Genomic DNA, 56,563 nt, shown 5'->3' with positions numbered 1-56,563 from the left:
GAGCATCTTCCTGGAACCCTCTAGGTTTCGCTACTTCATGCTGCCGGGTGGCCTGTAAGAGGCATTGGCGAGCCTCTGCCTGCTGCTCAGGTGCAGGAGTGGTGTGCTTGCTGTCCATCACGGCTCTCATTTCATCGAAGGCCGTGATTTTCCTCGAATGGACCAGGCGCGCAGCGGCAATCGCGTACCGGCGCACCTCCGTGCCAAGTGATAGCCGCACTTCGGCACGTCCCGGCAGTGGGGCCAAGTCCTTGGGAATACGAATGCGCGTGTGGAACTGATTGCCGTAGCGGTTGCGGCACAGTCCAAGTCAGACAGATTGCATGCGAGCCTCGCACCTGCTGGTGTCACCCCGCCGTAACACCTTGGGTCAATGGGTCAGCCTGAGAGCACGCAAAAATGAAAAAAGGCCAAGTGAATCAATCACTTGGCCTTCATGGATGGTGGAGCTGGCGGGAATTGAACCCGCGTCCGCAAGCCTTTACCGGGCAGATCTACATGTTTAGCGCTCTAATTTAAATCTCGCCTCAATCACCGCGTAGGCGCACGCTGTGAACGAAGCCAGTACCCTATTTTCTCGTTCCATACCAAGGTACCCGGCACGGAACCAGTTGATGAAAATTCCTTTGCAGCCTGGAGGTCTTGCGACCCCCTTGCCCAGCCCATCAACGTGCTGTTGCAAAGCTCACCGGATTAAGCGGCGAGTGCGAAACGTTCGTCGTTTGCAGTTAGTTTTTTGAACGGAGATTTACGAGCATCATTCAAGCTCGACATGCACCACACCGGCTCCGAACCTACGTCGAAACCAGGACAGCCCCATGAAGCACATTTTAGGACACTTCGAGCCATTGCAAGAGCTCGTGTGGGTATTTTATTGCCGCGTCGGCGCCCCAGTGCTCGTTGGCGTCGACCGCGCCCAGATAGCCGTAGAGGGCGGCCACGGTCTTCATTCCGGCGGCTCGGCCGGCGACGATGTCGCGTTCGTCGTCGCCCACGTAGATGCAGGCCTCGGGCGGCAGGCCCAGGCGGCTGGCGGCCTCGAACAGCGGCGCGGGATGGGGCTTGGAGTGCGGCGTGGTGTCGCCGCTCACCACCGCCCCTGCCCCGCCGAACATGGGCATGGCGCGGGTCAGCGGATCTGTGAAACGCGACGACTTGTTGGTCACCACGCCCCAGCGCAGGCCGCGCGCCTCGATGTCGGCCAGCAGCTGGGCGATGCCGTCGAACGCATAGGTGGTCTGCGTCATGCGCGCCTCGTAGTTGCTGAAGAACTCCTCGCGCAGCGCCTCGTAGTCGGGCGCATCGGGCGTGATGCCGAAGGCCACGCCCAGCATTCCGCGCGCGCCGGCACCCGCCATCGGGCGGTATTGCTCGGCGGGCAGCGATGGCAGGCCACGCGCGACGCGCATCTGGTCCACTGCGGCGCCCAGATCGGGGGCGCTGTCGATCAAGGTGCCGTCAAGGTCGAACAGCACAGCCTGGATACCGGAAAACGCATTGTTCATTCGGCGGGCCTCTGCGTGGCGATCATGTAGTTCACGCTGGTGTCGGCGCTGAGCCAGTAGCGACCCGTGAGCGGGTTGTGCTGCAGGCCCCGAGCGTGCAGCACGTTGAGACCTGCGGCGCGGCAGTAGGCGGCAAGCTCGCTGGGGCGGATCATCTTGGCATATTCGTGCGTACCACGCGGCAGCAGGTTTAGCAAGTACTCGGCTGCAACAATTGCTTGCGCAAAAGATTTCACGTTTCTATTGATGGTGGAAAAAAACACCCAACCTCCGGGCTTGACCAGCTGGGCGCAGGCCCGCACCACCGATTCCGGATCGGGAACATGCTCGAGCATCTCCATGCAGGTGACCACATCGAAGCTCGCGGGCTGGCGTTTGGCCAGTGCTTCGACAGCCACTTCCTCATAGCGGATGCCTGGGGTCTCGGCCTCCAGTGCATGCAGCTGCGCCACGCGCAGCGACTTGGTGGCAAGGTCGATGCCGGTCACCACCGCGCCCTTGCGTGCCATGGCGTCGGCCAGGATGCCACCGCCGCAGCCGACATCGAGCACGTCACGGTCGTGCAGCGGGGCGATGCCGTTGATCCATTCCAGGCGCAGCGGGTTGATCTGGTGCAGCGGCTTGAATTCGCTTTCCGGATCCCACCAGTGGTGGGCCAGATCGGAGAACTTGGCCAGTTCGGCCGGGTCGACATTGATCGCGTCTTGCATCGTCTTTTCCTTCACGCTGGAATGTGGGGGCAGGCGCCCCCTCCGCAAGGGGGCGCCTGTGGCCTCGGGCGGCGCGCAGCCATAAAAAAAGCCCCGTTTCCGGGGCTTTTTCCGAAGTAATCCGGAGATTACTGGGCGGCGCGGGTGCCCACCACTTCGATTTCCACGCGGCGGTTCTTCGCGCGGCCTTCGGCCGTGCGGTTGTCGGCCACGGGTTGCTTCTCGCCCTTGCCTTCAGTGTAGACGCGGTTGCGTTCGATGCCCTTGGACACCAGATATGCCTTCACGGCTTCCGAACGGCGGACCGACAGACGCTGGTTGTAGGCATCGGTACCGATGGAGTCGGTGTGACCCACGGCAATGATGACTTCCAGGTTCACGCCCTTGACCTTGGAGACCAGGTCGTCCAGCTTTTCCTTGCCGGCAGGCTTCAGGACGGACTTGTCGAAGTCGAAGAACGCGTCGGCAGCGTAGGTGACCTTGGAAGCCACTGCAGGTGCGGGAGCGGGTGCGGGTGCTGGTGCAGGTGCGGGTGCGGGAGCGACCACAGGTGCGGGTGCGGGAGGCTGCAGGGCGCCGTCGCAGTTGGCAGCAGCCGTTGCGGGGGTCCAGTTGGCATCGCGCCAGCACAGTTCGTTCGTGCCGTTCTTCCAGACCAGCTCGCTGGAGCCGTTTTGCCAGTTGTCGATCACGTTGCCGCCGTTGGCAGCCTTGACTTGGGCGCCAGCGGCCGTAGCCATGGCAGCGCAGGCAAACAACATCGCTACTTTGTTCAGTTTCTTCATGGTTCTCCTCTTGGGGAAAAAGTCACAGCAGCGCTGCGAATCTGTGGACGTCATTAGTGGCCATCACCAAGAACGTTGGAAATGATTGTGCCATACGTAACAGGCGAATGAGGCGGGCTCGGCGGTGGGGTCGGCGCGACAAAAGCCGAATTCCCGGGATATGTTGCGCAGCAACTACAGCCCAATGACTCTAAAATGGGCCTCCCTTGCCGTCAAAGTCGCAGTCCATGACCCAGTTTGCCAAAGAAACTCTGCCCATCAGCCTAGAGGAGGAGATGCGTCGCAGTTATCTCGATTACGCCATGAGCGTGATCGTGGGCCGCGCGCTGCCCGATGCTCGCGATGGCCTCAAGCCGGTGCACCGGCGCGTGCTCTATGCGATGCACGAACTCAACAATGATTGGAATCGGCCCTACAAGAAGTCGGCACGTATCGTCGGTGATGTGATCGGTAAATACCACCCGCACGGCGATTCCGCGGTATATGACACCATCGTGCGCATGGCCCAGGACTTCTCCCTGCGCCACATGCTGGTCGATGGCCAGGGCAATTTCGGCTCGGTCGATGGCGACAGCGCCGCGGCCATGCGCTACACCGAAATCCGCCTGGCGAAGATCGCCCATGAAATGATTGCCGACATCGACAAGGAAACCGTCGATTTCGGCCCCAACTACGACGGCAGCGAACGCGAGCCGCTGGTGCTGCCCAGCCGCCTGCCCAACCTGCTGGTCAACGGCTCCTCCGGCATTGCCGTGGGTATGGCCACCAACATTCCGCCGCACAACCTCAACGAGGTCGTGGATGCCTGCCTGCACATGCTGCAGAACCCCGACGCCAGCATCGACGAGCTGATGGAGATCGTGCCCGCGCCCGACTTCCCCACCGCGGGCATCATCTACGGCATCAATGGCGTGAAGGACGGCTACCGCACCGGCCGCGGCCGCGTCGTCATGCGCGCCAAGTGCCACTTCGAGGACATCGACCGCGGCCAGCGCCAGGCGATCATCGTCGACGAGCTGCCCTACCAGGTCAACAAGAAGACGCTGCAGGAGCGCATGGCCGAGCTGGTCCACGAGAAGAAGATCGAGGGCATCAGCCACATCCAGGACGAATCGGACAAGTCCGGCATGCGCCTGGTCATCGAGCTCAAGCGCGGCGAAGTGCCCGAGGTCGTGCTCAACAACCTGTACAAGCAGACCCAGCTGCAGGACACCTTCGGCATGAACATGGTGGCGCTGATCGACGGTCAGCCGCGCCTGTGCAACCTGCGTGAACTGATCGAGGTCTTCCTGCAGCACCGCCGCGAGGTCATCACCCGACGCACGGTGTTCGAGCTGCGCAAGGCGCGCGACCGCGGCCATGTGCTCGAAGGCCTGGCCGTGGCGCTGGCCAACATCGACGAATTCATCGCCATCATCCGCAACGCGCCCACGCCGCCCGTCGCCAAGGCCGAGCTGATGTCGCGCTCGTGGGACAGCAAGCTGGTGCGCGAGATGCTCACCCGCACGCGCGAAGACGGCGGCCTGGTCAGCGCCGACGACTACCGTCCCGAGAACCTGGAAGCCGAATTCGGCCTGGGTCAGGACGGCAAGTACCGCCTGTCCGAAACGCAGACGCAGGAAATCCTGCAGATGCGCCTGCAGCGCCTCACCGGCCTGGAGCAGGACAAGATCGTTGCCGAGTACAAGGACGTCATGGCGATGATCGAGGACCTGCTCGACATCCTGGCCAAGCCCGCGCGCGTGTCCGTCATCATCGGCGAGGAGCTCACGGCGCTCAAGGCCGAGTTCGGCCAGAGCAAGATCGGCGCGCGCCGCAGCAGCGTCGAGTACAGCGCGCAGGACCTGTCGACCGAAGACCTGATCACGCCCACCGACATGGTGGTCACACTGAGCCACACCGGCTATATCAAGAGCCAGCCGCTGTCCGAGTACCGCGCCCAGAAGCGCGGTGGCCGCGGCAAGCAGGCCACGGCGACCAAGGACGACGACTGGATCGACCAGCTGTTCATCGCCAACACGCACGACTACCTGCTGTGCTTCTCCAACCGCGGCCGCCTGTACTGGCTCAAGGTCTGGGAAGTGCCCGCCGGCTCGCGCGGCTCGCGCGGCCGCCCCATCGTCAACATGTTCCCGCTGCAGGAAGGCGAGAAGATCAACGTGGTGCTGGCACTCACCGGCGAGATGCGCAGCTTCCCCGAAGACCGCTACGTGTTCATGGCCACCAGCATGGGCACCGTCAAGAAGACCGCGCTCAACGAGTTCAGCAACCCGCGCAAGGCCGGCATCATCGCCGTCAACCTCGACGACGGCGACTATCTGATCGGCGCTTCGCTCACTGACGGCGCGCATGACGTCATGCTGTTCAGCGACGGCGGCAAGGCCGTGCGCTTCGACGAGAACGACGTGCGCCCGCTGGGCCGCCAGGCCCGCGGCGTGCGCGGCATGACCCTGGAAGACGGCCAGAGCGTCATCGCCATGCTGGTCGCCGAGGATTCGGACAGCAACCCGCAGAGCGTGCTCACCGCCACCGAGAACGGCTACGGCAAGCGCACGAGCATTGCGGAATACACGCGCCACGGCCGCGGCACCAAGGGCATGATCGCCATCCAGCAGTCCGAGCGCAACGGCAAGGTCGTCGCCGCCACGCTGGTGCGCGCCGATGACGAGATCATGCTGATCACCGACAAGGGCGTGCTGGTGCGCACCCGCGTCGCCGAGATCCGCGAGCTCGGCCGCGCCACCCAGGGCGTGACGCTGATCGCGCTGGACGACGGCGCCAAGCTCAGCGGCCTGCAGCGCATCGCCGAAAACGATGCACAGGCAGTGGCCGACGAAGCCGAACCCGCAGACGCCCCCGTGGCGGATGATGGCGCGATGCCCCAGGCCTGATCCCGGGCCCCTTCCCGAACACGCCGGCAATGCCGGCGTGCCTGTTTCATACTCCGCAAAATGCGCGGCTGAACCCCGCCCGTAGACACCATGAACCGTCCGTACAACTTTTCCGCCGGCCCCGCGGCCATTCCCGCCGAAGTCCTGGAGCAGGCCGCGGCCGAAATGCTCGACTGGCACGGCAGCGGCATGGGCGTCATGGAGATGAGCCACCGCGGCAAGGAGTTCGTGTCGATCTACGAGCAGGCCGAGGCCGACCTGCGCGAACTGCTGGCCGTGCCCGCGCACTTCAAGATCCTGTTCATGCAGGGCGGCGGCCTGGGCGAGAACGCCATCGTGCCGCTGAACCTGTCGCACGCCGGCACGGTGGATTTCGTGCTCACCGGCAGCTGGAGCCAGAAGTCGCTCAAGGAAGCGCGCAAATATGCGTCGCAGGTGCATGTGGCGGCCAGCGGCGAGGAATCGCAGTTCACCAGCATCGCCCCGGCGTCGAGCTGGGAGCTCAGCCGCGGCGCCAGCTACCTGCACATCTGCAGCAACGAGACCATCCACGGCGTCGAATTCCACGAACTGCCCGACCTGAAGGCGCTGGGCAGCGACGCGCCGCTGGTCATCGACTGCTCCTCGCACGTGGCCTCGCGCGCCATCGACTGGAGCCGCGTGGGCTTGGCCTTCGCCGGCGCGCAGAAGAACATCGGCCCGGCGGGGCTGACCATCGTCATCGTGCGCGAGGACCTGATCGGCCACGCCCTGCCCGTCTGCCCCAGCGCCTTCGACTACAAGATCGTGGCCGACAACCAGTCGATGTTCAACACCCCGCCGACCTGGGGCATCTACATGGCCGGCCTCACCTTCCAGTGGCTCAAGCGCCAGCGCGAGGGCGAGCTCACCGGCATTGCCGCCATCGAGCAGCGCAACATCGCCAAGGCCGAACTGCTGTACCGCAGCATCGACCAGTCGCAGCTGTACGTGAACAAGGTCGCGCCCAACTGCCGCTCGCGCATGAACATCCCGTTCCAACTGCGCAACGAGGCCCTCAACGACGCTTTCCTGGCCGGCGCCAAGGAGCGCGGCCTGCTGCAGCTCAAGGGCCACAAGTCGGTGGGCGGCATGCGCGCGAGCATCTACAACGCCATGCCGCTGGCCGGCGTGCAGGCGCTGGTCGACTACATGCACGCCTTCGAACAACAACACGCCTGAGAGACAAGCAGTGACGATCAACCCCCAAGCCTCGCCCGATCTCGCCGACCTGCGCCAGCAGATCGACAGCCTCGACCAGCAGCTGCTGGCGCTGGTCAACCAGCGCGCGCGCGTCGCCGAGCAGGTCGGTGAGCTCAAGAAACGCGAGGGCACGCCCTTTTTCCGGCCCGACCGCGTGGCCCAGGTCATCCAGAAGATCGAGGCCGCCAACCCCGGCCCGCTGCGCGCCAACCATGTCTCGGCCATCTGGCGCGAGATCATGTCGGCCTGCCTGGCGCTCGAGTCGCCCCAGCGCGTGGCGGTGCTTGGCCCGGCCGGCACCTTCTGCGAGCAGGCGGCCATCGACTACTTCGGCGGCGCTGCCGACCTGATGTACTGCGCGAATTTCGACGAGGTGTTCCATGCCACGGCCGCTGGCAGCGCCCAGTACGGCGTGGTCGGCGTGGAGAACTCGACCGAAGGCGTGGTCACGCGCTCGCTGGACATGTTCCTGCACACGCCCTGCCATGTGGTCGGCGAGGTCAGCCTGCTGATCCGCCACAACCTGCTGCGCCTGAGCAATTCGGTGCAGGACATCGAGGTCGTGGCCGCGCATCCGCAGGCGCTGGCGCAGTGCCAGGGCTGGTTGTCCAAGCACCTGCCGCACGCCGAGCGCCGCCCGGTCGACAGCAACGCCGAAGGCGCGCGCCTGGCCTCGCTCCACCCGAACTGGGCCGGCATTGCCGGGGAGCGCGCGGCGCAGCAGTTCGGCCTGCACACCGTGGCCCATGCGATCCAGGACGAAGCCTACAACCGCACGCGCTTCGCCGTCATCTGCCTGCCACAGACCCTCGCCATGCCGCAGGCGACGGGCAAGGACTCGACCAGCCTGATCATCTCCGTGCCCAACCGCCCCGGCGCCGTGCACGACCTGCTGGTGCCGCTCAAGACCCACGGCGTGTCGATGACGCGCTTCGAGTCGCGCCCGGCGCGCACCGGCCAGTGGGAGTACTACTTCTACATCGATCTCGCCGGCCACCCTTCGCAGCCGCATGTGGCCAAGGCGCTGGAGGAACTGCAGCGCCTGTGCGCGTTCTACAAGGTGCTGGGCGCCTACCCCACGCCGGCATGATGACCATGCCTGCTTCCTCGTTGCCGCCGGAGTCTGTGGATGTTTGAACAATTGGGGCTCATCGGCTGCGGCCTGATGGGCGGGTCGTTTGCGCTGGCGCTGAAGAAGGCCGGCCTGGTCGGGCGCGTGGTCGGCTACAGCAAGTCGCCCTCGACCACCGAACGCGCGCTCGCGCTGGGCGTGATCGATGCCGAGGCATCTTCCGCGCTGCAGGCCGTGCAGGGCTCGGATCTGGTGCTGCTGGCCGTGCCGGTGGCCGCGACCGAAGCCACGCTGGCATCGATCCGGCATCTGGTCACGCCCGGCATGCTGATCATGGACGTGGGCTCGACCAAGGCCGACGTGGTGCAGGCCGCGCGCGCGGGTCTGGGCGACCGCATCGGCTCCTTCGTTCCCGCGCATCCGATCACCGGCAAGGAGGTCGCGGGCGTCGAGCATGCCGAGGCCGGCCTTTACACGGGCAGCCATGTGGTGCTCACGCCCACCGAGCACACACACGACGCGCTGCTCGAGCAGGCGCGCCGCATCTGGCAGGCGCTGGGCTGCCAGGTGCACGGCATGACGCCCGAGGCGCATGACGCGACGCTGGCGACCGTGAGCCACCTGCCCCATCTATTGGCTTTTGCGATGATGCAAAGCGTGCTGGCCCAGCCGGACGCCGATGCCACGCTGGCGCTGGCCGGCCCGGGCTTTCGCGACTTCACGCGCATTGCCGCCGGCAACCCGCAGATCTGGCGCGACATCCTGCTGGCGAACCGCGAGCAGGTACTGGCGCAGGCGCGGCAGTTCCGCGAAGCACTGGACCAACTCGAAGCGCTGGTGCATGCCGGCGACGGCCCGGGGCTGCAGGAGCAGATCACGCGGGCCAGCACCGCGCGCGCCGGCTGGCGCATGGGCGCCCCGCGCATGGGCGCCCCGCGCACCGCCGCGCCCGCCACTTCTTCCGATTTACAGGGCGCCTGAGCCCGCACGCTGAAAAGGCGCCATGTTCCAGACCGAATTCCTCGACATTCCCGCGCTGGCCGCGGCCGCAGGCGAAGTGCGCCTGCCCGGCTCCAAGAGCATCTCCAACCGCGTGCTGCTGCTGGCCGCGCTCAGCGAGGGCACCACGGCCGTGCACGACCTGCTGGACTCGGACGACACGCGCGTGATGCTGACGGCCCTGGAGCAGATCGGCTGCAGGCTCGAGCGCAGCGGCGCGAGCCTGCGCATCACCGGCATTGCCGGTGCCCTGCCCGCCGGCACGGCGGCAGAACTGTTCCTGGGCAATGCCGGCACCGCCATGCGCCCGCTCACCGCGGCGCTGGCGCTGCTGGGCGGTGAGTTCACGCTCAGCGGCATCGCGCGCATGCACGAGCGCCCGATCGGCGATCTGGTCGATGCACTGCGCCAACTGGGTTGCGACGTCGGCTATCTGGGCAATGAAGGCTACCCGCCATTGCGCATCAAGCCGGCCGCCGAGTTCGCCGCGGCCCAGGCGCCGATCCAGGTGCGCGGCGATGTCTCCAGCCAGTTCCTCACTTCGTTGCTGATGGCGCTGCCGCTGCGTGCGGCGCAGCAGGACATCACCATCGAAGTGGTGGGCGAGCTGATCTCCAAGCCCTATATCCACATCACGCTGGAGCTGCTGGCGCGCTTCGGCATCGCGGTGCGCAACGACAACTGGCAGCGTTTCACGATTCCTGCGGGCAGCCGCTACCGCTCTCCGGGCGAGATCCATGTCGAGGCCGACGCCTCCTCGGCCAGCTACTTCATCGCGCTGGGCGCGATCGCCGCGGGCCCGGGCGTGCGCATCCTGGGCGTGGGCGCGCAGTCCATCCAGGGCGACATCCGCTTCGTCGAGGCCGCGCAGGCCATGGGCGCCGAGGTGGAGAGCGGCCCGAACTGGCTGCAGGTGCGGCGCGGGCGCTGGCCGCTGCAGGCCATCGACCTCGACTGCAACCACATCCCCGATGCCGCGATGACGTTGGCCGTCATGGCGCTGTATGCCGAGGGCACGACCACGCTGCGCAACATCGCCAGCTGGCGCGTCAAGGAAACCGACCGCATCGCCGCCATGGCCTGCGAGCTGCGCAAGCTCGGCGCGAGCATAGAGGAAGGCGCGGATTACCTGCGCGTCACGCGGCCGGCCCAGCCCGCCGACTGGCGCGCCGCCAGCATCCACACCTATGACGACCACCGCGTCGCGATGTGCTTCTCGCTGGCCGCGTTCAATCCGCGGCAGCTGCCGGTGCGCATCGAGGACCCGAAGTGCGTGGCCAAGACCTTCCCGGATTATTTCGAGGCGCTGTTCTCGGTCTGCGAGACGCCGCGCGAGCGCATTCCCGTGATCTGCATCGACGGCCCCACGGCTTCGGGCAAGGGCACGATTGCCGCCGAAGTCGCGCACCGCCTGGGCTATGGCATTCTCGACTCGGGCGCGCTCTACCGCATCGCCGGGCTGGCTGCGCGCCGCGCCGGCATTGAAATCGATCCTGCGCACGAAGCGGAGATCGCCGCGCTGGTGCACCGGCTGCCGATCCGCTTCACGCCTGCGCAGCAGATCCTGCTGGGCGACGAGGACATCGGCCAGGCGATCCGCAGCGAGGCCGCCGGCATGGATGCCTCGCGCGTCTCGGCGCTGCCTGCGGTGCGCGAGGCGCTGGTCGCGCTGCAGCTGGATTTCCAGCGCCTGCCAGGGCTGGTGGCCGACGGCCGCGACATGGGCACGGTGATCTTTCCCACGGCGCCGCTGAAGGTCTATTTGATCGCATCGGCCGAATGCCGTGCTGCCAGAAGGCATAAACAGTTGATTTCCAAAGGAATTTCAGCTAACATCACCGCGCTTCGTGCTGACCTTGAAGCCCGGGATGCGCGCGACATGTCGCGCAGCGTCGCCCCTCTCAAGCCGGCACCAGACGCCCTGCTGCTAGACGGCTCCGAACTCTCCATCGAACAGGTGGTCGAGCAGGTGCTGCAATGGTGGCAGGAGCGACAACCCTTCGTGGGTTGAAGCCGGTCCCTCTGCCGCTTTTCGCCCTGGCTAGCGATTGGCATGAGGGTTATTGAACTATAGCCCGCGGGTTTTGCCCGCAACCTCCGCAAGCAGTCCTAAAAACGTTGGCAATCGTGCCCCCGGAAACCTGCCTGCGGCCAAGGAAATACATGTCTGAATCTTTTGCCGCCCTGTTTGAAGAATCGTTGCAACGCACGGAAATGCGTCCTGGCGAAGTCATCACCGCTGAAGTCGTGCGCGTCGAGCACAACTTCGTGGTCGTGAACGCCGGCCTGAAGTCCGAAGCCTACGTGCCCCTCGACGAATTCAAGAACGATCAGGGCGAAGTCGAAGTCCAAGTGGGTGACTTCGTCTCGGTGGCCATTGGCTCCATCGAAAACGGCTACGGCGACACGATCCTGTCGCGCGACACCGCCAAGCGCCTGGCCTCCTGGCTGGCCCTGGAAAAGGCCCTGGAATCGGGCGAGTTCGTGACCGGCACCACTTCGGGCAAGGTCAAGGGCGGCCTCACGGTTCTGGTCAACGGCATCCGCGCATTCCTGCCCGGTTCGCTGATCGACACGCGTCCGATCAAGGATCTGACGCCTTACGAAAACAAGACCCTGGAATTCAAGGTCATCAAGCTCGACCGCAAGCGCAACAACGTGGTGCTGAGCCGCCGCGCCGTGGTGGAAGCCTCGATGGGCGAAGAGCGCGCCAAGCTGATGGAGACGCTGAAGGAAGGCGCCATCGTCCAGGGCGTGGTCAAGAACATCACCGAATACGGTGCGTTCGTGGACCTGGGCGGCATCGACGGCCTGCTGCACATCACCGACATGGCATGGCGCCGCGTGCGTCACCCCTCGGAAGTGGTGACGGCTGGCCAGGAAATCACGGCCAAGATCCTGAAGTTCGACACCGAGAAGAACCGCGTGTCCCTGGGCCTGAAGCAAATGGGCGACGATCCCTGGATGGGCGTTTCGCGCCGCTATCCTTCGGGCACCCGCCTGTTCGGCAAGGTCACGAACATCGCCGACTACGGCGCGTTCGTGGAACTGGAACCCGGCATCGAAGGCCTGGTGCACGTCTCCGAAATGGACTGGACCAACAAGAACATTGCGCCTTCGAAGCTGGTGTCGCTGGGCGACGAAGTCGAAGTCATGGTTCTGGAAATCGACGAAGACAAGCGTCGCATCTCCCTGGGCATGAAGCAGTGCAAGGCCAACCCATGGCAGGAATTCGCGCAGAACACCAAGCGCGGCGACCGCGTCAAGGGCCCGATCAAGTCGATCACCGACTTCGGCGTGTTCGTGGGCCTGGCTGCCGGTATCGACGGCCTGGTGCACCTGTCCGACCTCTCGTGGAACGAAACCGGCGAAGCCGCGGTTCGCAACTACAAGAAGGGCCAGGAAGTCGAAGCCATCGTGCTGGCCGTGGACGTGGAACGCGAACGCATCAGCCTGGGCATCAAGCAGCTGGACAGCGACCCCTTCACGACCTTCGCCACTGTCAACGACAAGGGCCAGATCGTGACCGGCAAGGTCAAGACCGTGGACGCCCGCGGCGCTGAAATCGACCTCGGCGACGACATCCTGGGTTACCTGCGCGTCTCGGAAATCTCGCGCGACCGCGTGGAAGATGCCCGCTCGGTGCTCAAGGAAGGCGACGAAGTCACGGCCGTGGTGCTGAACGTGGATCGCAAGACCCGCAACATCCAGCTGTCGATCAAGCAAAAGGACATGGCCGAACAACAGGAAGCCATGGCTTCGCTGTCGGCCCAGTCGTCGCGCGAGAGCGCCGGCACGACCAGCCTGGGCGCCCTGCTGCGCGCCAAGCTGGACAACTCCGACAAGTAAAGCGCCTGGAAGCGGCAAATGCCACCTGCAGATCCTGGATCTGCAGGCAGCGTGAACCCTTCCGGCCGTTTGGCTTGAATGCGGCGGGTGCTCAGGCGCCCGCCGCTTTTTTCTTTCAAACCGGTCAGCCGGTTTTCACTGGATTTGCTTTCGATGACCCGCTCTGATCTCGTCGAAGAACTGGCCGCCCGTTTCGGCCAACTGACGCAACGCGACGCCGAGCTCGCTGTCAAGACCATCCTGGATGCGGTGGGCGATGCCCTGGTGCGCGGGCAGCGCATTGAAATCCGCGGCTTTGGCAGCTTTTCCATCAACCACCGCCTCGCGCGCATGGGCCGCAACCCGCGCAGCGGCGAAGCCGTGCACATTCCGCAAAAGCGCGTGCCCCACTTCAAGCCCGGCAAGGCGCTGCGCGAAGCCGTGGACCAGCGCACCGCAGAGCTGGGCGGCGCCCAGGCCCTGCTGGCCGCGCATGCACTGCGCAACGACCCACGGTCCTGAGAGCCCCTGCCTGAGGCCCGCGGTACGTCCCCGGAGTGGACCAAGGCCTATAGAATCAGGCCATCACAAAGGGGTCGCATGAAATACATCCTGTGGCTGCTCAAGGCGGCCATTTTTTTTACGCTGTTTGCCTTTGCGCTGAACAACCAGCAAAACGCCACCGTCCACTTCTTTTTCGGCACCCAATGGACCGCACCGCTGGTGCTGGTCGTGCTGACGGCCTTCGCGGCCGGCCTGGTGGCAGGCGTGCTGGGCATGGTGCCGCGCTGGCTCAAGCACCGCAGCGCCGCGCAGCGTGCGGCGCAACCGGCGCCGGCGGCCCCGGCCGCAGCACCCGCCGCCGATGCGGCACCCGCAACCCCTGCTCTGCCGCCGCACGACCTCCATGGAATTTGATCTGAGCTGGATCCTGCTGGGCTTTCCGCTGGCCTTCGTGCTGGGCTGGCTGGCCTCGCGCTTCGATGCCCGGCAGATGCGCGCGGAAAGCCGCAGCGCCCCCAAAGCCTATTTCAAGGGCCTCAATTTCCTGCTCAACGAGCAGCAGGACAAGGCCATCGATGCCTTCATCGAGGCGGTGCAGAACGACCCTGACACCTCGGAGCTGCATTTCGCGCTGGGCAACCTGTTCCGGCGCCGCGGCGAATACAACCGCGCGGTGCGCGTGCACGAGCATCTGCTCTCGCGCGGCGACCTGAGCCGCCCGGACCGTGACCGCGCGCAGCATGCGCTGGCGCTGGACTTTCTGAAAGCCGGCCTGCTCGACCGCGCCGAGGACGCGCTGCGCCGCCTCGAAGGCACCAGCTTCGAAGCCGAGGCGCGGCTGGCCCTGCTGGCCATCTACGAGCGTTCGCGCGACTGGAAACAGGCCAGCGACATCGCCCACCGCATGCAGACCGCCCGGCAGGGCGATTTCAGCGTGCGCCTGGCGCACTACCTGTGCGAAGGCGCCGACGTGCTGGCCGCCACCGGCAAGCTCGAAGAGGCGGTTGCGCAGTACCAGCAGGCGCTGGTGCTGGCGCCCAGCGCCGGGCGGCCGCAGGTCGATCTGGCGCGGCTGCAGCACCGCCTGGGCCACAGTGAACAGGCCTGGAGCACCCTGCAGGGGATGGCCGAGAAAAGCCCCGGCGCGCTGCCGCTGGCCGCGGCGCTGCTGCCCGAGCTGGCCCAGGTGCTGGGCGACGCGCAGATCCGGCCATGGCTCGAAGCCCAATACGAGCGCCTGCCTTCGCTGGATCTGCTGCAGGCGCTGGTGGCGCTCGATGCCGCCCACCCCGGCGCACCAGGGCGTGAACGCTATGTCGCGCATCTGGACAAGGAGCCTTCGCTGGTGGCCGCCACCCGCTGGCTGGCCGACGAGCCCTTCGCACAGGAGCAGCACCATCCGGCGCTGCAGCGCGCGCTCGAGCATGCCAGCAAGCCGTTGACGCGCTATCGCTGCGCGGCCTGCGGTTTCGAGGCGCGCCAGCATTTCTGGCATTGCCCGGGCTGCCAGAGCTGGGACAGCTATCCGGCGCGGCGTGTGGAAGAGCTTTGAACGGACCAGTCCGCGCTCAGGCGTCCGGTCGGATCACGGTCCCGGACCCTGCGGTGCGGAAAAGCCACCAGGGGATGCTTGCGCCATGGGCCAGCGACCTTCCTGCCGCCCTGCCGCCGAAGCCGCCAGCGCCCAGGCGGCATTTTTCTATCTGCGCCATGGCACGAATTGAAAACATGCTCAGATTTTCATAGCGAAATCACGCAGCTTGCCCCTAAAATGGCACGCACATGCCCTTGATCTTCCTCATTATTTTGCCTTTTCTCGGCAGCCTGCTGGCTGCCGTATTGCCGACCAATGCCCGCAATACCGAGTCCACGCTGGCCGGTCTGATTGCGCTGGGTTGCGCCATCCAGGTGGCCTTGCTGTTCCCGGAGGTCACCGACGGCGGCGTGCTGCGCCAGGAGATCGAGTGGATACCGGCGCTGGGCATCAATCTGATCGTGCGCATGGACGGTTTCGCCTGGATGTTCTGCATGCTGGTGCTGGGCATCGGCTCGCTGGTGGTGCTCTACGCGCGCTACTACATGTCCGCGGCCGATCCGGTGCCGCGCTTCTTTGCCTTCTTCCTGGCCTTCATGGGCGCCATGATGGGCGTGGTGCTCTCGGGCAACGTGATCCAGCTGGCCTTCTTCTGGGAGCTCACCAGCCTGTTTTCCTTCCTGCTGATCGGCTATTGGCACCACCGCAAGGACGCGCGCCAGGGCGCGCGCATGGCGCTCACGGTGACCGGCGCGGGCGGGCTATGCATGCTGGCCGGCATGCTGGTGTTGGGCCATATCGTCGGCAGCTATGACCTGGACCACATCCTGGCCGCGGGCGAGCAGATCCGCGACCACCATCTCTACCTGACGGCGCTGGTGCTGATCCTGCTGGGCGCGCTCACGAAAAGCGCGCAGTTCCCGTTCCACTTCTGGCTGCCGCACGCGATGGCCGCGCCCACGCCGGTGTCGGCCTATCTGCATTCGGCAACCATGGTCAAGGCCGGCGTGTTCCTGCTGGCGCGCATGTGGCCGGTGCTGGGCGACACCGAGGCCTGGTTCTGGCTGGTCGGCGGCGCGGGCCTGTGCACGCTGCTGCTGGGCGGCTACCTGGCCATGTTCCAGAACGACCTCAAGGCGCTGCTGGCCTACTCCACCATCTCGCACCTGGGCCTGATCACGCTGCTGCTGGGCCTCAACAGCCCGCTGGCCGCCGTGGCCGCGGTGTTCCACATCATGAACCACGCGACCTTCAAGGCCTCGCTGTTCATGGCGGTGGGTATCGTCGACCATGAAAGCGGCACGCGCGACATCCGCCGCCTGTCGGGCCTGCGCAGCATGATACCGGTGACGGCCACGCTCGCCATGGTGGCCAGCGCGGCCATGGCCGGGGTGCCGCTGCTCAACGGCTTCCTGTCCAAGGAAATGTTCTTTGCCGAGACCGTCTATCTCGATGCCGCGCCCTGGGTGCGCTCCTGGCTGCCCGTGGCGGCGACGCTGGCCGGCATGTTCAGCGTGGCCTATTCGCTGCGCTTCACGGCCGACGTGTTCTTCGGCCCGCCGGCCACCGACCTGCCGCTGACCCCCCACGAGCCGCCGCACTGGATGCGCGTGCCCGTGGAGCTGCTGGTGCTGGCCTGCCTGGTGGTCGGCACCCTGCCGGCCTGGGCCATGGGCGACTTCCTGCGCGCCGCGGCCGCGCCCGTGGTGGGCGGCGCCCTGCCCTCCTTCAGTCTGGCGGTCTGGCATGGCGTGAACGCGCCGCTGATCATGAGCGTGCTGGCGCTGCTGGGCGGCATCGCCATCCACTGCCTGCTGCGCTGGCTGCGCCGGGCCGGGCATGTGGAAACCGCGCCGCTCCTGCGCCACTTCGACGGCCGGCGCTTCTTCGACTGCACGCTGGCGCTGGCGCAGCGCGGCGCCCGCGTCGGGCGGCGCTGGCTGAGTACCATGCGGCTGCAGTGGCAGATGCTGTGGCTGGTGTGCCTTGCGCTGGCTGCGGGCGTCCTGCCGCTGTGGAGCGGCGACCTCGAACTGGGGGACCGCGGCACGCTGCCGCTGTCGCCGGCCTTCGTGCTGCTGTGGATCATGGGCGGCACCTGCGCGTTGGCCGCTGCCTGGAAGGCCAAATTCCACCGGATGGCGGCGCTGATCATGATCAGCGTCAGCGGCATCTGCGTGTGCATCACCTTCCTGTGGTTCTCGGCGCCCGACCTGGCACTGACCCAGCTGGTGGTGGAGATCGTGACCACGGTGCTGATCATGCTGGGCCTGCGCTGGCTGCCCAAGCGCGACAAGAACATGCGCATTCCGGCGCTGTCCACCCAGTACCGCGCGCGCGCCCGCCGGCTGCGCGACTTCGCCCTGGCCCTGGGCGCGGGCGGCGGCATGGCCTGGCTGGCCTTCGCCATGATGAGCCGCCCCTTCCACGACAGCACCTCGACCTTCTTCCTGGAGAACGCGCTCAGCGGCGGCGGCGGCACCAATGTGGTCAACGTCATGCTGGTCGACTTCCGCGGCTTCGACACCTTCGGCGAGATCGTGGTGCTGGGCATCGTGGCGCTGACGGTCTACGCGCTGCTGCGGCGCTTCCGCCCGGCGCGCGAGACCATGGACCTTCCCGAGCAGCAGCGCTTCGTTCCAGGCGACCTGCAGACCGACCTGCTCAACCCGCGCCACGCCAGCGACACCGCCGTGGGCTACCTGATGGTGCCGGCCGTGCTGGTGCGGCTGCTGCTGCCCTTCGCCACGCTGGTCGCGGTCTATCTGTTCATGCGCGGCCACAACGAACCGGGCGGCGGCTTCGTTGCCGGCCTGGTGTTCTCGGTGGCACTGCTGCTGCAATACATCATCTCCGGCACGCAGTGGGTCGAAGCCCACTTCGCGCTCTACCCGCGCCGCTGGATCGCCGCCGGCCTGCTGTTCGCACTGCTCACGGGCTTCGGCTCGATCGTCGTCGGCTTCCCCTTCATGACCAGCCACAGCTTCCACGCCAGCCTGCCATTGGTCGGCGAGATCCACCTGGCCAGCGCCACTTTCTTCGACCTGGGCGTGTTCACGCTGGTCGTAGGTTCCACGATGTTGATACTGACGGCGATTGCCCACCAATCCGTACGCGGCCACCGCTACCACGCGCGCCTGCTCGATGACGAAGACAACGCGGGGGCCCACTGATGGAAATCGTGCTTGCTCTCGCCATTGGCGTGCTGACCGGCTCGGGTGTCTGGCTGCTGCTGCGCCCGCGGACCTACCAGGTCATCATGGGGCTGTCGCTGATGGCCTATGCCGTCAACCTCTTCATCTTCAGCATGGGCCGCCAGGGACTGGCCATCGACAAGGAACCGGTGCTGCGCGCGGGCATCCCGACGGACCTGGTGAACTACGCCGATCCCATGCCCCAGGCCCTGGTGCTCACGGCCATCGTCATCGGCTTTGCCATGACGGCGCTGTTCCTGGTGGTGCTGCTGGCCTCGCGCGGCACGGCCGGCAACGACCATGTGGATGGAGTGCATTCGCGTGATGTGCAGGAGATGCCGTGATGGACTTCATCTCCCTGCTCATGCCGCACCTGATGCTGGCACCCATCGTGCTGCCCATGCTGACCTCGGCGCTGATGCTGCTGATGCGCGAGGAGCAGCAGCGCCTGAAGCTGACCCTCAACATCCTGTCCACGCTGGCGGGATTGCTGATCGCCATCGCGCTGCTGATGTGGACGGATCAGGCCGGCGCGCCCGTGACCATGGGCGTCTACCAGCCCGGCAACTGGCCCGCGCCCTTCGGCATCTCGCTGGCTCTCGACCGCCTGACGGCGCTGATGCTGGTGACCACCAGCGTCGTGGCGCTGGCGTCGATCGTGTTTGCCGCCGTGCGCTGGCACCGCGCGGGCGTGCATTTCCACCCGCTGTTCCAGTTCCAGCTGATGGGGCTGGCGGGCGCCTTCCTCACCGCCGACCTGTTCAACCTGTTCGTGTTCTTCGAGATCACGCTGGCGGCCTCCTACGGCCTGCTGCTGCATGGCTCGGGCCGCGCGCGCATCCAGTCGGGGCTGCATTACATCGCCATCAACCTGGCGGCGTCGTCGCTGTTCCTGATCGGCGTGTCCATGCTCTACGGCATCACCGGCACGCTGAACATGGCCGATCTGGCGAGCGCGATCCCGCATGTCGATGGCGCCGACCGCGGCCTGCTGCATGCCGCGGCCAGCATCCTGGCGATGGCCTTCCTGATCAAGGCGGCGATGTGGCCGCTGAACTTCTGGCTGGTGCCGGCCTACAGCGCCGCCACCGCGCCGGTAGGCGCGCTGTTCGCGCTGATGACCAAGCTGGGCGTGTACACGGTGCTGCGGCTGTGGACGCTGATGTTCAGCACCCAGGCCGGCGAATCGGCGCTGTTCGGCAGCACCTGGCTGATCTGCGGCGGCATGCTGACCATGGTCTTCGCGGCCATGGGCATGCTGGGTTCGCAGCGCCTCACCAACATGGCCGGCTATGCCGCGATCCTGTCCTCGGGAACGCTGCTGGCGGCCGCGGGCTTCGGCCAGAACCTGCTGACGGCCGGCCTGCTCTACTACCTGCCGAGCTCGACGCTGGCGCTGGCGGCGCTGTTCCTGCTGGCCGACCTGCTCGACCGCTGGCGCAACGCGGGCGCGCGCACCGCGCCCTATGAAGACGACGAGGCGCCGTTCCTCAACGCCGAGCTGGTGCCCACGGCCGGCCTGAACCTCGACGAGGATGAGGAAGTGCTCATCGGCCGCGTCATTCCCGCCGCTGCCGCCTTCCTCGGCCTGGCGTTCCTGGTCTGCACGCTGGTCATCACCGGTCTGCCGCCGCTGTCTGGATTCGTCGGCAAGGTGGCGATGCTCAACGCCGTCCTCAACCCGATGGGCGTGGGCACCTCCGCGGGCCATGTGCCGGGCTTCTGGGGCTGGGCCCTGGTGGCGCTGCTGATCGCCACCGGGCTGGTGGCGACCATTGCGCTGATCCGCGTCGGCATGCGCCATTTCTGGGCCAGCCACGACCGCAACACGCCGCAGCTGCGCGTGGCGGAGGGCGTGCCCATTGCCGTGCTGCTGCTGTGCTGCATCGTCATGGCGGTGCAGGCCGGCCCGGTACTGCGCTACATGCAGCACGCGGCCGATGCGCTGCACTCGCCGGGCACCTATATCCATGGCGTGCTCACGCAGGCGCCCGTGCCCAACCCCATCCCCGCGAAGGAGCAGCCATGATCAAACGCATCCTGCCCGCGCCGCTGCTGTCGGTGGCGCTGTTCCTGCTGTGGCTGCTGCTCAACCATTCGGTCAGCGCCGGCCACCTGCTGCTGGGCGCGATCCTGGGGCTGGTGCTGCCGGTGCTGCTGCGCGGGCTGCGGCCGCTGCCGGTGCGCATCCGCCGCCCGCTGACCATCCTGCGCCTGGCCCTCACGGTGGGTATCGATACCTCGGTATCGAACCTCATGGTGGTGCGCTTCCTGCTGGTCAAGTCTTACCGCAGGCACGGCCCGGCCTTCGTGCACATCCCGCTCGAGCTGCGCGACCCGAACGCGCTGGCGGTGCTGGCGATGATCGTCTGCATCACCCCCGGCACCTCGTGGGCCGAGCTGTCGCGCGACCGCTCGATGCTGCTGCTGCACGCACTGGAAGTCGGCGACCCGCAAGTCCTGATCAACCACATCAAGACCCGCTACGAGCGCCCGCTGATGGAGATCTTCGAATGAGCCCCTATTTCGTCTGGGCGCTGACGCTGGCGCTGTTCCTGCTCGTGCTGGCCATGGCCTGCGCGCTCTACCGCCTGCTCAAGGGCCCTGCGGCCCAGGACCGCGTGCTGGCGCTCGACTGCATGTACATGATCGGCATGCTGGCCATGCTGGTGCTGGGCATCATGTACAGCAGCACCGACTACTTCGAGGCAGCGCTGCTGATCGCGCTGTTCGGCTGCGTGAGCTCCACGGCGATGGCCAAGTTCCTGCTGCGCGGGGAGGTCATCGAATGACCGAAGGCATCATTCCCCTGTGGGCCCAGGCCGTGGTCGGCGTGCTGGTGGTGGCCGGCGCCTTCATCGCGCTGCTCGGCGCGCTGGGCCTGGTGCGGCTGCAAAGCTACTTCGAGCGCGTGCATTCGCCCTCGATCATCGCCACGCTGGGCTGCTGGTTCATCATGCATGCCACCATCCTGTTCTTCTCGATGCTGGAACAGCGCCTGACGCTGCACGGCCTGCTGATCGCCATGTTCATTGCGGTCACCGTGCCGATCACGACCATCTTCCTGATGCGTGCGGCGCTGTTCCGCGCGCGCCGCAACGGGCAGAACGTGCCGCCGGCCGTGAGCCGCGTGGTCTCGAGCGAGCCCGCAGCGCACGACGACGCCGAGCACGGAGGCAACCGCTACTGAGCAAGCGGCCCAGTGCCCATTTCGCCCATGCTGCCTGTCTTTGCGATCTGTGCCGGTGCCTGCCTGGGCGCGCTTGCGCGCTGGCGCCTGGGCCTGTGGCTCAGCGCGGCGCACTCCCTGCCCTGGGGCACGCTGGCGGCGAACCTGGTGGGCGGGTATCTGGTGGGCGTGTGCGTTGCCGCCTTCGAGGCGCTGCCGCAGCTCGACCCGGTCTGGCGGCTGGCGCTGGTCACCGGGTTTCTGGGCGCCCTGACCACTTTTTCCAGCTTCTCGGCCGAAGTCATCGGCCTGCTGCAGCAGCAGCGCTATGCCACGGCACTGGGCTGGACGGGCCTGCACCTGCTGGGCTCGCTGGCGATGACCGTCGCCGGCATGGCCAGCGTGCAGGCGCTGTGGCCGCGCGCGCTGTGATTGCCGCGCGCCTAGCCAAAAGCTATGACTTTGTGAGCGTATAGTGGATTCAGCAGCAGCGGCCGGCGCACGGTGCACGGCATGCGCGCTGCGTTTTGGATCGTGGCGTTCGGCGCCAATGCGCCATTACCCTGTACGAGGCTCTATGCAAATTTCCAATCCACTTTCCGAGACCGATCTTGCCGATTCCTGGACCCAGTTGCATGACCAGGCGCACAATGGCGCGGTCTTGCAACCCAACTCTTACCGGCTGGCCTTTGCCGACCCGGAATTCATGTTCCGGCGCGAAACCCGCGGCATCCGCATGCAGCTCGAGCTGCTCAAGCCCGACGTGGCGCAGCGCGCGCACGGCATAGAACACACCGTCGTGGTCTATGGCAGTGCGCGCTTCGTCGACCCCGAGCAGGCTGCCAGCCAGCTGGAGGCGGCGCAGGCCAGCGGCGACGTGGCGCTGATTCTCAAGGCGCAGCAGGCGGTGCGCAACGCCCAGCGCTACGACCAGGCGCGCCAGTTCGCACGCATCGTCGCCACCGACAGCCTCAAGCAGGCACCGCAGGAGCGACTGTACATCTGCACCGGCGGCGGCCCGGGCATCATGGAAGCCGCCAACCGCGGCGCGCACGATGTGGGCGTGGACAACATCGGCCTGAACATCGCCCTGCCCCATGAGCAAAACGGCAACCGCTTCATCACGCCCGACCTGAGCTTCAAGTTCCACTACTTCGCGCTGCGCAAGATGCACTTCGTGATGCGCGCCAAGGCACTGGTGGCCTTTCCCGGCGGCTTCGGCACGCTGGACGAGCTGTTCGAGGTGCTGACCTTGGTGCAGACCAGCAAGAGCCGGCCGGTGCCGGTGATCCTGTTCGGCAGCGAGTTCTGGAAGAAGCTGATCAACTTCGATCTGCTGATCGAGGAAGGCACGATCTCGGCCAAGGATCTGGGGCTGTTCCATTACACGGACGATCCGGCGGAGGCTTATATGATCATCAAGAAGTACTATGAGATCGGGGAAAAGACCTGAGGCCTTGGAGCCGTCAGTCTTGGGATCCAAGCTCTGCGTTTGGAACGGGGACGCTCATCCTTCGACAGGCTCGGGACGAACGGTGACGGCTGGAATTCAAGCCGTTCGCCCTGAGCCCGTCGAAGGGTGAAGGGCCGGCCTTCGAAATCCGCACGCAATGCTCACCGCGGCAACTGCTGCATCCTCTCCTCCCCCTCCTCCGGCACCCGTATCCCCCAGGCCGCCTTCACCCCGCAGCTCACCGCCACCCCGACGCTCCAGAACAGCGCCGAGATGCCGATCACCCCGCCGGCCGCGCCGAACAGCATCGGCATGGCGACGCTCGAGGCGTTGATCACCATCAGCCGCAGTCCCAGCGCCTCGCCCTGGCGGTGCTGCGGCGTGATCTGGTGCAGCATGCTCATCACCATCGGCTGCACCGAGCCCAGCGAGAAGCCCAGCAGCACCGAGCAGATGCCCATGGTCAGCGCGCTTTGCGTGAACGGGTAGACCATGAACAGGCAGGCCGTGGCCGCCATCGCGCCGGCAATGACCGCGCCTTCGCGCAGCCGGTCGGAAATCAGCGGCATCAGCAGGCGCACCACGGTGGCGGCCACGGCAAACAGGCCCAGCAGCGTGCCGATGACCGAGGCGCTCATGCCGCGCTCGTGGCCCAGCAGCGGCAGCACGAAGGTATGCACGTCCCAGCTGGCCGACTGCAGCCAGTTGACGATCAGCACGGTACGGAACGTCGGGTCGTTGAGCAGATCCCAAGCGCGCTGACCGCCGTGCTCGGGCAGGCGCGGTGCCGGCGGCGTCTCGCGCGTCGTGCGCACCCAAAGCCAGGCCAGGACCGGGCTCAGCGCCATGAGCCCGAAGGCCACGCGATACCCCGACACCGGGTCGTCGCCAAATGTCGCGTGGTCGATCAGCAGACCCGCGAAGAACGGGCCGATGAAATTGGCAATGGCCGGGCCGATGGCCAGCCAGCTGAACAGCTTCTTGAGCTGCGCCGGCTCGTGCGTGGCACGGCCCACGTGGCGCTGCACCGCGATCACGACGATGCCGGAGCCGCCACCGGTGCACAGCGCCGCAAAGCACATCATGGGAAAAGTGGGCAGCAGCATGGCCGCCGCGCAGCCGGTGCTGGCCATCAGCATGCCGATGAAGAACGGCCGGCGCAGGCCATGGCGGTCGGCAAAGCGGCCCGCGGGCAGCGCCAGGAACACCTGGGTCAGCGCGAACAGCGCCAGCAGCACGCCGACCGACGCCGCGCTGTAGCCCTGCTTGAGCGCCAGCAGCGGCGCGGCCAGCCGCACCCCGGCCATCGTGGCATGCACCGCGACCTGCGACAGGATGACCTTGAACAGCGCCCCGGTCATTGCGCGCCGCCCAACTGGCCGGCTTCGGTATCTTCCGCATCGTCCGCATCGGGCAGCGCCAGCACCGCCACGGTCGTCGCCACGGGTGCGGGCAGCTCCTGCACGTCGCGCAGCCGGCGCTCGATGGCGCGCGTGCGCACGCCAACCTCGTCGAACTTGCGCGCCGCGGCATCAATGGATTTCTTGGTCGCCGCGACCACCTCGCCAAACTTGGCGAACTCGGTCTTGACCGCGCCCAGCAGCCCCCAGACTTCCGAGGAGCGCCGCTCGATGGCCAGCGTCTTGAAGCCCATCTGCAGGCTGTTGAGCATGGCCGCGAGATTGGCCGGCCCGGTGATCATCACGCGGCAGTCGTTCTGTATCGCTTCCACCAGGCCCGGGCGGCGCATGACCTCGGCGAACAGGCCCTCGGTGGGCAGGTACAGCACGGCAAAGTCGGTGGTGTGCGGCGGCGCCACATACTTGGCGTAGATCTTCTTCGCCTCGAACTTGATCGAGCTCTCGAAGGCCAGGCCCGCGCTTTGCATCAGCGCCCGGTCGGCCGCGTCATGGGCATCCATGAGCCGCTGGTAATGCTCGACCGGATACTTGGCATCGATGGGCAGCCACACCGGCTGGTCCTCGGCCTGGCCCGGCAGGCGGATCGCGAACTCGACCAGCTCGTCGCTGCCTGGCACCGTCTTCACGTTGCGCGCGTACTGCGCCGGCGTGAGCACGTTGTCGATGATCGCGCCCAGCTGCATTTCGCCCCAGGTGCCGCGCGACTTCACATTGGTCATGACGCGCTTGAGATCGCCCACGCTGCCAGCCAGCGTCTGCATCTCGCCCAGGCCCTTGTGCACCTGCTCCAGCCGGTCGCTGACCAGCTTGAAGGATTCGCCCAGGCGCTGCTCGAGCGTCGCATGCAGCTTTTCATCGACCGTGCGGCGCATTTCCTCGAGCTTGGCCGAGTTGTCCGCCTGGATCGCCGCCAGCCGCTCGTTGAGCGCGCCGCGCAGCTGCTCGGCGCTGCTCTGGCTGCCCTGCACCAGGCCGCCGAGCTGCTGCGTCACCGCGTCCTGCAGCACGCCGAACTGGTGGCGAATCTGGTGGCCGTTGCCTTCGAGCTGGTCCTTGAGCGCCGTCGACATGGCGGCCAGCTGGCTCTGCACGTCGCGCTTGAGCGAGTCCAGCGTGCCGCGCGTGGCCTCGGACAGCGCCTCGAAGCGCTGCTGGATGCGCTGCTCGAACAAAGAGGTGCTGTCGGCCAGCGCCTGGCGCGAACGCGTGCTCTCGCCCGTGAGCGCGGCCGTCGTGCCCGAGAGCTCGCGGCGGAAACCCGACAGTGCCTCGCCCAACGCGGTGCGCGTGGCATCGGCATCGGCGCGTGCCTGGGCGAGTTGGGCGCGCAGCTGCTGGCCCATGCTCTCCAGTGCGCCGTCATTCCTGGCAATGGCCAGCTGCGTGGCCTGCAGGCTGCGCTCGAGGGCCTGCAGCTGCGCCAGGATGTCCTCCTGCGCCCCGCCGGCGTCCCCGCCCGGACGGCGCAGCAGCGCCACGATCTGCAAAACCACCACCAGCGCAAGCGCTGCGAGCATGACAAGGGATTCGAAAGACACGGATGACACTTCAAAAAAAGGCGCGCCGCACTGCGCGCGGGCCAACGCACGAGCCGCAGAGGCGGTGCAGATCCATCTTTTTACCGCATGCGGACCGTCAGAGGAACCAGATCCAGGTCATGACGGCAAACAGCGGCAGCAGGATGCCGCCCGACCACAGCATGTAGCCGAAGAAGCTGGGCATCTTCACGCCGCGGTCCTCGGCGATGGCTTTGACCATCAGGTTCGGCGCATTGCCGATATAGGTGTTGGCGCCCATGAACACCGCGCCCGCCGAGATCGCCGCCAGCGTCGGCGCCAGCGTGGTCATCAGCAGTTGCGGGTTACCCCCTGCGGTATTGAAGAACACCAGGTAGGTCGGCGCATTGTCGAGGAACGACGACAGCGCGCCCGCGGCCCAGAAGTACATCGCCGGATCGGGCGCGCCGTCGGGGCGCGTGACCGCGCGCACGATGGCGCCGAAGGGGCCGTCCACGCCGGCCTTGAGCATGGCGATGACCGGAATGATGGTCAGGAAGATGCCGGCAAACAGCTTCGCGACTTCCGCCATCGGCGCCCAGCCGAACTGGTTGCGCAGATGCACCTCGGCCGGCGTGATGCGCAGCGAGGCCCACACCACCGCCAGCAGCCCGATATCGCGCACCAGCCCCGGCAGGCCCACCGCGGTGCCCGCGATGTCGAACGTGACCGGCGACTTCCAGAAGCCGCTGAGCAACACCAGCGCGACGACCACGCCCAGCAACGCGAAGTTGGCCTTGCCCTCGAAGCCGAAACGCTCGGCGCCCTCGGCCTGCGCGGGCATTCCGGCCATCCACTCCCCGGGCTGGCGCATGAACCAGCTGTCGAGCATGAAGAACAGCGCCAGCAGGCTGCCGATCAGGAACAGGGTCTCTGGGAAGATGTGTTTCAGCGTCCAGAAGAAGTCCACTCCCTTGAGAAAACCCAGGAACAGCGGCGGATCGCCCAGCGGCGTGAGCGAGCCACCGGCGTTGGAGACGATGAAGATGAAGAACACCACGATATGCGCCGTGTGCCGGCGCCCTTCGTTGGCGCGGATCAGCGGGCGGATCAGCAGCATCGAGGCGCCCGTCGTGCCCATGAAGCTGGCCAGCACCGCGCCGGTCGCCAGGATGCTGGCATTCAGCGCCGGCGTGCCGCGCAGGCTGCCGCGGATATAGATGCCGCCCGCGACGGTGAACAGCGCCAGCAGCAGGATCACGAAAGGCAGGTATTCGGCCAGCAGCGCATGCACCAGTCCCGTGCCCGCGGCCTGCAGCCCGAACAGCGCCGCAAAGGGCAGCAGGAAGGCCAGCCCCCAGGCCGCCGTCACTTTCCCGAAATGGTGATGCCAGAAAATCGGCGCCAGCAGCGGCATCAGCGCAATGGACAGCAGCAGCCCGGCAAAGGGCACGCCCCACCATACCGCCAGCGCGGCCCCGTCCATATCGGCCGCGAGGGCCCAGCCCGGCAAAGTCGCCAATGCAGCCAAGGCCGCGGCACGCAAGCATTTCATAGGAAGTTTCCTGTTCAGGCCGAAGGCGCAATCTCGAACACCTGGCGCAGATAGGCCAGGTACTTCTCATCGTCGCACATGCTCTTGCCCGGCGAGTCCGAGAGCTTGGCGACGGGCTGGCCCGCGCAGCGCGTCATCTTGATCACCACCTGCAGCGGCTCGTAGCCCAGGTCGTTGGTCAGATTGGTGCCGATGCCGAAGGCCAGCAGGCAGCGCCCGCGAAAGCGCTCGAACAGCGCGATGGTCCGCGGGATGGTCAGCGCGTCGCTGAAGATCAGCGTCTTGGTCAGCGGATCGACGCGGTTGATGCGGTAGTGCTCGAGCAGGCGCTCGCCCCAGGTGAACGGGTCGCCGCTGTCGTGGCGCGCGCCGTCGAAGAGCTTGCAGAAATACAGGTCGAAGTCGCGCAGGAAGGCGCTCATGCCGTAGACGTCGGACAGCGCGATGCCCAGGTCGCCGCGGTATTCGCGCGCCCACGACTCGAAGCCGAACACCTGGCTGTCGCGCAGCCGCGGGCCCAGCGCCTGGCAGGCCTGCAGGTACTCGTGCGCCATCGTGCCCAGCGGCGTCACGCCCAGCTTCATCGCATACAGCACGTTGCTGGTGCCGGCGAACTGGCCCTCCAGCCGGTTGGACGACATGCGCCCCTCGCCCGTGCCCAGCCGCGCGCACAGCACGCGCAGCACCTCCTCGTGCCAGGCCACGCTGAAGCGCCGGCGCGTGCCGTAATCGGCGATCTTCAGCGTCTCCAGGCCCGGCGCCTGCAGCTGCCGCACCTTCTCCTCCAGGCGCCGGCGGCCCTCGGGGAAGTCGGGCACCTTCTGCGTGTTGCGGAAGTACACCTCGTTGACGATGGCCAGCACCGGGATCTCGAACAGGATGGTGTGCAGCCACGGCCCGCGGATGGTGATGTCGATCTCGCCATTGGGCAGGCCCGTCACCTCGATGTATTTCTCGTTGAGCCGGAACAGCCCGAGGAAATCGATGAAATCGCTCTTGATGAAGCGCAGCCCGGCCAGATAGGCCAGCTCCGCGTCGCGGAACTGCAGGCTGCACAGGCAGCGGATCTCCTCGCGGATCTCGTTCACATAGGGGGCGAGCTGCACGCCGGGGTTGCGGCACTTGAAGCGGTATTCCACCTGCGCACTGGGAAACTGGTGCAGCACGACCTGCATCATGGTGAACTTGTACAGGTCGGTGTCGAGCAAACTGGTGATGATCATGGGCGCGACGGGGGACAGGGCCCCCGCTGGCAATGGCAGGCATTGCAGAGTGTAGGCGATTCACACCCTGCCTCGCGCCCCCGGCGCCTCAGGGATTGCCATCCCGATTGCCGTCGGCAGCGACGCGATAGGGTTCGGCATCGAATCTCAGCGGCTTGCCGGCGCAGCTGCTCTGGCGCGGCGGCATGGTGCCGTGAAGAAAATAGCTGGCGACCTGTGCGTCCACGCATTGCTCGCCATAGGGGAACACCCCGTGCTGAAACTCGTTCTCCACCACGATCACGCTTGCTTGGGGCAAGGCATCCAGCGTGGCTTGCGCACCGTCGATGGGAGTCAATGCATCATGGCGGCTTTGCAGCATAAGGATCGGCCCCGCCTGCCGGATCATCGCCAATGGTGGTCGCTGGATGCGTGGATGGGGCCAGTGCGAGCACATCGAGGGCGACGCGGCAGCTGCATTGCGGTGCGTATTGCCGCTGGCATCGCTGTCGTTGCACACCACGCTCAGTTTCACGGCCATGGATGACAACTCATCGCTGAAATCCTCAGAGGAACCATCTGGCGCTTCGAACAGCCGGGTCGCCAGTTGCTGCGCAAGCTCGACTGCGAGCTCGTTGATCCCTGGGTCCGGAGCAAAGCGATGGGCCGCGACCGCGGCGAGGATCTGGCCTTTGTCGGCCGCGGAGTGTTGCCTCAGCAAGCTTTGCAGTTCCAACGCGGCTTTCATATAGACAAGGTTAAGGTCGATTCGCCTCGAGTCGCTCCAGCTCCAATGGATGGTCTTGGAATTGCCTTTGTCGAAATCACTGGAAAACAGCAGTTCGCTCAGCTCGGGCGAAAGCGCTGCCAGTGCGCTGCGCAGTTCGGCGACGCTCTTGCCCAGATCGAACAGCTGCGGATGGCGGGTGGCATATGGCAGGAAGATCTCATCGAGCAACCGCTGCCTGGCCATGTCTTGCGATGCAAAAGTTTTCTCGATCCCTTCAAAGACGTTAAGACTGCTGTCGAGCCGCATGCGCCCGACGTGCGCCGGGTAGAGGCTGGCATACCAGGAGCCGATCCAGGCACCGTAGGAATAACCGATGTAATTGAGTTTCTCGTCACCGAGCAGCCCCCGCATCAGGTCCATGTCGCGTGCTATGGCATCGGTGTGGACATGCTTGCTCAGCGGTTCGGCGCTGCAGGCCTGGGCCAGCAGGCGCATTGCAGTTTGCGGATCCAGTACATCCACCAAGTTGCCATCCGGTAACAAGAAGGCTTCGACATCCATCGCCGACCCATCACATTTCAACCGGGTCCCGGCTCCTAAGCCGCGGGGTGAAAACCCAATCAAATCGTAACGTTCGGACATCTGCTTGAACTGCGGGCTGACCGGGTTGCCCGGATCGGCCGTGCTCCAGTGCCGTCCAAAGAATGCCCCCAACCCCAGGCCATCGACGCCCGGGCCTCCGGGATTGAAGAAAATCGCACCCTGTCGCTGCTGCGGCTGTGCGGCCGCGACTCTCGACAGTGCCACCTGCAGTTCGCCCAATTGCGGTCTGGAGTAATCCAGCGGCGCACGCATCAATGCGCACTGAGCGCGGTCACCCAATGCTTCGAAATCACCCTCGTGCCGTTCCCAGAGTTTTTCGCCCACGAAAGCCCTGTCGCAGGCGTGCCATTCCAGCCTCTGCTGGGTGAAGGCAGACATAGGGTCCTGCGGTGCGGATGAAGATGCATTGTCGCCACCGCCACCACATGCGGCGAGAACAGCAGTCAGTGCGGCACAAGGCAGCCAACGGTGGCGCGGATTGGAACGAGGGTTGCTTGTCAAGGGAAGCCTTTTGTACCGAATGGAACCAAGGTACGGGCCATTGGGCGTTATCCATGCAATGGATTCGGCCGTGGACGCACCATCCACACCATTTTTGGCATGCGTACAATAGCTTAAATCTATTGAGAAATTAATTCAATTAAATTTACTATCCATCGGCGTGTCGAGCCGTCCCTTGCCCATCCACAAGGCATTCAGGTGATCTTCAGCGACTGCAACACGTCCAGCAGTCTCGAGGGCAAGGCACAGGGGCGGCGCGTCTCACGATCCACATAGACATGGATGAAGTGGCCCGCCGCCGCCGTCATGGTTTTGCCCTGCGCAAACAGGCCCACCTCGTAGCGCACGCTGCTGCTGCCGATGCGCGCCACGCGGATGCCGGCCTCCACGATCTGCGGAAAGACCAGCGGCGCGAAGTAATTGCACTGGGTTTCCACCACCAGGCCGATCACTTCGCCCTGTTCGATATCGAGCGCACCCTGCTCTATCAGATGGGCATTCACCGCGGTGTCGAACCAGCTGTAGTACACGACGTTGTTCACATGGCCATAGACATCGTTGTCGGACCAGCGCGTGGAGATGCTGCGGAATGCCCGGTATGAGGTGCGCGGCTGCGGGGCTGCACGCCCGGCCGTGGGGGTAGAGGAACATGCTTCGGACATAACTCGCCATTGTGCTGCCGCATTGCTGCATTGCCTCTCCCCTGCAACCCGCAGGTGCCGCAGCCCATGCGAGTCGAGCCTTGAGACTACAGAAGGCTTTTGTTGCGTTGCAACAAGTTACTTGCGCCCCTTTACGAAATGTCTAGAATCGAGCTTATGCTGCACTGCAACATGGCAATGGCCGCACAGCGCAGATGTCCCCCAAGCTGGTTCATTGCATAACGCCATTCAAGGAGAAATCACATGACGCTGACCCCCGAAGCCATTTTGAACGCCCACAAGGCCAACCTCGAGACCCTGTTCGGTCTGACCCAGAAAGCCTTCGACGGCGTGGAAAAGCTGGTGGAACTGAATGTGGCGGCATCGCGCGCTGCACTGTCGGAAGCCGCCAACCACAGCCAGCAACTGCTGGGTGCCAAGGACGCGCAGCAGCTGCTGACGCTGCAGGCGCAGTTCTTCCAGCCGCTGGCCGAGAAGACCGCCGCGTACAGCCGCAGCCTGTACGACATCGCCAACGGCACCGGGGCCGAGCTGGCCCAGACCGTCGAAGCGCGCTCGACCGAATTCCAGAAGAACCTGGGCGACCTGATCGACAGCACCACGCGCAATGCGCCTCCGGGCACCGAAGCCGCCGTGGCCGTGCTGAAGAACTCGATCACCGCCGCGACCAACGCCGCCGAATCCGTGCAGAAGGCCGTCAAGCAGGCTTCCGACATGGCGCAGGCCAACATGCAGGCCGCTTCGCGCAATGTGTCCGACGCCGTGAAGAGCAGCACGCAACAGGGCTGATAGCTAAAATTTTTTGTTACGGGTCTTCCCTGATACAGGGAATACCCGCATAATAGACCCATCGTTCAGGTCGAGGCCTGAACCACCAGTTGTCTCCTTGGATCCTCTCGAAACCCCCGTTTCTTGGATCCTTTCAAGCCCGGTCTTTGGCCGGGCTTTTTTTTGCCTTTCTGCAGGCATGGCAATCGCCCGGGGCTTATTGAGAACAATTCGCGTCTGACGTATGATCGCCGGTTTCCATTCCACTGCGGCCCTGCCATGACGAAGACCTTCCATACCCTGATTGCCGCCTGCGCCCTTGCCGCCACGGGCGCGGCCTTTGCCGATGCCGGTGTCGTCAACCTGTACTCCGCGCGCCACTACAGTACGGACGAAGCGCTCTACGACGGTTTCACCAAGGCCACGGGCATCAAGGTCAACCGGGTCGATGCCGACGACGCGGGCATCCTCGCGCGCCTGAAGGCCGAGGGCACGGCCTCGCCGGCCGATGTGATCCTGCTGGTCGATGCCGCGCGCCTGTACCGCGGCGAGGTCGATGGCCTGTTCCGGCCGGTGCGCTCGCAGGTGCTGGAAGACGCGATTCCCGCCAACCTGCGCAGCAAGCCCGCGGCCGATGGCGGCATCTCCTGGTTCGGCCTGTCCACCCGGGCGCGCGTCATCGTCTACAACAAGGTCAAGGTCAACCCGCAGGACGTGCAGACCTACGAATCGCTGGCCGATCCCAAGTTCAAGGGCAAGCTGTGCATCCGCTCGGGCTCGCACCCCTACAACCTGAGCCTGTTCGGCGCCGTCACCGAGCACATGGGCGAGCAGCGGGCCGAGGCCTGGCTCAAGGGCCTGGTCGCCAACCTGGCGCGCCCGCCCAAGGGCGGCGACACCGACCAGATCAAGGCCGTGGCCTCGGGCGAGTGCGACATTGCGGTGAGCAACAGCTACTACCTCGCGCGCATGATCCGCTCGAACAAGCCCGAAGACACCGCCGTGGCCAACAAGGTCGGCGTGGTGTTCCCCAACCAGCAGTCCTGGGGCACGCACATGAACATCGCCGGCGGCGCCGTGGCCCGCCACACCAAGAACCAGGCCAATGCCGTCAAGTTCCTCGAGTACCTGGCCAGCCCGGCGGCGCAGAACTATTTTGCCAATGGCAACAACGAGTGGCCCGCGGCCAAGGGCGTGCAGCTCGACAACCCGGCGCTCAAGGCCATGACCAACGGCCAGCCCTTCAAGAGCGAGACCATCCCGATCAGCGCGGTGGGCGCCAACATGACCAAGGTGCAGCAGATGCTCGACCGCGTGGGCTTCAACTGATCCCGCAGCGCTCGCAACCGGTGCCCGGCCCGATGGCCGGGCTTTTTTTCACCTGTCCAGGCACTTGACCTTGCCACGATGGCAAGCCTTAGCATCGCGGCCTCCCTCTTCCCAAGGAAGCATGATGAAGCTTTTCCCGCCCCCCTGGCTGGCCGCCATCGCGTTCGCCGCAAGCGGCATGGCCCATGCCCAGCCGCCTGCAGCGGAGCACCACCACTACGGCGCCGCGCCCGCCGCCGATCCGGTCGTGCGCGCCTACCAGCAGGCCAACGACCGTATGCACGCCGACATGGCCATCGGCTTCACGGGCGACGCCGACGTGGACTTCATGCGCGGCATGATCCCGCACCACCAGGGCGCGATCGACATGGCGCGTGTCGCGCTCGAGCACGGCAAGGACCCCGAGGTGCGCAAGCTTGCTCGGGAGGTTATCGCCGCCCAGCAAAAGGAAATCCGCAAGATGCGCGAATGGCTGGCCGCCCGGGGCAAGTAGCGCGGGCAAAGCGGCGTCGCACCAGGGCGCGGACGCCTATGCGGCGTTTTGGGCACTGCAGGCGACAGCGCCAGCCCCAGAATTCTTGCCATAATCCATGCTTACGTTTACGTTTACGTTCACGTCAATTCAGGAGACAAGCATGGATATCGCAGGCAAGGTTTTCATCGTGACAGGCGGCGCTTCGGGTTTGGGCGAAGGCACGGCGCGCATGCTCGCCGCCAAGGGTGGCAAGGTGGTCATCGCGGACATGCAAGACGACAAGGGCCGCGCCGTGGCGCAGGAGATCGGCGGCGCCTTCGTGCACTGCGACGTGAGCAGCGAATCCGATGCGCAGGCCGCCATGGCGCAGGCCGTGCAACTGGGCAAGCTGATGGGCCTGGTCAACTGCGCGGGCATTGCGCCGGCCGAGAAGACCGTGGGCAAGAACGGCGCGCATGCGCTGTCGGTGTTCAGCAAAGCCATCAACGTCAATCTGATCGGCAGCTTCAACATGATCCGCCTGGCGGCCGAAGCCATGAGCAAAAACGAGCCCGAAGCCACCGGCGAGCGCGGCGTGATGATTTCCACTGCCAGCGTGGCGGCCTATGACGGCCAGATCGGCCAGGCGGCCTATTCCGCCTCCAAGGGCGGCATCGTCGGCATGACGCTGCCGATCGCACGCGACCTGGCGCGCAGCGGCATCCGCAACATGACCATCGCCCCCGGCATCTTCGGCACGCCCATGCTGTTCGGCATGCCGCAGGAGGTCCAGGACGCACTGGCAGCAGGCGTGCCCTTTCCCAGCCGCCTGGGCACGCCCGGAGACTATGCCAAGCTGGCCTGCCATATCTTCGAGAACGACATGCTCAATGGCGAAGTGATCCGACTGGACGGCGCCATCCGTCTTGCACCCCGCTGATTCCTGCCTCAAGGGAGGTTTTCGCGGAAGATCACCAGGGTCCGTGCTGGATCGACCCCCAGCATGGCGTCGCGCTTTTCGCGCAGGTTGGTGAAGATGCGCACGCAGCTCATCATCGCCGCCTGCGGGCTCTGGGTGATGACCGCGTCCATGCTGCCGTCGATCAGCATGGCGCGCGTGTCGGGCGTGAGGCCGTGGCCGATGAAGACGACCTTGTGCGCGCGACCCGTTTCCTTGAGCGCGCGCGCCACGCCGTCGGAGGCTCCGCCGATGTTGTAGATGCCGGCCAGATCCGGGTACTGCTCGAGCAGCGTGCGGGTCTGGACATAGTTCTTCTGCGCATCGTCATGCCCCTCGCGCAGGCCCACCACCTGCAGCGCCGGGAACATCTCCTCGATCACATGCAGGAAGCCGGCCTCGCGCTCCTCGTGCGCGCTGTAGCTGCGCGAGCCGGCGATCAGCGCCACCTTGGCCGCGCGCGTGCCTGCGCCGATGAAGCGTCCGACCAGATAGCCCGCGGTGCGGCCCGCGGCGCGATTGTCGAGCCCCACATAGGCAGCGCGGCGTGAACCGGCCAGGTCCGATATCAGCGTGATCGTCGGCACTCCGCGCTCGGCCAGCTGCGCCACCGCTTCACGCACCACCGGATGCTCGAGGGCCATGAAGGCAACGCCGTCGCAGCGCTCGCCCAGGCGCAGCAGCCGCGCCGCCAGCTGCTGCGGGTTGAAGCTCTCGAACTGCTCGCTGCGGCATTTGACATGGAACGGCGCGAGCTGCTCCTGCGAATAATCCAGCGTATCGCCCAGCATGCGGATGAAGCGGTTGTTGCCATCGGGCAGCAGGAAACCCAGGCGCATGGGCGCGGCAGCCAGCGCCGCGTAGACACCGGTTTCGGGCAGGTAGTCGAGCTCGGCCGCTGCCTTGAGCACTTTCTGCGCCGTGGCATCGCGCACGCCGGGACGCCGGTGCAGCACCCGGTCCACCGTCGCGGTGGAGACCTTGGCGGCGCGCGCGATGTCCGCCACGCGTGCGCGCTGCGCTTTAGGGTCAACCCTCATACATCAAAATCCATCATTTTTTGATTTGACGCCTTCATGGCAAGCCCCTATCGTTGCACCAATTCCATCCAATGATGCATCAAAAAGCATCAAAATAAAAAGGAGACAAGCATGCCTGAAATCACCCGCCGCAGCGTCCTGCGCAGCCTGTCCGCCGTTCCCGCGGCATCCATCGCCAGTGGCATGGCCGCGTTCCCGGGAATCGCACGCGCCGCCGAATTCTCGTACAAGTACGGCAACAACCTGCCGGTGACCCACCCGCTGAACATCCGTGCCCAGGAAGCGGCCGACCGCATCCTCAGGGAGACCAAGGGCCGCGTCGAGATCAAGATCTTCCCGAACAACCAGCTCGGTGGCGACACCGACATGCTGGCCCAGGTGCGCTCGGGCGGCATCGAGTTTTTCACGCCCTCGGCGCTGGTGATCGCCACGCTGGTGCCGGTGGCGGCCATCAATGCCATTGGGTTCGCGTTCTCCGACTACAGCCAGGTCTGGTCGGCCATGGACGGCAAGCTGGGCGCCCACGTGCGCGCCGCCATCGGCAAGATGCGGCTGTATGCGTTCGACAGGATGTGGGACAACGGCTTTCGCCAGACCACCAGCAGCAAGGCGCCCGTGGCCAGCGCCAGGGACCTCGACGGCCTGAAGATCCGCGTGCCGGTGAGCCCGCTGTCGATCTCGATGTTCAAGGGCCTGGGCGCCGCCCCCGCGAGCCTGCAGTTCAGCGAGGTCTACTCCTCGCTGCAGACGAAGATCGTCGATGCGCAGGAGAACCCGCTGCCGATCATCCAGGTGGCCAAGCTCTACGAAGTGCAGAAGTTCGCCTCGCTGACCAACCATATCTGGGACGGCTACTGGTTCGTGGCCAACGGCCGCGCCTGGGACCGTCTGCCGCCCGACCTCAAGACCATCGTTGCCGCGGCCATCAACGACGCCGGCCTGCAGCAGCGCGAGGACATCCGCAAGCTCAATGAATCGGTGATCACCGACCTGCAGGCCAAGGGGCTGCAGATCAACCGCCCGGCGGCCGACAGTTTCCGCGCCAAGCTGCGCGAATCGGGCTTCTACGCCGAGTGGAAGGGCCGCTTCGGCAACGAAGCCTGGGGGCTGCTGGAACAGTCCGTCGGCAAGCTCGCCTGAGCGGCACCCAGGACGCCGCTTCCGTCCCTCCCGGAACCCCCGTACGCTGCGCCCTGCCCTGGCGCAGGCCTGACCCTGCCCGAAGAAAGCTCTGCCCATGTCCCTTGCCTCAGCTCCAGACATCCATGCACCGCCGGCCAACCCGCTGAGCGCGCTGGCCGGGCGCATCGACCTGCGCCTGGGCGCCGTGGTCGAAGCCGTTGCCGCGGCCATCGTGCTGGTGGAAATCATCATCCTTTTTGCCGGCGTGGTGGCGCGCTACGCGCTGCACGCGCCGCTGGTCTGGTCGGACGAACTGGCCTCGATCTTCTTTCTCTGGCTGTCGATGCTGGGCGCCGTGGTGGCGCTGCGCCGCGGCGAGCACATGCGCATGACGGCGCTGGTCGGCAAGGCCGGCCCGCAGGCGCGCGGGCTGCTGGAAGCGCTGGCCGTCACCGCCGCACTGGCCTTCCTGGCACTGGTCATGTTCCCGGCCTACGAGTATGCCGACGAGGAGTCGTTCATCGTCACGCCGTCGCTCGAGATCAGCAATGCCTGGCGCGCCTCGGCCATTCCCGTGGGCGTGGGCCTGATGGCGGTTTTTGCCGTGCTGCGGCTGCTGCGCCTGTGCACCCTGCGCCAGATCGCCATCACCGTGGCGGCCACCGCCGCGGTCATCGGCGCGTTCTGGCTGGCGCAGCCGCTGTTCGCCACGCTGGGCAAGCTCAACCTGGTGGTGTTCTTCCTGATCGTGGTCGCAGCCACGGTGTTCGCCGGGGTGCCCATCGCATTCTGCTTTGCGCTGGCCACCTTCGGCTACCTGGCGCTGACCACGCATACCCCGATGGTGGTGATGGTCGGGCGCATGGACGAAGGCATGTCGCACCTGATCATGCTGGCCGTTCCGCTGTTCATCTTCCTGGGCGCACTGATCGAGATGACCGGCATGGCGCGCGCCATGATCCAGTTCCTCGCCAGCCTGCTGGGCCACGTGCGCGGCGGGCTCAGCTATGTGCTCATTGGCGCGATGTACCTGGTGTCGGGCATCTCGGGCTCGAAGATCGCCGACATGGCGGCCATCGCGCCGGTGTTGTTTCCCGAAATGAAGAAACGCGGCGCCAAGCCCGGCGACCTGGTGGCGCTGCTTTCGGCCACCGGCGCGCAGACCGAGACCATTCCGCCGTCCATCGTGCTGATCACCATCGGCTCGGTCACCGGCGTGTCGATCGCCGCGCTGTTCACCGGCGGCATGCTGCCGGCGCTGGTGCTGGGCCTGTGCCTGTGCACCGTGGTCTGGTGGCGCTACCGCAAGGAAGACCTCAGCGGCGTGATGCGCTACAGCAAGGCCCAGATCGGCCGCTTCTTCGTCATCGCGCTCCCGGCCATCGCCCTGCCCTTCGTGATCCGTGCTGCAGTGGTCGAAGGCGTGGCCACGGCCACCGAGGTCTCGACCATCGGCGTGGTGTATTCGGTGCTGGCCGGGCTGCTAGTCTACCGCCAGTTCGACTGGCGCCGCCTCAAGCCGATGCTGATCGAGACCGCGTCGCTGTCGGGCGCGATCATGTTCATCGTCGGCTGCGCGACCGCCATGGCCTGGGGCCTGACGCAGTCGGGCTTCTCGACCGACCTGGCGCAGTGGATGGCCGGCATTCCCGGCGGTGCCTATGGCTTCCTCGCGATCTCGATCGTCGCCTTCATCGTGCTGGGCTGCGTGCTCGAAGGCATTCCCGCCATCGTGCTGTTCGGCCCCCTGCTGTTTCCCATTGCCGTGCAGGCCGGCGTGCACCCGGTGCATTACGCGATGGTGGTGATCTTCGCCATGGGCATCGGCCTGTTCGCGCCGCCCATCGGCGTGGGCTACTACGGCGCCTGCGCGATCAGCAAGGTCGATCCCAACGAGGGCATCAAGTACATCTGGGGCTACATGGCGGCGCTGCTGGCCGGACTGCTGCTGGTGGCCGCCATTCCGTGGATCTCCATCGGTTTCCTGAAGTGAGCTGCACGCGCACCGCTTCCCTCTTTCCTTCACCTCTTTCACGGAATAAAAATGAGCCGCCATTTCGGAGAAATTCGCCAGCTGGGCTACGTCGTGCACGACATCGAAGCCGCCATGGAATATTGGAGCAAGACATTGGGCGTGGGCCCCTGGTTCTACAACCCCAGGGTGCCGATCGAGAACTACCGCTACAACGGCGAGGCGCATGTGCCGCACAACTCGGTGGCGCTGGCCAACTCGGGCTTCGTGCAGGTCGAGCTGATCCAGACGCGCAACGGCGTGCCCTCGATGTACCGCGACTTCCTGCAGGCCGGGCGCACCGGGCTGCAGCACGTCGCCTACTGGACCAACAGCTACGACGCCGACCTCGAGCGCCTGCTGCGGCAGGGCTTCAAGCCGGTGATGAGCGGCGAGGTCGGCCAGAACGGGCGTTTCGTCTACTTCGACACCGAATACCACCCGGGCACGGTGATCGAGCTGTCCGAGGTCGCGGGCCCCAAGGGAAAGATGTTCGACCTGATCCGCGCCGCTTCCGAGTCCTGGGACGGCGTCACCGACCCCGTCCGCCCTTTTCCCGACCTGAGCCAACTCTGATCGCCGCGTCATGACTGCCGACCGCTTCGAAGCCACCTACCTGATTGAAACGCCGCTTGCGCCCGCCCATGTGGCCGAGGTGATGGCGGGCGAACAGTCCTGCGGCACCTTCACCCGTGTCGAGGGCGAGACCGATGCGCTGCGCGAGCGCGCGCGCGCCACCGTCGAGTCCATCGAGGAACTCGAGCCCGTGGGCGCGCCCAGCCTGCCCAACGCGCTGCTCGAGCGCCAGGGCCGCAGCGGCCCCTGGCGGCGCGCGCGCGTGCGCATCTCCTTTCCCGTGGCCAACGTGGGCGCCAACCTGCCGACGCTGGCAGCCACCGTGTCCGGCAATCTCTACGACCTGGGCGAGGCCAGCGGGCTGCGGCTGGAGAGCATGCAGCTGCCCGCGGGCTACCGCGCGCAGTTCGACCTGCCCCGGGCCGGCATCGCCGGCACGCGCGAGCGCACGGGCGTGGCCGGCGGCGCCATGGTCGGCACGATTCTCAAACCCAATGTCGGCTTCACGGCCGCGCAGACCGCCGAACTCGTGGCACGGCTTTGCGCCGCCGGGGTGGATTTCATCAAGGACGACGAGGTCTGCGCCGATCCGGCCCATGCACCGCTGGCGCAGCGCGTGCCGGCGGTGATGGCCGTGGTGCGCGAGCACCAGCAGCGCACCGGCAAGCATGTCATGGTGGCATTCAACATCACCGATGAAACCGACGCGATGAAGCGCCATGCCGACCTGATCGAGCGCGAAGGCGGCAGTTGCGCGATGGCCAGCCTCAACTGGTGCGGTTACTCGGCGCTGCAGACGCTGCGCCGCCACACCGGCCTGGCGCTGCACGGCCACCGCAACGGCTACGGCGCGCTGTCGCGCCATCCGCTGCTGGGCATGTCCTTCCCGGCCTACCAGACGCTGTGGCGCCTGGCCGGCGTGGACCACATGCACGTACACGGACTGCAGGGCAAGTTCTCGCAGCCCGACGAGGAGGTCATTGCCTCGGCGCAGGACTGCTACACGCCGCTCACGGACGGCATCGACGACCGCGTGCTGCCGGCCTTTTCCTCGGGCCAGTGGGCCGGCACCGTCGAAGCGACCTGGAACGCGGTGCGCAGCGACGACCTGCTGTTCATGTCGGGCGGCGGCATCCTTGCGCACCCGGACGGCCCTGCTGCCGGCGTCGCCAGCATCCGCCAGGCCTGGACCGCGGCGCGCGCCGGCATTCCAGCAGAGGAATATGCGCGCGAAGCGCCGGAACTGGCGCGGGCGCTGGTCTTCTTCGGCAAGTGACCGGCCAATGCAAAAAGACCTGAAAATCGCCTATTACGGCGATGACTTCACCGGCGCCACCGATACGCTGGCCACGGCCGCGCGCGCCGGCCTGCGCACGCTGCTGTTCCTCGGCCTGCCCGGCACCGGGCAGCTCGAACGCGCCGGCCCGCTCGACTGCCTGGGCATTGCCGGCGCGGCGCGCGCCATGGCGCCCGCCGAGATGCAGGCCGAGCTCGAGCCCGTGGGCCAGCTGTTCGCCCAGCTCGGCGCGCCCGTCACGCATTACAAGACCTGCTCGACCTTCGACAGCGCGCCGCACGTGGGCAGCATCGGCGCTGCCATCCGCATCCTGCAGCCGCATGCGGGCAATGCATTCGTGCCGATCGTCGGCGGCCAGCCCAATCTGCGGCGCTATTGCGTCTTTGGCAACCTGTTTGCCGGGGCCGGTCCCGCCATGTACCGCATCGACCGCCATCCGACGATGCGCCGGCACCCCGTCACGCCCATGCCTGAAGCCGATCTGCGGCTGCACCTTGCGCAGCAGGGCCTCGCGCAGGTCGCATCGATTGATTATCCGGACTATGCGCAGCCTGCCGGGATGCTCGACCTGCAGCTTTCCGGCGTCATCGCGCAGCAACCCGATGCCGTTTTGCTCGACATCGCGCATACCGACCACCTCGCCACCGTCGGCCGGCTGATCTGGAACCAGGCCCGGCGGCAGCCCCTGCTGGCCGCGGGCCCGAGCAGCGTGGTGCAGGCACTCGCGGCACATTGGCAAAGCGAGGCAACGGTCGCCCCCAACCCCATCGCCCCGGCCGATGGTCCGGTGCTGGTCCTTGCGGGTAGCCTGTCCCCGGTGACGGCACGCCAGATCGCGGCCGCAAGCTCCTATGAGCAGCTGCTGCTGGATGCAGCGCGCCTGGCGCATGATGATGATTACCGCCTGCGGATGGCGCAGCACATTGCAGGACGGCTGGCGCAAGGCATGGATATGCTTGCCTGTACCTCCCGTGAAGGGCATGCCGTTGCCGATGCAACGACCGATGCGCGGGCGCTGGCCCTGGCTTGCGGAGATTTGCTGGCTCAGATACTGAAGCTGGCTCCCCTCAAACGGCTCGGCATTGCCGGTGGCGATACCTCGAGCCATGCCGTGCAGGCGCTCGACGCCTGGGGCCTTTCCTATCAGGCGCAGCTTGCGCCCGGCGTGGCGCTGTGCCGGCTGCACAGCGACGATCCGACGCTCGACGGGCTGGAGATCATGCTCAAGGGGGGGCAAATGGGAGGAGAGATGTTGTTTGAAGAGCTGCGTGCGGGACAGAAGGCCGTTTGACCGGCTCAGGCGAACGTTGGATATCCAGAACGCTCGCCAAAAACATCTTCAGCAGGCTCAAAGCAAATAACACCCACAACGAAAAACGCCACCGTGCAAAAACACGGTGGCGTCATCGTAATCAGCAAAACCAATGCAAGCATCGATCCACGAACTATGGCGGAGTGGACGGGACTCGAACCCGCGACCCCCGGCGTGACAGGCCGGTATTCTAACCAACTGAACTACCACTCCTGGCAGCTGAGCTTTTGCCTGTACTCGATACAGGCCAAGTGCTTCAAACTTGGCGACCCTACGGGGATTCGAACCCCGGTACTCACCGTGAAAGGGTGATGTCCTAGGCCTCTAGACGATAGGGTCGTAACCTAAGAACTTCCGTTCTGAATTTTGGTGGAGGTAAACGGGATCGAACCGATGACCTCTTGCATGCCATGCAAGCGCTCTCCCAGCTGAGCTATACCCCCATTGGAGCGATGCGAAATGCACAATTCCATTGACTGTGGCGGAGTGGACGGGACTCGAACCCGCGACCCCCGGCGTGACAGGCCGGTATTCTAACCAACTGAACTACCACTCCTGGCAGGAAGCTTCGTATCGCTGCAGACATGTGCAGCCATCAAGCGCTTCAAACTTGGCGACCCTACGGGGATTCGAACCCCGGTACTCACCGTGAAAGGGTGATGTCCTAGGCCTCTAGACGATAGGGTCGTAACCTAAGAACTTCCGTTCTGAAATCTTGGTGGAGGTAAACGGGATCGAACCGATGACCTCTTGCATGCCATGCAAGCGCTCTCCCAGCTGAGCTATACCCCCAAAGGATCCATGCTGCAAGGCATGAACCCGGAAATCTGGCGGAGTGGACGGGACTCGAACCCGCGACCCCCGGCGTGACAGGCCGGTATTCTAACCAACTGAACTACCACTCCTGGCAGAAAGCTTCGTATTGCTGCAAATATTTCTGCAGCAACCAAGTGCTTCAAACTTGGCGACCCTACGGGGATTCGAACCCCGGTACTCACCGTGAAAGGGTGATGTCCTAGGCCTCTAGACGATAGGGTCAAAACCTTGGAACTTGTCCGCATCAACTTTGGTGGAGGTAAACGGGATCGAACCGATGACCTCTTGCATGCCATGCAAGCGCTCTCCCAGCTGAGCTATACCCCCACTTGACAACACATTCAATTTCTTGCTGTGTGTCGTTGAAGACTTGAATTATAGACAGGTTTTTAAGCGTTTTGCAATCTCGCAGCAATTTTTTCGCGACCGAGCAATTCGAGCACTGCATCCACCGATGGCGTGTGCGCCGTACCCACGGTGAGCACGCGCACCGGCATCGCCAGCTGGGGCATCTTCAGGCCCTGGGCCTTGAGCACTTCCTTGAAGGCGGCGGAGATCGATTCGCGGCTCCATTCACATTCGGCCAGGGCTGCCGCCAGCGCGGCAATGGCCGGCTGCACGGCATCCGTCACATGCTTGGCACGCTCTTCCTCGTTGGGGGTCACGTCACGGTAGAACACCTGCGCCCAGTCGGCCAGCGCCACCAGGGTGTCGCAGCGGTCCTTGAACAGGCCGCAGATGCGCACCAGGCGATCGTCGGTGTCGAGCTCGGAGGCAGCAATGCCGCGCTGCGCAAGGAAGGGTTTCACCTGCGCCGCCAGGGCCTGGTCGTCCATGGCCTTCAGGTGCTGGGCATTGACCCAGCGCAGCTTGGCTTCGTCGAACTGGCCCGCGCTGCGGCCCAGGTGGTCGAGGTTGAACCACTCGAGGAACTGCGCGCGGCTGAAGATCTCGTCGTCGCCATGGCTCCAGCCCAGGCGCGCCAGGTAATTGACCATGGCGTCGGCGAGATAGCCTTCGTCGCGGTATTGCGTGACGGCCTTGGCGCCATTGCGCTTGCTCATCTTCTCGCCCTGCTCGTTGAGCACCGTGGGCAGGTGCGCGAACACTGGCACCTGGGCGCCCAGCGCCTCGAAGATATGGATCTGGCGCGGGGTGTTGTTGATGTGGTCGTCGCCGCGGATCACGTGCGTGATCTGCATGTCCATGTCGTCCACGCAGACGCAGAAGTTATAGGTGGGCGTGCCGTCCGGGCGCGCGATCACCAGGTCGTCGAGCTCGCTGTTCTGGAACTCGATGCGGCCCTTGCACTTGTCTTCCCAGGCCACCACCCCGCCCTGCGGGGTCTTGAAGCGCAGCACCGGCTGCACGCCTTCGGGCACGGCCGGCAGCTGCTTGCCGGGCTCGGGGCGCCAGGTGCCGTCGTAGCGCGGCTTTTCCTTGTTGGCCATCTGCCGCTCGCGCAGCGCGTCGAGCTCCTGCACGCTCATGTAGCAGGGATAGACCAGGCCCTTTTCCTGCAGCTGCGCCAGCACTTCCTTGTAGCGCCCGATGCGCTGCATCTGGTAGAACGGGCCTTCATCAGGCGTCAGCTCGAGCCACTGCATGCCTTCGAGGATCACGTCCACCGAGGCCTGGGTCGAGCGCTCGAGGTCGGTGTCCTCGATGCGCAGGATGAAGTCGCCGCCGTTGGCGCGCGCGAAGGCCCAGGGATACAGAGCCGAGCGGATGTTGCCCAGGTGGATGAAGCCCGTCGGCGACGGGGCGAAACGCGTGCGTACTTTGTTGCTCATCAGATGTTGTCCAGTCCACGGCAGAGATCTGCCTTGATGTCTTCGAGATGTTCGAGGCCGACCGACAGCCGGATCAGGCCCTGGCCGATGCCGGCGGCTTGGCGCTGGTCTTCGGAGAGGCGGCCATGCGAGGTGCTCGCGGGGTGGGTGATGGTGGTCTTCACGTCACCCAGGTTGGCGGTGATGCTGCACACGCGCGTGCTGTCGATCACCTGGAAGGCGTTGGCGCGCAGCGCCTCGGGCGTATTGCCCAGCACGTCGAAGGCCAGCACGCCGCCGCCCATGCCCGATTGCTGGCGCATGGCCAGCGCATGCTGGGGATGCGTGGGCAGGCCGGGATAATAGACGCGCGCGACCTTGGGGTGGGCTTCGAGCCACTGCGCCATCTCCAACGCGCCCGCGCTCATCGCCTTGACGCGCAGCGACAGCGTCTCCATGCCCTTGAGCATGACCCAGGCGTTGAAGGGCGCGACGTTGAGCCCGGCGGTGCGCATGAAGGCGCCCATCTTCTCTTCCACCAGCGCCCTGGGGCCGCAGACCGCGCCGGCCATGGCCCGGCCCTGGCCGTCCAGCAGCTTGGTGCCCGAATGCACGATCAGGTCGGCGCCGAATTCCTTCGGGCGCTGCAGCACCGGCGAGGCAAAGCTGTTGTCCACTGCCAGCAGGGCGCCATGGGCGTGCGCCAGCTCGGCCAGCGCCGCGATGTCGCACAGGTCGCCGAGCGGATTGGTGGGCGTTTCGGCAAACAGCAGCCGGGTCTCGGGGCGGATCGCGGCCTTCCAGGCGGCGACATCGGTCTGGGACACGAAGCTGCTGCTCACGCCGAAGCGCGCCATCTCGCTGCCCAGCAGCTTGATGGTCGAGCCGAACATGGACTGCGAGCAGATGATGTGGTCGCCGGCCTTGAGCATGGTCATGGCCACCATCAGGATGGCCGACATGCCGGTCGAGGTGGCGATCGCGGCCTCGGTGCCTTCCATGGCGGCCAGGCGGCGCTCGAAGCTGGCCACGGTGGGGTTGGAAGTGCGGCTGTAGGTGTAGCCCGGCTCTTCGTTGGCGAAGCGGCGCGCGGCCGTTGCCGCATCGGGCTGCACGAAGCTGCTGGTGAGGTAGAGCGCCTCGCTGTGCTCGCCCCACTGGCTGCGCTCGACGGCCTCGCGCACCGCGAGGGTGTCGGGGTGCAGGCCGGCTGGGAGGGTTCGTTCGGTCACGGTGGTATTCCTGGTTGTCCGGCAGGGGCGCATCGCCCGGCGCAGGCCCCGCCAGCGCAAAGAAAAACGAGCCAAACCCGCTGGACCGACCAGATCCCGGGATCCGGCCCTTCCGCGTTTTCAGCTCTTTTTCAACGACTGGCGGGCTGGCGGCGCACGCCATGTGCGCCCCGCCTCATTGCTTGCAATCGCCCGTACTGTAACGCCTGGCTCAGGCGTCCTGCGCATTGGGCAGCGACAGCCGCGAGGTATCGGTTTCATCTTCCTCGCCGCGGGTGCGTCCGGCGTTGAGCGCCACGATGTCGCCCTCGGAGATGTCGCCGGTCACGTAGATGCCGTCGAAGCACGAGGCCTCGAAGCCGCTCACTTCAGGGTTCAGCGCGGCAATGGCCTTCTTCATGCCGTCGACGTCCTGGTAGATCAGCGCGTCGCAGCCGATGACCTGGCGGATTTCCTCCACCGTGCGGTCGTGCGCGACCAGCTCGCTCTTGGTCGGCATGTCGATGCCGTAGACGTTGGGAAAGCGCACCGGCGGCGCGGCGCTGGCCAGATACACCTTGTTGGCGCCGGCATCGCGCGCCATCTGCACGATTTCCTTGGAGGTCGTGCCACGCACGATGGAGTCGTCGACCAGCAGCACGTTGCGGCCCTTGAACTCGCTGCTGATGGCATTGAGTTTCTGGCGCACCGACTTCTTGCGCGCGCCCTGCCCGGGCATGATGAAGGTGCGGCCGACATAGCGGTTCTTCACGAAGCCTTCGCGGTAGGGAATGCCGAGCAGCTGCGCCAGCTGCATGGCGCTGGGACGGCTGGATTCGGGGATCGGGATGATCACGTCGATCTCGTTGGGCGGCACGGTGGAGATCACGCGCTTGGCCAGCGACTCGCCCAGGTTCAGGCGTGCCTGGTAGACGGAGATGCCGTCCATGACCGAATCGGGACGGGCCAGGTAGACGTACTCGAAGATGCAGGGATGCAGCGAGGGTTGCTGCGCGCATTGCTGCGTGTGCACTGTGCCGTCCACTTCGACGAACACCGCTTCGCCCGGCACCACGTCGCGCTCGAGCGTGAAGAGGTTGCCTTCCAGGGCCACCGATTCGCTGCCCAGCATGATGCTGCCGTCGGCGCCGCGGCCGATGCACAGCGGGCGGATGCCGTAGGGGTCGCGGAAGGCCAGCAGGCCGTAGCCGGCGATCAGCGCGATCACCGCATACGAGCCCTTGACGCGCTTGTGCACCGCGCGCACCGCCTGGAACACGTCGGCGCTCTTGAGCGGCGCGCCGCTGGTGGCGCGTGCCAGTTCGTGGGCCAGCACGTTGAGCAGCACCTCGGAGTCGCTTTCCGTGTTGGTGTGGCGATGATCGGTGTCGACCAGCTCGGCACGCAGCTGCTTGGCGTTCGTCAGGTTGCCGTTGTGCACCATGACGATACCGAAGGGCGCATTGACGTAGAAGGGCTGGGCCTCTTCCTCGCTGTGCGCATTGCCGGCCGTGGGATAGCGCACCTGGCCCAGGCCGACGCTGCCCGGCAGCGCCCGCATGTTGCGCGTACGGAAGGCGTCGCGCACCATTCCCTTGGCCTTGTGCATGTAGAACTTGCGTTCCTCCTGGGTCACGATGCCGGCCGCATCCTGGCCCCGGTGCTGCAGCAGCAGCAGTGCGTCATAGATCAGCTGATTCACGGGTGCAGTGCTGACTACACCGACGATTCCACACATAGTTGCGTTCCATCCATCCGCGGGAAAAGTCCCGCCGTTCTTGCAGGGCCGCCCGGCTCGGGCCGCCCTGCCCTCATCTCGAAGGCAAATACCTTCCCCATTCCTGCGGCCACTGCGGCAGCGCCGGCATCCAGCCCTGCAGCACGCCGGCCAGATGCGGCGCAAACACCGACTGCTGCCACCATTCGCTTTGCCGCAGCGGCGTGAAGCCCACCACCAGAGTCACCACCACCAGCAGCAGCGCCGCGCGCAGCAGCCCGAAAACCGCGCCCAGGGTGCGGTCCACGGGGCGCAGGCCGACGCTTTCGATCAATCGCTTCGCCAAGCTCGACACCAAGCCCCAGGCAAACGCCACCGCAATGAACAACACGACGAAGCCCACTGCATATTGCACCGACGGATCACTGCCGCCCAGAGGCAGCCAGTTCGCCATATTGCCAGCGCCGTAGCGCGCTGCCACGAAGGCCACGAGCCACCCTACGAGCGACAGGAGTTCATAGACCAGGCCGCGCCACGCGCCCAGCAGCAGCGAGGCCAGCACGATGGCCAGAAAGATCCAGTCCAGCGCGCCCATGCTCAATCCCCCGCGGCCCGGGTGTGCGCAGCCATGGCGGGCATCAGGGCTTGATCACCGAGGCCGGCAGACCCAGGCCCTTGATCCGCGCAGCAGCCTTGTCGGCTTCGGCGCGGCTGTTGAACGGACCGACCCGCACCCGCGTGCGCTGGCCGTCCTTGGTGGAAACCGATTGCGTAAAGGCGTTGAGCCCTGCACCTGCCAGCTTGGCACGGACCTCGGCTGCCTTGGCGGCATCGCCGAATGCCCCCACCTGGACCACGACACGCTCGCTGGCCGGGGCCGCTTCGCTGACCGGACGGCCTTCCAGCAATGCGCGGGCGCGCGCCGCTTCATCGGCCTTGGGTTTGGGTTCAGGCTTGGGTTCGACCTTTGGCTCGGGCTTTGGTTCCGCCTTGGGCTTGGGTTCCGGCTTGGGTTCCGGCTTCGGTTCCGGCTTGGGCTGCGGCTTGGGCTTGGCCAGCGCTTCTTCCTTGACCGGAGCGACCGGCTGAGGCGCGGCCGGCTGAGGCGCAACGGCCGCCACCGGCGGAGCCATCAGCGGTGGCACAGGCGGCATCGGCACCGGCACGGCAGCCGGACGGGGCGCCGCCACCGGCGCCGAGGGCTCGAATACCTCTTCGCCCTGCGCCAGCGAGGCATGCGGCGCCACTGCGGTGGAGCCGGGCTGCGCCACGGGCTGCGCTGGTTGCGACGTGGTCTCGCCGGGCACCATCAACGGTGCAACCTGGCCCTTGTCGGGAATCTCGATGGGAACGTCCACGGGAATCGGGCGCGGCTGGGTATCGAACAGCAGCGGAAAGCCCACCACTCCCACCAGCACCAGCACGGCCGCGCCGATCAGGCGGTGGCGTGCGCGGCTGCGCATCACGTCCACGCTCTCCACCTGGGCGGCGCGGGAACGCGGTACGGATTTGTCGGCAGCCTCTTTTTTGCCAGGCCAAGAGAACTTGAAAAATGCCATGAAGTGCAGACTCGCTCAGGCTCATTCGCCCAGATGCTTGGCTTGCAAGCGCGGCGTGCCATGAAGCAGCACACCGCCCACCGTATAAAACGAGCCAAAGACCACGATTCTATCAGCGGGGTCGGCAGCCGCGACGGCAGCCTGCAAGGCCAGCTCCGGAGTGGCATGCTGGCTGGTGGTCACCTCGCGCCGTCCACCGGCGACAATCTGCACCGCGTTCCACTTCTGCTGCAGGCCCGATGCCGTGTCGGCACGTGGCGTGGGCAGGTCGCAGAAGTACCAGTGATCGACCAGCGGGCCGACCTTGGCGAACATCGGCCCCAGGTCCTTGTCGGCCATTGCGCCAAAAACCGCATGGGTTCTAGGGAAAAACCCCATGGCATCGAGGTTGGCCGTGAGCGCCGCCACCGAGTGCGGGTTGTGCGCCACGTCCAGCACCAGCGTAGGCTGGCCCGGCACGATCTGGAAACGCCCCGGCAGCTCGACCATGGCCATGCCGGTACGCACCGCCTGGGCCGTGACCGGCAGGCGCTCGCGCAAGGCCTCGTAGGCCGCGAGCGCCCCCGCGGCATTGACCAGCTGGTTGGCGCCGCGCAGCGCCGGGTAGGCCAGGCCCGCATAGCGCCGCCCGCGCCCGGCCCAGGCCCACTGCTGCTTGTCGCCGGAGAAGTTGAAATCCTCGCCGAAGCGCCACAGCTGCGCGCCGATCTCGCGCGCATGGTCGATGACGCTTTGCGGCGCCACCGGATCGCTGACGATCACCGGCCGGCCCGGGCGCATGATGCCGGCCTTCTCGCGGCCGATGGTCTCGCGGTCCTTGCCCAGCAGTTCCGTGTGGTCGATGTCGATGCTGGTGATGACCGCGCAATCGGTGTCGATCACATTGGTCGCGTCAAGGCGCCCGCCAAGGCCGACTTCGAGGATCGCCACGTCGAGCTTCGATTGGCTCAGCAGATGCAGGATGCCCAGCGTCGTGAATTCGAAATAGGTCAGCTGCACTTCCTTGCCGTCCTGCACGCGCGCGCTTTCCACCGTCTCGAAGCTGGACATCAGCTGCCCGGCACTGGAGATTTCACCGCCGATGCGGCACCGCTCCTCGAAATGCACCAGATGCGGAGAGGTATAGACGCCAGGCTTGTAGCCCGACTGCAGCGCCACGGCTTCGAGCATGGCGCAGGTCGAGCCCTTGCCGTTGGTGCCGGCCACGGTGATCACCGGGCAGTCGAAGCGCAGCGCCAGGCGCCGGGCCACCTCGCGCACGCGATCCAGGCCCATGGCGATGTTTTGGGGGTGCAGGCGCTCGCAATAGGCGAGCCATGCGTCCAGAGTGGGGAAAGTGGTGTGCATACTGCGCGCATTGTCGCCCAGCGGCGGCAGCTTCATCCACCTGCACGCGAGTATCCCCTCCAATGATCGTCTACGGCATCCCCAACTGCGACACCGTCAAGAAAGCGCGCCAATGGCTCGCGGCCCAGGGCGTGGCGCACGAGTTCCATGATTTCAAGAAACTGGGCGTGCCGCCGGCGCAGCTCGCGCGCTGGATCGACGCCCTGGGCTGGGAAAAGCTCATCAATCGCCAGGGCACGACCTGGCGCAAGCTCGATCCCGCGGCGCAGGCCGATGTGAAGGACGCAGCCAGCGCCACCGCATTGGCCCTGGCCCAGCCCAGCCTCATCAAGCGCCCGGTGGTCGAATGGCCCGATGGCAACATCACCGTGGGTTTCCAGGCGGATACATGGCAGTCCTTGCTGACCGCTGGCAAATGATCCCGCCGCGAGGCGTTTACGCTACAAATTTTTACTGGTATTTACGCCCCTGGAGCCTGGTATTTATGGTCCACGCCTAAAATTTCAGGTATAGCCATAGCACACGCCATGGCACAAGGAGCTTGAGCCATGAAGAACATGATCTGGATCGGAGTCGCAGCCGCGCTGTCAGCAGGCGCTGCAATGGCCCAGGAGCAGGGCCGCGTGCTGTCGGTCACTGCCGTGCAGCAGCAAGTCGCCGCGCCCCAGCAGGTCTGCCAGGACGAGGCCGTGCCGGTGCGCCAGCGCAGCTCGGGCGCGGGTGCGGTGCTGGGCGCCGTGGTCGGCGGCCTTGCCGGCAATGCCATTGGCGGCGGCATGGGTCGCGCCGCGGCCACTGGCGCTGGCGTCGTGGGTGGCGCGATGCTGGGCAACCAGCTCGAAGGCAACGGCGAGACCCGCTATGAAACCGTGCGCCGCTGCACCACGCAGAACTTCTACCGCAGCCAGACCACGGGTTACGACGTGGTCTATGAATACGCGGGCCGCCAGTACACGACGCGTACCGCCACTCCTCCGGGCGACTGGATCGCGGTGAGCGTGCAGCCGGCGCAATCCCAGGGTTATTACGCCACGCAGGATGCCTACCCGGCACCAGCGTACGCGGCACCCGGCTACCCGCCCGTGACCTACTCGACCATTCCCCAGCCGGTCTACACCGTGCCTCAGGAGCGCGGCTACAGTGCCGCGGATTACGTGGCTCCGGTGCTGATCGGCGCCACGATTGCCGCGGGTGCGCACTACATGCTGCGGCCGCGCGACCGCTGGGTGGGTCCGCGCTACCATCACCGCCCTGCCCCGCGCGGCTGGCGCCGTTGATGGCGGCCTGAAATCCGCCTGGCATCGCCTGTTTGGCGCCCCTGGAAGCCTGGCTTCCAGGGGCGCTTTGCATTGCGGCCGCCCATGCGCGCAGTGCGGAGCTTGCCGGCTGGCCTAAAATCAGCGCTTTGCCCACTTTTACGGACCGCGTTCTTCCATGACCACCGAAACCTTTGCCGGCGTAACCCTCACCACCAAAGCCAATGTGTACTTCGACGGCAAGTGCGTGAGCCACAGCTTCACCCTTGCCGACGGCACGAAGAAATCGGTGGGCGTGGTCCTGCCGGCGACGCTGACCTTCGGCACGGCCGCAGCCGAGATCATGGAATGCGTGGGCGGCGCCTGCGAATACCGCCTCGACGGCACCGACCAGTGGCTAACCTCCAAGGCCGGCGACTCGTTCCAGGTGCCCGCGAATTCGAAGTTCGACATCCGCGTGGCCGAGGCCTACCACTACATCTGCCACTACGCCTGAGCGCCGGCACGCTGCGCGCTCCGCCCGCGCGCCTCCTTTCTCCCCCTGAGTGCACCGATATGGAAACCATCCTCAAGAACCTCCCCGCCGGCCAGAAGGTCGGCATCGCCTTTTCCGGCGGCCTCGACACCAGCGCCGCGCTGCGCTGGATGAAGAACAAGGGCGCCGTGCCCTATGCCTACACCGCCAACCTGGGCCAGCCCGATGAAGCGGATTACGACGAGATCCCGCGCAAGGCCATGGAATACGGCGCCGAGAAGGCACGCCTGATCGACTGCCGCACGCAGTTGGCCAACGAAGGCATCGCCGCCATCCAGGCCGGCGCCTTCCACATCTCCACCGGCGGCATCACCTACTTCAACACCACGCCGCTGGGCCGCGCCGTCACGGGCACCATGCTGGTGGCCGCGATGAAGGAAGACGATGTCCACATCTGGGGCGACGGCTCGACCTTCAAGGGCAACGACATCGAGCGCTTCTACCGCTACGGACTGCTCACCAACCCGGCGCTGCGCATCTACAAGCCCTGGCTCGACCAAGCCTTCATCGACGAACTCGGCGGCCGCGCCGAAATGTCGGCCTTCATGACGAAGGAAGGTTTCGGCTACAAGATGAGCGCCGAGAAAGCCTACTCGACCGACTCCAACATGCTGGGCGCGACGCACGAGGCCAAGGACCTGGAGCTGCTGTCGAGCGGCATCCGCATCGTCAATCCGATCATGGGCGTGGCGTTCTGGAAGCCCGAAGTCGAGGTCAAGGCCGAGGAAGTCTCGGTCACCTTCGAGGAAGGCCGCCCGGTCGCGCTCAATGGCAAGCGCATCGAGGACCCGGTAGAACTGTTCCTCGAAGCCAACCGCATCGGCGGCCGCCACGGCCTGGGCATGAGCGACCAGATCGAGAACCGCATCATCGAAGCCAAGAGCCGCGGCATCTACGAAGCCCCCGGCATGGCGCTGCTGCACATCGCCTACGAGCGCCTGGTGACCGGCATCCACAACGAGGACACCATCGAGCAGTACCGCATCAACGGCCTGCGCCTGGGCCGCCTGCTGTACCAGGGCCGCTGGTTCGACCCCCAGGCCATCATGCTGCGCGAAACCGCCCAGCGCTGGGTGGCCCGTGCCATCACCGGCACCGTGACGCTGGAGCTGCGCCGCGGCAATGACTACTCGTTGCTCGACACCGAGTCGTCCAACCTGACCTACCAGCCCGAGCGCCTGTCGATGGAAAAGGTCGAGGACGCACCCTTCTCGCCCGCCGACCGCATCGGCCAGCTGACCATGCGCAACCTCGACCTGATGGACACGCGCGACAAGCTCGCCATCTACGCGAAGACCGGCCTGCTGTCGATGGGCAGCGGCTCGGCGCTGCCGCAGCTGGGCAACGACGCTTCCTGATCCGCCCTCACCGGGCGAAAAAGCCACGCCACCGCAGGGTGAGCGTGGCTTTTTTTCGCCTGTGTGCGCCAGCGCCAACGGCCGATGCCGCGGCGCCCTACTGGCTCAGCTTCTTTTCAATCGTGGCCTCGGCCTTCTCCTGTTCCTTGCGGCGGTTGAAGACCTCGCGCATGTGGCGCAGATCGTTTTCCGAAAGATGCTCCTCGGCCGCCAGGAATTGCTCCTGCTCTTCCTCGCCCACGTGATGCAGATATTCCTCGCGCAGCTTGGCGAAGCGCCGCAGCCAGCCGGGCGAGGCCATGTCGCGTGCCGCGAGGTCGGCCATCAGCTCGTCCAGCTCCTTGTGCTCGGCCACCGCATGGCGCGCCTCATCGGTGGTCTCGGGATTGCGCATGACGCTGGACCATAGCGCCTGCTCCTCGGCCGCCGCATGGCTCTTGACCTCCTTGACCAGCTCGACGAACAGGCGCTCGCGCTCCGGAGAGTGGCCCTGGGTGGCCGCGATCATGGCCAGCAATGCACGGTGGTGGTCATGGTCTTCCACCAGCCGGCCAAAGATGTCCGGATTGCCGCGGTAGCGCGTGGCGGGCGTGCTGCCGATATGGGCGGGTACGTTGGCGGCGAGCGCCTTGGCCTTGGCAATCGCGGCGCGCTTGGCCTGCACCGGAGGAACGGATTTGCGGGTGGATGCCTGGGTGGCAACGGTATTCATGGCGGGCCTTTGCATTTTCTGTGGACTCCCTGCGCACCTTTGGGCAAACGGCTGGCTTGCCATGTCAGCCAAGGACGCATTGCGACCTCATCCACTTCCTGCAATGCGGCTGCATTTCGCCCCATGCCCCGGCCGCGGATGATTCCGGCAGCAGAAAAAGCCCGAAACCGCGCGATTTGTTCCTGTTCGCTTACAAACCGCGCGCCCGACATGAACCAAAAATGGGACGTTTCAACTTCCACGGAGGCTCTCCATGACGGCACCTACATATGTCCAGTCCGATCCCAATGCTGCTTCCGTTCCCCTGAGGGCCGAGTCCGGCATCAGCGGTGTTTCGTGGGCAGCCATCTTCGCGGGCGCGCTGGCGGCCGCCGCGTTATCCCTGGTTCTCTTCATTCTCGGCATCGGGCTGGGCCTGTCGTCGATGTCCGTCTGGTCCGATAGCGGCGCCGAAGGCGAAACCGTCGGTTGGGCGGCCGTTGCCTGGCTGGCCTTCACCCAACTGGCTTCGGCTGGCGTCGGTGGCTATATTGCCGGGCGCCTGCGCGTGCGCTGGCAAGGCCTGCACAACGATGAAGTCTATTTCCGCGACACTGCACACGGTTTCCTGTCATGGTCGCTGGCAACGCTGCTCATGGCTGCCCTGATGGGTAGCGTGGCCGGCAACGCGATCACCGGCACGGTGAAGGCCGCAGGCAGCGTGGCAGCCGGCGCCGCCACCGTGGCCGCTGGCAGCGCCGGCGCGATCGGCGCGGCAGCCGCCAACTCCGACGCGTCGACAAGCTCCATGGGCTATTGGGTCGACAGCCTGTTCCGCCAGGATGGCGCCGCTCCTGCTGCACCGGCCGCTCCCGCAGCGCCTGATGCAGCCGCTCCTGCCGCCGATGGCACGACCGGCCCCACCGGCACCACTGGCATGACCGACTCCACTGCCACCGCAGCTGCCGCTCCCGCCGCGCCTGCCGCCGCACCCGCTGCGCCGGCACGCCGCTTCAACCCCAATGCCACGCAGGAAGTCACGCGCATCTACGCCCGTGCCATGCAGGATGGCAAGCTGTCCGAAGAGGACGCCCGCCACGTCGCCTACCTGATCTCCGAGCGCACCGGCATGCCGGCCGCAGAGGCTCAGCAGCGCGTGCAGCAATCGTTCCAGCAAGCGCAGCAGCAGGTCGAGCAGGCCAAGCAAAAGGCCAAGCAAGCCGCTGAAACCGCACGCAGCGTGGCAGCCAAGTCCTCGCTGTGGCTGTTCGTGGGCCTGCTGATCGGCGCCTTCGTCGCCAGCTTCTGCGCCACCATCGGCGGCCGTCAGCGCGACGCTTATTGAACGTTTGAATCCCGCCGGCCCTCCCAGTGGCCGGCCCCATTACCTGAAGGAGCTTTTATGCGATCCATCCTGCTGTTCTTGCTGGGCATTCCAATTCCCATCATCATCCTGATCGCGCTGTTGACCTGACGCGCGCCTGTATCATTCCAGCCCGCCTCGCGCGGGCTTTTTCATGGCTGGAGCGTTCGGATCGCCGTGCCGGGCCCCAGCGACCGGCATCTTCAACGACTCATTGCAGCCAGCCACATTTCGAACAGGCGCTGGCTGATGCCATCGAAGCTCTCGGGGCGCTTGCTGCGGGTTGGCGGCTGATCCTCGCGCAGATAGCTCGAGAGAAAATCCTCGAAACTGCGCACATGTACGGGCACATGCGGGCTGCTGATCAATTCCTCGATGACCTTGCGCCGCGAAGCGCCAGCGCCCTTGAGCAGCTGCCGCTGATTTTCCAGCAGCCAGCGCTGGAAGGACCCCTCCCAATGGCGCAGGCGCTCGCTGTGGCTGATGCTGGGGCGGTACAGCAGCAGCGTGCTGTCGCTGGAGCTGTCCCAGCTCCATCCAGGAAGGCTGGTGCAGGTCCAGCCGAATATACCGGCCATGGTTTCGGCGCTGTCCAGCCCGTCCGTGGTATTGCTGGCTTTGCTGGGCATCGCGATCACGGCGCTGGTGTATTCGACGAACCCGCCATTGGCCAGCGGCAGGGGGCGAAAGAAGTACAGGTCGCTGCAGCCGGGGTGAAAACGGAAGAAATGGCTGTCCACCATGGCACCCCAGCCCGGCAGGCAGGCACTGTGGTCGGCACCTGCATACCATCGATGCGCGGCATTGCCCATCGAGCTTTGCTCTGGAGCCCCCAGGTCATGGGTATCGGCGAACACGCTGGCACATTGCTGATGGAGATAGCGCCCCCAGTCGATCTGGTCAGATTTCACGCTCTTGAGGGTTGCGGCCCACACCCGCAGCGACGCCTGCAGGTCGACAAAGGAAGGCACCGGCTGCACCAGGTCTGCAGCCACGGGGCGAAGAAAGCTGCTGCGCGGGTCGTAGCCCAGCGCCG

The 56,563-nt window shown here is 65.9% G+C and carries 51 protein-coding genes, 9 tRNA genes and 1 other RNA gene (2 of these 61 running past the window's edge); 31 read left to right on the top strand and 30 right to left on the bottom strand.

The window, feature by feature from the left end; translation table 11 throughout:
* The 5 genes from M9799_RS20655 to ompA all read right to left on the bottom strand — a co-directional run.
* A protein-coding gene (locus M9799_RS20655; RefSeq protein WP_422692618.1) for a hypothetical protein crosses the window boundary here: on the bottom strand, positions 1–247 show its 5' portion. 35 nt of this gene lie to the left of the window's left edge; 247 of the gene's 282 nt are visible here — the first part of the coding sequence; the start codon lies at positions 245–247; the stop codon falls past the left edge of the window.
* Positions 248–441: 194 nt separating this feature from the next.
* Positions 442–818: a transfer-messenger RNA gene (gene ssrA / locus M9799_RS14755) on the bottom strand.
* A gap of 12 nt (positions 819–830) precedes the next feature.
* The gene (locus M9799_RS14750) at positions 831–1,505 is read right to left on the bottom strand and encodes an HAD family hydrolase (protein ID WP_231044631.1); all 675 of its coding nucleotides are present in this window, start codon (positions 1,503–1,505) and stop codon (positions 831–833) included.
* Entirely contained in the window at positions 1,502–2,215 is a 714-nt protein-coding gene (ubiG, locus tag M9799_RS14745; protein WP_231044630.1) for a bifunctional 2-polyprenyl-6-hydroxyphenol methylase/3-demethylubiquinol 3-O-methyltransferase UbiG, read from the bottom strand. Before ubiG ends, M9799_RS14750 begins: the two co-directional genes overlap by 4 nt.
* A 128-nt stretch (positions 2,216–2,343) precedes the next feature.
* Positions 2,344–3,000, bottom strand: a complete 657-nt coding sequence (gene ompA / locus M9799_RS14740; RefSeq protein WP_304505211.1) for an outer membrane protein OmpA — start codon at positions 2,998–3,000, stop codon at positions 2,344–2,346.
* 227 nt (positions 3,001–3,227) lie between these two features.
* Here ompA and gyrA point away from each other — a divergent pair, with 227 nt between their 5' ends.
* The 17 genes from gyrA (at position 3,228) to M9799_RS14655 (ending at position 22,865) form a co-directional block, all read left to right on the top strand.
* Positions 3,228–5,891 (top strand): DNA gyrase subunit A, encoded by a 2,664-nt coding sequence (gene gyrA / locus M9799_RS14735; protein WP_231044629.1) that lies wholly within the window; start codon positions 3,228–3,230, stop codon positions 5,889–5,891.
* Positions 5,892–5,981: 90 nt separating this feature from the next.
* Complete coding sequence (serC, locus tag M9799_RS14730) at positions 5,982–7,091, top strand: 3-phosphoserine/phosphohydroxythreonine transaminase (RefSeq protein ID WP_231044628.1); 1,110 nt, start codon at positions 5,982–5,984, stop codon at positions 7,089–7,091.
* A gap of 10 nt (positions 7,092–7,101) precedes the next feature.
* Positions 7,102–8,202, top strand: a complete 1,101-nt coding sequence (gene pheA, locus M9799_RS14725; protein ID WP_231044627.1) for a prephenate dehydratase — start codon at positions 7,102–7,104, stop codon at positions 8,200–8,202.
* Between the two features lie 39 nt (positions 8,203–8,241).
* Positions 8,242–9,165, top strand: coding sequence for a prephenate dehydrogenase (locus M9799_RS14720; protein WP_231044626.1), 924 nt, complete (start codon positions 8,242–8,244; stop codon positions 9,163–9,165).
* A gap of 22 nt (positions 9,166–9,187) precedes the next feature.
* Entirely contained in the window at positions 9,188–11,194 is a 2,007-nt protein-coding gene (locus M9799_RS14715; protein WP_231044625.1) for a bifunctional 3-phosphoshikimate 1-carboxyvinyltransferase/cytidylate kinase, read from the top strand.
* Between the two features lie 152 nt (positions 11,195–11,346).
* Positions 11,347–13,032, top strand: coding sequence for a 30S ribosomal protein S1 (rpsA, locus tag M9799_RS14710; RefSeq protein ID WP_231044624.1), 1,686 nt, complete (start codon positions 11,347–11,349; stop codon positions 13,030–13,032).
* 153 nt (positions 13,033–13,185) lie between these two features.
* On the top strand, positions 13,186–13,533 hold the full coding sequence (locus M9799_RS14705) for an integration host factor subunit beta (protein WP_231044623.1): 348 nt from the start codon (positions 13,186–13,188) through the stop codon (positions 13,531–13,533).
* Positions 13,534–13,611: 78 nt separating this feature from the next.
* Complete coding sequence (locus M9799_RS14700) at positions 13,612–13,929, top strand: LapA family protein (protein ID WP_231044622.1); 318 nt, start codon at positions 13,612–13,614, stop codon at positions 13,927–13,929.
* On the top strand, positions 13,919–15,067 hold the full coding sequence (gene lapB, locus M9799_RS14695) for a lipopolysaccharide assembly protein LapB (protein WP_231044621.1): 1,149 nt from the start codon (positions 13,919–13,921) through the stop codon (positions 15,065–15,067). The genes M9799_RS14700 and lapB overlap by 11 nt, the downstream gene beginning before the upstream one ends.
* A 230-nt stretch (positions 15,068–15,297) precedes the next feature.
* Entirely contained in the window at positions 15,298–18,222 is a 2,925-nt protein-coding gene (locus M9799_RS14690) for a monovalent cation/H+ antiporter subunit A (RefSeq protein ID WP_231044620.1), read from the top strand.
* The gene (locus tag M9799_RS14685; RefSeq protein WP_231044619.1) at positions 18,222–18,587 is read left to right on the top strand and encodes a Na+/H+ antiporter subunit C; all 366 of its coding nucleotides are present in this window, start codon (positions 18,222–18,224) and stop codon (positions 18,585–18,587) included. Before M9799_RS14690 ends, M9799_RS14685 begins: the two co-directional genes overlap by 1 nt.
* A complete protein-coding gene (locus M9799_RS14680; protein WP_255662776.1) occupies positions 18,587–20,272 on the top strand; it encodes a monovalent cation/H+ antiporter subunit D in 1,686 nt (561 codons plus the stop codon). The genes M9799_RS14685 and M9799_RS14680 overlap by 1 nt, the downstream gene beginning before the upstream one ends.
* Positions 20,269–20,760 (top strand): Na+/H+ antiporter subunit E, encoded by a 492-nt coding sequence (locus M9799_RS14675; protein WP_231044617.1) that lies wholly within the window; start codon positions 20,269–20,271, stop codon positions 20,758–20,760. Before M9799_RS14680 ends, M9799_RS14675 begins: the two co-directional genes overlap by 4 nt.
* Positions 20,757–21,035 (top strand): K+/H+ antiporter subunit F, encoded by a 279-nt coding sequence (locus tag M9799_RS14670; RefSeq protein ID WP_231044616.1) that lies wholly within the window; start codon positions 20,757–20,759, stop codon positions 21,033–21,035. The genes M9799_RS14675 and M9799_RS14670 overlap by 4 nt, the downstream gene beginning before the upstream one ends.
* The gene (gene mnhG / locus M9799_RS14665) at positions 21,032–21,433 is read left to right on the top strand and encodes a monovalent cation/H(+) antiporter subunit G (RefSeq protein WP_231044615.1); all 402 of its coding nucleotides are present in this window, start codon (positions 21,032–21,034) and stop codon (positions 21,431–21,433) included. Before M9799_RS14670 ends, mnhG begins: the two co-directional genes overlap by 4 nt.
* A 27-nt stretch (positions 21,434–21,460) precedes the next feature.
* The gene (crcB, locus tag M9799_RS14660) at positions 21,461–21,844 is read left to right on the top strand and encodes a fluoride efflux transporter CrcB (RefSeq protein ID WP_231044614.1); all 384 of its coding nucleotides are present in this window, start codon (positions 21,461–21,463) and stop codon (positions 21,842–21,844) included.
* A 145-nt stretch (positions 21,845–21,989) separates the two neighbouring features.
* Positions 21,990–22,865 carry an LOG family protein gene (locus M9799_RS14655; RefSeq protein ID WP_231044613.1) on the top strand — a complete coding sequence of 292 codons (876 nt, stop codon included), beginning with the start codon at positions 21,990–21,992 and terminating at the stop codon, positions 22,863–22,865.
* A gap of 161 nt (positions 22,866–23,026) precedes the next feature.
* Here the strand turns inward: M9799_RS14655 and M9799_RS14650 are convergent, their stop codons facing one another.
* The 6 genes from M9799_RS14650 to M9799_RS14625 form a co-directional block, all read right to left on the bottom strand.
* On the bottom strand, positions 23,027–24,226 hold the full coding sequence (locus M9799_RS14650; protein ID WP_231044612.1) for an MFS transporter: 1,200 nt from the start codon (positions 24,224–24,226) through the stop codon (positions 23,027–23,029).
* Positions 24,223–25,803, bottom strand: coding sequence for a DNA recombination protein RmuC (locus M9799_RS14645; RefSeq protein WP_255662775.1), 1,581 nt, complete (start codon positions 25,801–25,803; stop codon positions 24,223–24,225). The genes M9799_RS14650 and M9799_RS14645 overlap by 4 nt, the downstream gene beginning before the upstream one ends.
* 118 nt (positions 25,804–25,921) lie before the next feature.
* On the bottom strand, positions 25,922–27,337 hold the full coding sequence (locus M9799_RS14640; RefSeq protein ID WP_231044610.1) for a sodium:proton antiporter: 1,416 nt from the start codon (positions 27,335–27,337) through the stop codon (positions 25,922–25,924).
* Between the two features lie 14 nt (positions 27,338–27,351).
* On the bottom strand, positions 27,352–28,560 hold the full coding sequence (pncB, locus tag M9799_RS14635) for a nicotinate phosphoribosyltransferase (protein WP_231044609.1): 1,209 nt from the start codon (positions 28,558–28,560) through the stop codon (positions 27,352–27,354).
* Between the two features lie 88 nt (positions 28,561–28,648).
* Complete coding sequence (locus tag M9799_RS14630; RefSeq protein WP_231044608.1) at positions 28,649–30,250, bottom strand: alpha/beta hydrolase; 1,602 nt, start codon at positions 30,248–30,250, stop codon at positions 28,649–28,651.
* 317 nt (positions 30,251–30,567) lie between these two features.
* On the bottom strand, positions 30,568–31,035 hold the full coding sequence (locus M9799_RS14625) for an acyl-CoA thioesterase (protein WP_231044607.1): 468 nt from the start codon (positions 31,033–31,035) through the stop codon (positions 30,568–30,570).
* 243 nt (positions 31,036–31,278) lie between these two features.
* On the opposite strand from M9799_RS14625, the gene M9799_RS14620 reads away from it, so the two are divergent.
* From M9799_RS14620 to M9799_RS14605, 4 genes are all read left to right on the top strand, one after another.
* Positions 31,279–31,824, top strand: a complete 546-nt coding sequence (locus M9799_RS14620) for a phasin family protein (protein ID WP_231044606.1) — start codon at positions 31,279–31,281, stop codon at positions 31,822–31,824.
* Between the two features lie 258 nt (positions 31,825–32,082).
* Positions 32,083–33,132, top strand: a complete 1,050-nt coding sequence (locus M9799_RS14615) for an extracellular solute-binding protein (protein ID WP_231044605.1) — start codon at positions 32,083–32,085, stop codon at positions 33,130–33,132.
* Between the two features lie 124 nt (positions 33,133–33,256).
* Positions 33,257–33,625 carry a CopM family metallochaperone gene (gene copM, locus M9799_RS14610; protein ID WP_231044604.1) on the top strand — a complete coding sequence of 123 codons (369 nt, stop codon included), beginning with the start codon at positions 33,257–33,259 and terminating at the stop codon, positions 33,623–33,625.
* Between the two features lie 142 nt (positions 33,626–33,767).
* The gene (locus M9799_RS14605) at positions 33,768–34,526 is read left to right on the top strand and encodes a 3-hydroxyacyl-CoA dehydrogenase (protein WP_231044603.1); all 759 of its coding nucleotides are present in this window, start codon (positions 33,768–33,770) and stop codon (positions 34,524–34,526) included.
* 8 nt (positions 34,527–34,534) lie between these two features.
* Here the strand turns inward: M9799_RS14605 and M9799_RS14600 are convergent, their stop codons facing one another.
* Positions 34,535–35,584 (bottom strand): LacI family DNA-binding transcriptional regulator, encoded by a 1,050-nt coding sequence (locus tag M9799_RS14600; protein ID WP_231044602.1) that lies wholly within the window; start codon positions 35,582–35,584, stop codon positions 34,535–34,537.
* Between the two features lie 111 nt (positions 35,585–35,695).
* Here M9799_RS14600 and M9799_RS14595 point away from each other — a divergent pair, with 111 nt between their 5' ends.
* The 5 genes from M9799_RS14595 (at position 35,696) to M9799_RS14575 (ending at position 41,881) form a co-directional block, all read left to right on the top strand.
* Positions 35,696–36,724 carry a TRAP transporter substrate-binding protein gene (locus tag M9799_RS14595; protein WP_231044601.1) on the top strand — a complete coding sequence of 343 codons (1,029 nt, stop codon included), beginning with the start codon at positions 35,696–35,698 and terminating at the stop codon, positions 36,722–36,724.
* 97 nt (positions 36,725–36,821) lie between these two features.
* A complete protein-coding gene (locus M9799_RS14590; RefSeq protein WP_231044600.1) occupies positions 36,822–38,699 on the top strand; it encodes a TRAP transporter large permease in 1,878 nt (625 codons plus the stop codon).
* 51 nt (positions 38,700–38,750) lie between these two features.
* Positions 38,751–39,293 carry a VOC family protein gene (locus tag M9799_RS14585; protein WP_231044599.1) on the top strand — a complete coding sequence of 181 codons (543 nt, stop codon included), beginning with the start codon at positions 38,751–38,753 and terminating at the stop codon, positions 39,291–39,293.
* 10 nt (positions 39,294–39,303) lie between these two features.
* Positions 39,304–40,569 carry a ribulose-bisphosphate carboxylase large subunit family protein gene (locus M9799_RS14580; protein ID WP_231044598.1) on the top strand — a complete coding sequence of 422 codons (1,266 nt, stop codon included), beginning with the start codon at positions 39,304–39,306 and terminating at the stop codon, positions 40,567–40,569.
* A gap of 7 nt (positions 40,570–40,576) precedes the next feature.
* Positions 40,577–41,881, top strand: a complete 1,305-nt coding sequence (locus M9799_RS14575) for a four-carbon acid sugar kinase family protein (RefSeq protein ID WP_231044597.1) — start codon at positions 40,577–40,579, stop codon at positions 41,879–41,881.
* A gap of 157 nt (positions 41,882–42,038) precedes the next feature.
* Here M9799_RS14575 and M9799_RS14570 read toward each other — a convergent pair.
* From M9799_RS14570 to folC, 15 genes are all read right to left on the bottom strand, one after another.
* Positions 42,039–42,115 (bottom strand) — tRNA-Asp (locus M9799_RS14570).
* Between the two features lie 50 nt (positions 42,116–42,165).
* Positions 42,166–42,241, bottom strand: a tRNA-Glu gene (locus tag M9799_RS14565).
* Positions 42,242–42,269: 28 nt separating this feature from the next.
* A tRNA-Ala gene (locus tag M9799_RS14560) sits at positions 42,270–42,345 on the bottom strand.
* Positions 42,346–42,381: 36 nt separating this feature from the next.
* Positions 42,382–42,458 (bottom strand) — tRNA-Asp (locus M9799_RS14555).
* Between the two features lie 55 nt (positions 42,459–42,513).
* Positions 42,514–42,589 (bottom strand) — tRNA-Glu (locus M9799_RS14550).
* A 29-nt stretch (positions 42,590–42,618) separates the two neighbouring features.
* Positions 42,619–42,694: transfer RNA gene (locus M9799_RS14545), tRNA-Ala, on the bottom strand.
* Positions 42,695–42,730: 36 nt separating this feature from the next.
* Positions 42,731–42,807, bottom strand: a tRNA-Asp gene (locus tag M9799_RS14540).
* A 57-nt stretch (positions 42,808–42,864) separates the two neighbouring features.
* Positions 42,865–42,940: transfer RNA gene (locus M9799_RS14535), tRNA-Glu, on the bottom strand.
* Between the two features lie 29 nt (positions 42,941–42,969).
* Positions 42,970–43,045 (bottom strand) — tRNA-Ala (locus tag M9799_RS14530).
* A gap of 62 nt (positions 43,046–43,107) precedes the next feature.
* Positions 43,108–44,511 (bottom strand): glutamate--tRNA ligase, encoded by a 1,404-nt coding sequence (gene gltX, locus M9799_RS14525; protein WP_231044596.1) that lies wholly within the window; start codon positions 44,509–44,511, stop codon positions 43,108–43,110.
* Positions 44,511–45,722 carry an O-succinylhomoserine sulfhydrylase gene (locus M9799_RS14520; protein WP_231044595.1) on the bottom strand — a complete coding sequence of 404 codons (1,212 nt, stop codon included), beginning with the start codon at positions 45,720–45,722 and terminating at the stop codon, positions 44,511–44,513. Before M9799_RS14520 ends, gltX begins: the two co-directional genes overlap by 1 nt.
* 211 nt (positions 45,723–45,933) lie before the next feature.
* Complete coding sequence (purF, locus tag M9799_RS14515; protein ID WP_231044594.1) at positions 45,934–47,439, bottom strand: amidophosphoribosyltransferase; 1,506 nt, start codon at positions 47,437–47,439, stop codon at positions 45,934–45,936.
* Between the two features lie 73 nt (positions 47,440–47,512).
* Positions 47,513–48,013 carry a CvpA family protein gene (locus tag M9799_RS14510; RefSeq protein ID WP_231044593.1) on the bottom strand — a complete coding sequence of 167 codons (501 nt, stop codon included), beginning with the start codon at positions 48,011–48,013 and terminating at the stop codon, positions 47,513–47,515.
* A gap of 43 nt (positions 48,014–48,056) precedes the next feature.
* On the bottom strand, positions 48,057–48,977 hold the full coding sequence (locus M9799_RS14505) for an SPOR domain-containing protein (protein ID WP_231044592.1): 921 nt from the start codon (positions 48,975–48,977) through the stop codon (positions 48,057–48,059).
* A 21-nt stretch (positions 48,978–48,998) separates the two neighbouring features.
* Positions 48,999–50,324 carry a bifunctional tetrahydrofolate synthase/dihydrofolate synthase gene (gene folC, locus M9799_RS14500; RefSeq protein ID WP_231044591.1) on the bottom strand — a complete coding sequence of 442 codons (1,326 nt, stop codon included), beginning with the start codon at positions 50,322–50,324 and terminating at the stop codon, positions 48,999–49,001.
* 62 nt (positions 50,325–50,386) lie between these two features.
* Between folC and M9799_RS14495 the strand changes: the two genes are divergently transcribed.
* The 4 genes from M9799_RS14495 to argG all read left to right on the top strand — a co-directional run bounded on the left by M9799_RS14495 (position 50,387) and on the right by argG (position 53,473).
* Positions 50,387–50,743: an ArsC family reductase gene (locus M9799_RS14495; RefSeq protein ID WP_231044590.1), complete on the top strand. Its 357-nt coding sequence runs from the start codon at positions 50,387–50,389 to the stop codon at positions 50,741–50,743.
* A 129-nt stretch (positions 50,744–50,872) separates the two neighbouring features.
* On the top strand, positions 50,873–51,601 hold the full coding sequence (locus M9799_RS14490; protein WP_231044589.1) for a glycine zipper 2TM domain-containing protein: 729 nt from the start codon (positions 50,873–50,875) through the stop codon (positions 51,599–51,601).
* A gap of 157 nt (positions 51,602–51,758) precedes the next feature.
* Positions 51,759–52,076: a pyrimidine/purine nucleoside phosphorylase gene (gene ppnP, locus M9799_RS14485; protein WP_231044588.1), complete on the top strand. Its 318-nt coding sequence runs from the start codon at positions 51,759–51,761 to the stop codon at positions 52,074–52,076.
* Between the two features lie 59 nt (positions 52,077–52,135).
* Positions 52,136–53,473, top strand: coding sequence for an argininosuccinate synthase (argG, locus tag M9799_RS14480; RefSeq protein WP_231044587.1), 1,338 nt, complete (start codon positions 52,136–52,138; stop codon positions 53,471–53,473).
* 97 nt (positions 53,474–53,570) lie between these two features.
* On the opposite strand, the gene M9799_RS14475 is transcribed toward argG, so the two are convergent.
* Positions 53,571–54,185, bottom strand: a complete 615-nt coding sequence (locus M9799_RS14475) for a hemerythrin domain-containing protein (RefSeq protein ID WP_231044586.1) — start codon at positions 54,183–54,185, stop codon at positions 53,571–53,573.
* Positions 54,182–54,427, bottom strand: a complete 246-nt coding sequence (locus M9799_RS14470) for a hypothetical protein (protein WP_231044585.1) — start codon at positions 54,425–54,427, stop codon at positions 54,182–54,184. The genes M9799_RS14475 and M9799_RS14470 overlap by 4 nt, the downstream gene beginning before the upstream one ends.
* Positions 54,428–54,438: 11 nt before the next feature.
* Here M9799_RS14470 and M9799_RS14465 point away from each other — a divergent pair, with 11 nt between their 5' ends.
* Positions 54,439–55,509 carry a hypothetical protein gene (locus M9799_RS14465; RefSeq protein WP_231044584.1) on the top strand — a complete coding sequence of 357 codons (1,071 nt, stop codon included), beginning with the start codon at positions 54,439–54,441 and terminating at the stop codon, positions 55,507–55,509.
* 221 nt (positions 55,510–55,730) lie between these two features.
* Here M9799_RS14465 and M9799_RS14460 read toward each other — a convergent pair whose 3' ends face one another.
* Positions 55,731–56,563, bottom strand: partial view of a hypothetical protein gene (locus tag M9799_RS14460; RefSeq protein WP_263725517.1) — the 3' portion only. 166 nt of this gene lie beyond the right edge of the window; 833 of the gene's 999 nt are visible here — the last part of the coding sequence; the start codon falls outside the window, past its right edge; its stop codon occupies positions 55,731–55,733.

The organism is Comamonas endophytica (assembly GCF_023634805.2).
In the GTDB taxonomy this organism is placed as follows: domain Bacteria; phylum Pseudomonadota; class Gammaproteobacteria; order Burkholderiales; family Burkholderiaceae_C; genus Comamonas; species Comamonas endophytica.
Note: the sequence above shows the minus strand (reverse complement) of the source record. Positions and strands in the feature narration are given on the sequence as shown.

Bases quoted from the DNA above. Each gene is read 5' to 3' on its own strand.
- M9799_RS14690 (WP_231044620.1), top strand. From the start codon at position 15,298: ATGCCCTTGATCTTCCTCATTATTTTGCCTTTTCTCGGCAGCCTGCTG.
- M9799_RS14595 (WP_231044601.1), top strand. From the start codon at position 35,696: ATGCCTGAAATCACCCGCCGCAGCGTCCTGCGCAGCCTGTCCGCCGTT.
- ompA (WP_304505211.1), bottom strand. From the start codon at position 3,000: ATGAAGAAACTGAACAAAGTAGCGATGTTGTTTGCCTGCGCTGCCATG.
- crcB (WP_231044614.1), top strand. From the start codon at position 21,461: ATGCTGCCTGTCTTTGCGATCTGTGCCGGTGCCTGCCTGGGCGCGCTT.
- M9799_RS14630 (WP_231044608.1), bottom strand. From the start codon at position 30,250: ATGTCTGCCTTCACCCAGCAGAGGCTGGAATGGCACGCCTGCGACAGG.
- lapB (WP_231044621.1), top strand. From the start codon at position 13,919: ATGGAATTTGATCTGAGCTGGATCCTGCTGGGCTTTCCGCTGGCCTTC.
- M9799_RS14675 (WP_231044617.1), top strand. From the start codon at position 20,269: ATGATCAAACGCATCCTGCCCGCGCCGCTGCTGTCGGTGGCGCTGTTC.
- M9799_RS14465 (WP_231044584.1), top strand. From the start codon at position 54,439: ATGACGGCACCTACATATGTCCAGTCCGATCCCAATGCTGCTTCCGTT.
- M9799_RS14600 (WP_231044602.1), bottom strand. From the start codon at position 35,584: ATGAGGGTTGACCCTAAAGCGCAGCGCGCACGCGTGGCGGACATCGCG.
- M9799_RS14590 (WP_231044600.1), top strand. From the start codon at position 36,822: ATGTCCCTTGCCTCAGCTCCAGACATCCATGCACCGCCGGCCAACCCG.
- purF (WP_231044594.1), bottom strand. From the start codon at position 47,439: ATGTGTGGAATCGTCGGTGTAGTCAGCACTGCACCCGTGAATCAGCTG.
- M9799_RS14615 (WP_231044605.1), top strand. From the start codon at position 32,083: ATGACGAAGACCTTCCATACCCTGATTGCCGCCTGCGCCCTTGCCGCC.
- M9799_RS14495 (WP_231044590.1), top strand. From the start codon at position 50,387: ATGATCGTCTACGGCATCCCCAACTGCGACACCGTCAAGAAAGCGCGC.
- M9799_RS14505 (WP_231044592.1), bottom strand. From the start codon at position 48,977: ATGGCATTTTTCAAGTTCTCTTGGCCTGGCAAAAAAGAGGCTGCCGAC.
- M9799_RS14490 (WP_231044589.1), top strand. From the start codon at position 50,873: ATGAAGAACATGATCTGGATCGGAGTCGCAGCCGCGCTGTCAGCAGGC.
- M9799_RS14650 (WP_231044612.1), bottom strand. From the start codon at position 24,226: ATGACCGGGGCGCTGTTCAAGGTCATCCTGTCGCAGGTCGCGGTGCAT.
- M9799_RS14685 (WP_231044619.1), top strand. From the start codon at position 18,222: ATGGAAATCGTGCTTGCTCTCGCCATTGGCGTGCTGACCGGCTCGGGT.
- rpsA (WP_231044624.1), top strand. From the start codon at position 11,347: ATGTCTGAATCTTTTGCCGCCCTGTTTGAAGAATCGTTGCAACGCACG.
- M9799_RS14705 (WP_231044623.1), top strand. From the start codon at position 13,186: ATGACCCGCTCTGATCTCGTCGAAGAACTGGCCGCCCGTTTCGGCCAA.
- argG (WP_231044587.1), top strand. From the start codon at position 52,136: ATGGAAACCATCCTCAAGAACCTCCCCGCCGGCCAGAAGGTCGGCATC.
- gltX (WP_231044596.1), bottom strand. From the start codon at position 44,511: ATGAGCAACAAAGTACGCACGCGTTTCGCCCCGTCGCCGACGGGCTTC.
- ubiG (WP_231044630.1), bottom strand. From the start codon at position 2,215: ATGCAAGACGCGATCAATGTCGACCCGGCCGAACTGGCCAAGTTCTCC.
- ppnP (WP_231044588.1), top strand. From the start codon at position 51,759: ATGACCACCGAAACCTTTGCCGGCGTAACCCTCACCACCAAAGCCAAT.
- M9799_RS14715 (WP_231044625.1), top strand. From the start codon at position 9,188: ATGTTCCAGACCGAATTCCTCGACATTCCCGCGCTGGCCGCGGCCGCA.
- M9799_RS14645 (WP_255662775.1), bottom strand. From the start codon at position 25,803: ATGCTCGCAGCGCTTGCGCTGGTGGTGGTTTTGCAGATCGTGGCGCTG.
- mnhG (WP_231044615.1), top strand. From the start codon at position 21,032: ATGACCGAAGGCATCATTCCCCTGTGGGCCCAGGCCGTGGTCGGCGTG.
- M9799_RS14625 (WP_231044607.1), bottom strand. From the start codon at position 31,035: ATGTCCGAAGCATGTTCCTCTACCCCCACGGCCGGGCGTGCAGCCCCG.
- M9799_RS14585 (WP_231044599.1), top strand. From the start codon at position 38,751: ATGAGCCGCCATTTCGGAGAAATTCGCCAGCTGGGCTACGTCGTGCAC.
- M9799_RS14580 (WP_231044598.1), top strand. From the start codon at position 39,304: ATGACTGCCGACCGCTTCGAAGCCACCTACCTGATTGAAACGCCGCTT.
- M9799_RS14750 (WP_231044631.1), bottom strand. From the start codon at position 1,505: ATGAACAATGCGTTTTCCGGTATCCAGGCTGTGCTGTTCGACCTTGAC.
- M9799_RS14475 (WP_231044586.1), bottom strand. From the start codon at position 54,185: ATGAATACCGTTGCCACCCAGGCATCCACCCGCAAATCCGTTCCTCCG.
- M9799_RS14640 (WP_231044610.1), bottom strand. From the start codon at position 27,337: ATGAAATGCTTGCGTGCCGCGGCCTTGGCTGCATTGGCGACTTTGCCG.
- M9799_RS14575 (WP_231044597.1), top strand. From the start codon at position 40,577: ATGCAAAAAGACCTGAAAATCGCCTATTACGGCGATGACTTCACCGGC.
- serC (WP_231044628.1), top strand. From the start codon at position 5,982: ATGAACCGTCCGTACAACTTTTCCGCCGGCCCCGCGGCCATTCCCGCC.
- M9799_RS14620 (WP_231044606.1), top strand. From the start codon at position 31,279: ATGACGCTGACCCCCGAAGCCATTTTGAACGCCCACAAGGCCAACCTC.
- gyrA (WP_231044629.1), top strand. From the start codon at position 3,228: ATGACCCAGTTTGCCAAAGAAACTCTGCCCATCAGCCTAGAGGAGGAG.
- M9799_RS14670 (WP_231044616.1), top strand. From the start codon at position 20,757: ATGAGCCCCTATTTCGTCTGGGCGCTGACGCTGGCGCTGTTCCTGCTC.
- pncB (WP_231044609.1), bottom strand. From the start codon at position 28,560: ATGATCATCACCAGTTTGCTCGACACCGACCTGTACAAGTTCACCATG.
- M9799_RS14680 (WP_255662776.1), top strand. From the start codon at position 18,587: ATGGACTTCATCTCCCTGCTCATGCCGCACCTGATGCTGGCACCCATC.
- M9799_RS14655 (WP_231044613.1), top strand. From the start codon at position 21,990: ATGCAAATTTCCAATCCACTTTCCGAGACCGATCTTGCCGATTCCTGG.
- M9799_RS14605 (WP_231044603.1), top strand. From the start codon at position 33,768: ATGGATATCGCAGGCAAGGTTTTCATCGTGACAGGCGGCGCTTCGGGT.
- M9799_RS14510 (WP_231044593.1), bottom strand. From the start codon at position 48,013: ATGGGCGCGCTGGACTGGATCTTTCTGGCCATCGTGCTGGCCTCGCTG.
- M9799_RS14700 (WP_231044622.1), top strand. From the start codon at position 13,612: ATGAAATACATCCTGTGGCTGCTCAAGGCGGCCATTTTTTTTACGCTG.
- copM (WP_231044604.1), top strand. From the start codon at position 33,257: ATGAAGCTTTTCCCGCCCCCCTGGCTGGCCGCCATCGCGTTCGCCGCA.
- folC (WP_231044591.1), bottom strand. From the start codon at position 50,324: ATGCACACCACTTTCCCCACTCTGGACGCATGGCTCGCCTATTGCGAG.
- M9799_RS14720 (WP_231044626.1), top strand. From the start codon at position 8,242: ATGTTTGAACAATTGGGGCTCATCGGCTGCGGCCTGATGGGCGGGTCG.